Source organism: Pseudoxanthobacter soli DSM 19599, assembly GCF_900148505.1.
Lineage (GTDB): Bacteria > Pseudomonadota > Alphaproteobacteria > Rhizobiales > Segnochrobactraceae > Pseudoxanthobacter > Pseudoxanthobacter soli.
Map to the genome: position 1 here is coordinate 57672 of NZ_FRXO01000007.1, position 57671 is coordinate 115342.

Annotated in this window: 49 protein-coding genes and 1 CRISPR repeat array (2 of these 50 cut by a window edge); of the genes, 26 read left to right on the forward strand and 23 right to left on the reverse strand. The window is 68.5% G+C overall.

Annotated elements, in window-relative coordinates; translation table 11 throughout:
* A protein-coding gene (locus BUF17_RS23110; RefSeq protein ID WP_210215460.1) for an autotransporter-associated beta strand repeat-containing protein crosses the window boundary here: on the forward strand, positions 1 to 7504 show its 3' portion. It extends 5474 nt beyond the left edge of the window; 7504 of the gene's 12978 nt are visible here — the last part of the coding sequence; its start codon lies beyond the left edge, outside the window; it ends in the stop codon at positions 7502 to 7504.
* A 114-nt stretch (positions 7505 to 7618) separates the two neighbouring features.
* Entirely contained in the window at positions 7619 to 9370 is a 1752-nt protein-coding gene (locus BUF17_RS16600) for a sensor domain-containing diguanylate cyclase (protein WP_073630766.1), read from the forward strand.
* Positions 9371 to 9636: 266 nt separating this feature from the next.
* Positions 9637 to 11142: direct repeats of the CRISPR family, unit length 32 nt; unit sequence GTCGCCTCCCACGCGGAGGCGTGGATCGAAAC.
* Positions 11143 to 11246: 104 nt separating this feature from the next.
* On the opposite strand, the gene BUF17_RS16605 is transcribed toward BUF17_RS16600, so the two are convergent.
* Positions 11247 to 12455, reverse strand: coding sequence for an ROK family transcriptional regulator (locus BUF17_RS16605; RefSeq protein WP_073630768.1), 1209 nt, complete (start codon positions 12453 to 12455; stop codon positions 11247 to 11249).
* 115 nt (positions 12456 to 12570) lie between these two features.
* Here BUF17_RS16605 and BUF17_RS16610 point away from each other — a divergent pair, with 115 nt between their 5' ends.
* The 5 genes from BUF17_RS16610 to BUF17_RS16630 all read left to right on the forward strand — a co-directional run bounded on the left by BUF17_RS16610 (position 12571) and on the right by BUF17_RS16630 (position 18546).
* Complete coding sequence (locus BUF17_RS16610) at positions 12571 to 13884, forward strand: extracellular solute-binding protein (protein WP_073630770.1); 1314 nt, start codon at positions 12571 to 12573, stop codon at positions 13882 to 13884.
* Between the two features lie 179 nt (positions 13885 to 14063).
* On the forward strand, positions 14064 to 14972 hold the full coding sequence (locus tag BUF17_RS16615; protein WP_073630772.1) for a carbohydrate ABC transporter permease: 909 nt from the start codon (positions 14064 to 14066) through the stop codon (positions 14970 to 14972).
* Positions 14969 to 15817, forward strand: a complete 849-nt coding sequence (locus BUF17_RS16620) for a carbohydrate ABC transporter permease (protein ID WP_073630774.1) — start codon at positions 14969 to 14971, stop codon at positions 15815 to 15817. The genes BUF17_RS16615 and BUF17_RS16620 overlap by 4 nt, the downstream gene beginning before the upstream one ends.
* Before the next feature lie 5 nt (positions 15818 to 15822).
* Positions 15823 to 16911 (forward strand): ABC transporter ATP-binding protein, encoded by a 1089-nt coding sequence (locus BUF17_RS16625; RefSeq protein WP_244530925.1) that lies wholly within the window; start codon positions 15823 to 15825, stop codon positions 16909 to 16911.
* 255 nt (positions 16912 to 17166) lie between these two features.
* Positions 17167 to 18546: an aminotransferase gene (locus tag BUF17_RS16630; RefSeq protein ID WP_073630778.1), complete on the forward strand. Its 1380-nt coding sequence runs from the start codon at positions 17167 to 17169 to the stop codon at positions 18544 to 18546.
* 54 nt (positions 18547 to 18600) lie between these two features.
* Here the strand turns inward: BUF17_RS16630 and BUF17_RS16635 are convergent, their stop codons facing one another.
* From BUF17_RS16635 to BUF17_RS16665, 7 genes are all read right to left on the reverse strand, one after another.
* Positions 18601 to 19767, reverse strand: coding sequence for an MFS transporter (locus BUF17_RS16635; RefSeq protein ID WP_073630957.1), 1167 nt, complete (start codon positions 19765 to 19767; stop codon positions 18601 to 18603).
* Positions 19768 to 19987: 220 nt separating this feature from the next.
* Positions 19988 to 20854: an efflux RND transporter periplasmic adaptor subunit gene (locus tag BUF17_RS16640; RefSeq protein WP_073630780.1), complete on the reverse strand. Its 867-nt coding sequence runs from the start codon at positions 20852 to 20854 to the stop codon at positions 19988 to 19990.
* The gene (locus BUF17_RS16645; RefSeq protein WP_073630959.1) at positions 20851 to 21060 is read right to left on the reverse strand and encodes a DUF1656 domain-containing protein; all 210 of its coding nucleotides are present in this window, start codon (positions 21058 to 21060) and stop codon (positions 20851 to 20853) included. The genes BUF17_RS16640 and BUF17_RS16645 overlap by 4 nt, the downstream gene beginning before the upstream one ends.
* An 8-nt stretch (positions 21061 to 21068) precedes the next feature.
* Entirely contained in the window at positions 21069 to 23180 is a 2112-nt protein-coding gene (locus tag BUF17_RS16650; RefSeq protein WP_073630782.1) for an FUSC family protein, read from the reverse strand.
* Positions 23181 to 23208: 28 nt separating this feature from the next.
* Positions 23209 to 23679 carry a MarR family winged helix-turn-helix transcriptional regulator gene (locus tag BUF17_RS16655; RefSeq protein WP_073630962.1) on the reverse strand — a complete coding sequence of 157 codons (471 nt, stop codon included), beginning with the start codon at positions 23677 to 23679 and terminating at the stop codon, positions 23209 to 23211.
* 151 nt (positions 23680 to 23830) lie between these two features.
* Positions 23831 to 24775 (reverse strand): nucleoside hydrolase, encoded by a 945-nt coding sequence (locus tag BUF17_RS16660; RefSeq protein ID WP_073630784.1) that lies wholly within the window; start codon positions 24773 to 24775, stop codon positions 23831 to 23833.
* 101 nt (positions 24776 to 24876) lie between these two features.
* Positions 24877 to 25863, reverse strand: coding sequence for an isopenicillin N synthase family dioxygenase (locus BUF17_RS16665; RefSeq protein WP_073630786.1), 987 nt, complete (start codon positions 25861 to 25863; stop codon positions 24877 to 24879).
* Between the two features lie 710 nt (positions 25864 to 26573).
* On the opposite strand from BUF17_RS16665, the gene BUF17_RS16670 reads away from it, so the two are divergent.
* The 7 genes from BUF17_RS16670 to BUF17_RS16700 all read left to right on the forward strand — a co-directional run bounded on the left by BUF17_RS16670 (position 26574) and on the right by BUF17_RS16700 (position 33729).
* On the forward strand, positions 26574 to 27305 hold the full coding sequence (locus tag BUF17_RS16670) for a GntR family transcriptional regulator (protein WP_073630788.1): 732 nt from the start codon (positions 26574 to 26576) through the stop codon (positions 27303 to 27305).
* A gap of 303 nt (positions 27306 to 27608) precedes the next feature.
* Positions 27609 to 28718 carry an ABC transporter substrate-binding protein gene (locus BUF17_RS16675; RefSeq protein WP_073630790.1) on the forward strand — a complete coding sequence of 370 codons (1110 nt, stop codon included), beginning with the start codon at positions 27609 to 27611 and terminating at the stop codon, positions 28716 to 28718.
* Positions 28719 to 28983: 265 nt separating this feature from the next.
* A complete protein-coding gene (locus BUF17_RS16680) occupies positions 28984 to 29868 on the forward strand; it encodes a branched-chain amino acid ABC transporter permease (protein ID WP_073630792.1) in 885 nt (294 codons plus the stop codon).
* Positions 29869 to 29878: 10 nt separating this feature from the next.
* Positions 29879 to 30754, forward strand: coding sequence for a branched-chain amino acid ABC transporter permease (locus BUF17_RS16685; RefSeq protein ID WP_073630794.1), 876 nt, complete (start codon positions 29879 to 29881; stop codon positions 30752 to 30754).
* Complete coding sequence (locus BUF17_RS16690; RefSeq protein ID WP_073630796.1) at positions 30738 to 31493, forward strand: ABC transporter ATP-binding protein; 756 nt, start codon at positions 30738 to 30740, stop codon at positions 31491 to 31493. Before BUF17_RS16685 ends, BUF17_RS16690 begins: the two co-directional genes overlap by 17 nt.
* Positions 31493 to 32239: an ATP-binding cassette domain-containing protein gene (locus tag BUF17_RS16695; RefSeq protein ID WP_073630798.1), complete on the forward strand. Its 747-nt coding sequence runs from the start codon at positions 31493 to 31495 to the stop codon at positions 32237 to 32239. The genes BUF17_RS16690 and BUF17_RS16695 overlap by 1 nt, the downstream gene beginning before the upstream one ends.
* 113 nt (positions 32240 to 32352) lie before the next feature.
* Complete coding sequence (locus tag BUF17_RS16700) at positions 32353 to 33729, forward strand: amidohydrolase family protein (protein ID WP_073630800.1); 1377 nt, start codon at positions 32353 to 32355, stop codon at positions 33727 to 33729.
* A gap of 82 nt (positions 33730 to 33811) precedes the next feature.
* Here the strand turns inward: BUF17_RS16700 and BUF17_RS16705 are convergent, their stop codons facing one another.
* Together BUF17_RS16705 and BUF17_RS22655 are read right to left on the reverse strand one after the other, a co-directional pair.
* Positions 33812 to 34939 (reverse strand): PQQ-dependent sugar dehydrogenase, encoded by a 1128-nt coding sequence (locus BUF17_RS16705; RefSeq protein WP_073630964.1) that lies wholly within the window; start codon positions 34937 to 34939, stop codon positions 33812 to 33814.
* 115 nt (positions 34940 to 35054) lie between these two features.
* Complete coding sequence (locus BUF17_RS22655; protein WP_139282567.1) at positions 35055 to 35315, reverse strand: hypothetical protein; 261 nt, start codon at positions 35313 to 35315, stop codon at positions 35055 to 35057.
* A 28-nt stretch (positions 35316 to 35343) separates the two neighbouring features.
* Here BUF17_RS22655 and BUF17_RS16710 point away from each other — a divergent pair, with 28 nt between their 5' ends.
* Entirely contained in the window at positions 35344 to 35616 is a 273-nt protein-coding gene (locus tag BUF17_RS16710) for a hypothetical protein (RefSeq protein ID WP_073630802.1), read from the forward strand.
* A gap of 653 nt (positions 35617 to 36269) precedes the next feature.
* The gene (locus tag BUF17_RS16715; protein ID WP_073630804.1) at positions 36270 to 36836 is read left to right on the forward strand and encodes an NADPH-dependent FMN reductase; all 567 of its coding nucleotides are present in this window, start codon (positions 36270 to 36272) and stop codon (positions 36834 to 36836) included.
* A gap of 12 nt (positions 36837 to 36848) precedes the next feature.
* Here the strand turns inward: BUF17_RS16715 and BUF17_RS16720 are convergent, their stop codons facing one another.
* Positions 36849 to 37757 carry a LysR family transcriptional regulator gene (locus BUF17_RS16720; RefSeq protein ID WP_073630806.1) on the reverse strand — a complete coding sequence of 303 codons (909 nt, stop codon included), beginning with the start codon at positions 37755 to 37757 and terminating at the stop codon, positions 36849 to 36851.
* A gap of 141 nt (positions 37758 to 37898) precedes the next feature.
* Between BUF17_RS16720 and BUF17_RS16725 the strand changes: the two genes are divergently transcribed.
* Positions 37899 to 38348, forward strand: a complete 450-nt coding sequence (locus BUF17_RS16725) for a CidA/LrgA family protein (protein ID WP_073630808.1) — start codon at positions 37899 to 37901, stop codon at positions 38346 to 38348.
* Entirely contained in the window at positions 38323 to 39045 is a 723-nt protein-coding gene (locus BUF17_RS16730; RefSeq protein WP_244530926.1) for an LrgB family protein, read from the forward strand. Before BUF17_RS16725 ends, BUF17_RS16730 begins: the two co-directional genes overlap by 26 nt.
* A 31-nt stretch (positions 39046 to 39076) precedes the next feature.
* On the opposite strand, the gene vapC is transcribed toward BUF17_RS16730, so the two are convergent.
* The 10 genes from vapC to BUF17_RS16780 form a co-directional block, all read right to left on the reverse strand.
* Positions 39077 to 39475 (reverse strand): type II toxin-antitoxin system tRNA(fMet)-specific endonuclease VapC, encoded by a 399-nt coding sequence (gene vapC / locus BUF17_RS16735; RefSeq protein WP_073630810.1) that lies wholly within the window; start codon positions 39473 to 39475, stop codon positions 39077 to 39079.
* Entirely contained in the window at positions 39475 to 39708 is a 234-nt protein-coding gene (gene vapB, locus BUF17_RS16740; protein ID WP_073630812.1) for a type II toxin-antitoxin system VapB family antitoxin, read from the reverse strand. Before vapB ends, vapC begins: the two co-directional genes overlap by 1 nt.
* Before the next feature lie 75 nt (positions 39709 to 39783).
* Positions 39784 to 40704 (reverse strand): SRPBCC family protein, encoded by a 921-nt coding sequence (locus BUF17_RS16745; protein WP_073630814.1) that lies wholly within the window; start codon positions 40702 to 40704, stop codon positions 39784 to 39786.
* A gap of 31 nt (positions 40705 to 40735) precedes the next feature.
* Positions 40736 to 41566 (reverse strand): phosphoenolpyruvate hydrolase family protein, encoded by an 831-nt coding sequence (locus tag BUF17_RS16750; protein ID WP_073630816.1) that lies wholly within the window; start codon positions 41564 to 41566, stop codon positions 40736 to 40738.
* A gap of 15 nt (positions 41567 to 41581) precedes the next feature.
* Positions 41582 to 42781, reverse strand: coding sequence for a Tm-1-like ATP-binding domain-containing protein (locus BUF17_RS16755; RefSeq protein WP_073630818.1), 1200 nt, complete (start codon positions 42779 to 42781; stop codon positions 41582 to 41584).
* Positions 42782 to 42815: 34 nt separating this feature from the next.
* Complete coding sequence (locus BUF17_RS16760; protein ID WP_073630820.1) at positions 42816 to 43550, reverse strand: ABC transporter ATP-binding protein; 735 nt, start codon at positions 43548 to 43550, stop codon at positions 42816 to 42818.
* Positions 43540 to 44316: an ABC transporter ATP-binding protein gene (locus BUF17_RS16765; protein ID WP_073630822.1), complete on the reverse strand. Its 777-nt coding sequence runs from the start codon at positions 44314 to 44316 to the stop codon at positions 43540 to 43542. Before BUF17_RS16765 ends, BUF17_RS16760 begins: the two co-directional genes overlap by 11 nt.
* Positions 44317 to 44321: 5 nt before the next feature.
* The gene (locus BUF17_RS16770; protein ID WP_073630824.1) at positions 44322 to 45590 is read right to left on the reverse strand and encodes an ABC transporter substrate-binding protein; all 1269 of its coding nucleotides are present in this window, start codon (positions 45588 to 45590) and stop codon (positions 44322 to 44324) included.
* A 14-nt stretch (positions 45591 to 45604) separates the two neighbouring features.
* Complete coding sequence (locus BUF17_RS16775; RefSeq protein ID WP_073630826.1) at positions 45605 to 46627, reverse strand: branched-chain amino acid ABC transporter permease; 1023 nt, start codon at positions 46625 to 46627, stop codon at positions 45605 to 45607.
* Positions 46624 to 47511 carry a branched-chain amino acid ABC transporter permease gene (locus tag BUF17_RS16780; RefSeq protein ID WP_073630828.1) on the reverse strand — a complete coding sequence of 296 codons (888 nt, stop codon included), beginning with the start codon at positions 47509 to 47511 and terminating at the stop codon, positions 46624 to 46626. The genes BUF17_RS16775 and BUF17_RS16780 overlap by 4 nt, the downstream gene beginning before the upstream one ends.
* 253 nt (positions 47512 to 47764) lie before the next feature.
* Here BUF17_RS16780 and BUF17_RS16785 point away from each other — a divergent pair, with 253 nt between their 5' ends.
* Positions 47765 to 48469: a phosphoenolpyruvate hydrolase family protein gene (locus BUF17_RS16785; RefSeq protein WP_073630830.1), complete on the forward strand. Its 705-nt coding sequence runs from the start codon at positions 47765 to 47767 to the stop codon at positions 48467 to 48469.
* Here BUF17_RS16785 and BUF17_RS16790 read toward each other — a convergent pair.
* Both BUF17_RS16790 and BUF17_RS16795 read right to left on the reverse strand, forming a co-directional pair.
* A complete protein-coding gene (locus BUF17_RS16790; RefSeq protein ID WP_084564813.1) occupies positions 48452 to 50308 on the reverse strand; it encodes a phosphoenolpyruvate hydrolase family protein in 1857 nt (618 codons plus the stop codon). The two genes, BUF17_RS16785 and BUF17_RS16790, sit on opposite strands and share 18 nt — an antisense overlap.
* A gap of 123 nt (positions 50309 to 50431) precedes the next feature.
* Positions 50432 to 51097, reverse strand: coding sequence for a GntR family transcriptional regulator (locus BUF17_RS16795; RefSeq protein ID WP_073630832.1), 666 nt, complete (start codon positions 51095 to 51097; stop codon positions 50432 to 50434).
* Positions 51098 to 51281: 184 nt separating this feature from the next.
* Here BUF17_RS16795 and BUF17_RS16800 point away from each other — a divergent pair, with 184 nt between their 5' ends.
* The 7 genes from BUF17_RS16800 to fhmpcd1 all read left to right on the forward strand — a co-directional run.
* Positions 51282 to 52112 carry an alpha/beta fold hydrolase gene (locus BUF17_RS16800; RefSeq protein ID WP_073630834.1) on the forward strand — a complete coding sequence of 277 codons (831 nt, stop codon included), beginning with the start codon at positions 51282 to 51284 and terminating at the stop codon, positions 52110 to 52112.
* 174 nt (positions 52113 to 52286) lie between these two features.
* A complete protein-coding gene (locus tag BUF17_RS16805) occupies positions 52287 to 53429 on the forward strand; it encodes an FAD-dependent oxidoreductase (protein WP_073630836.1) in 1143 nt (380 codons plus the stop codon).
* A 311-nt stretch (positions 53430 to 53740) separates the two neighbouring features.
* Complete coding sequence (locus tag BUF17_RS16810) at positions 53741 to 54331, forward strand: amino acid synthesis family protein (protein ID WP_073630838.1); 591 nt, start codon at positions 53741 to 53743, stop codon at positions 54329 to 54331.
* A gap of 68 nt (positions 54332 to 54399) precedes the next feature.
* The gene (locus tag BUF17_RS16815; protein ID WP_073630840.1) at positions 54400 to 54858 is read left to right on the forward strand and encodes a YbhB/YbcL family Raf kinase inhibitor-like protein; all 459 of its coding nucleotides are present in this window, start codon (positions 54400 to 54402) and stop codon (positions 54856 to 54858) included.
* A gap of 61 nt (positions 54859 to 54919) precedes the next feature.
* Positions 54920 to 55642 (forward strand): class II aldolase/adducin family protein, encoded by a 723-nt coding sequence (locus tag BUF17_RS16820; protein WP_073630842.1) that lies wholly within the window; start codon positions 54920 to 54922, stop codon positions 55640 to 55642.
* A gap of 219 nt (positions 55643 to 55861) precedes the next feature.
* Positions 55862 to 57490, forward strand: coding sequence for a GMC family oxidoreductase (locus BUF17_RS16825; protein WP_073630844.1), 1629 nt, complete (start codon positions 55862 to 55864; stop codon positions 57488 to 57490).
* A protein-coding gene (gene fhmpcd1, locus BUF17_RS16830) for a 5-formyl-3-hydroxy-2-methylpyridine 4-carboxylate 5-dehydrogenase (protein ID WP_073630846.1) crosses the window boundary here: on the forward strand, positions 57487 to 57671 show its start. 745 nt of this gene lie beyond the right edge of the window; only the first 185 of its 930 coding nucleotides appear in the window; its start codon is at positions 57487 to 57489; its stop codon lies beyond the right edge, outside the window. The genes BUF17_RS16825 and fhmpcd1 overlap by 4 nt, the downstream gene beginning before the upstream one ends.

The window sequence follows — 57671 nt, forward strand, 5'->3', positions numbered from 1 at the left end:
CTATGCCGGCGACATGAGCGGCAGCGGCACGCTGACGGTTTCCGGGACCGGCACGGTGGTGCTGACCGGCACCAACACCTACACCGGCGGTACCACCATCTCTACCGGCGCCGGGCTTCGCGTCGGCGATGGCGGCGCGAGCGGCAGCCTCACCGGCGCCATCGCCAATGCCGGCACGCTCACCTTCGACAGCACCGCGACTCTGACGGTTTCCGGCGTGATTTCCGGCGCCGGCACCCTCACCCAGGCCGGCACCGGCACCACCGTTCTGTCCGGCGCCAACACCTATAGCGGTGCCACGTCGATCGTCGCGGGTACGCTCGAGGCCGCGGCCGCCAACGTCCTGTCGGCATCGAGCGCCGTCGATGTCGGCGCCGCCGGCACGCTGAACATCAGCGGCGGAAACCAGACCATCGCCGGGCTGACCGGCGCGGGCGCCGTGGCCACCGGCGTGAGGACGCTGACGGTCGGCGGCGGTAATACCGACGACGTGTTCTCCGGCACCTTCCGCGGCAATGGCGGACTGGTGAAGACAGGAACCGGCAGCCTGACGCTGATCGATGCTTCCGGCAACTCCGTGGTGGACACCGTCCAGCTCTCCTCCGGATCGCTGTTCGTGAACGGCTGGCTGAGCGTGTCGACGGCTACCGTGACCGGCGGCACGCTCGGCGGGTCCGGCACGCTCGACGGCGGCGTGAGTCTCGGCAGCGGCGGGACCCTCGCTCCCGGTGCGAACGGTGCCGCGGGCACGCTGACCATCGGCGGCGGCCTCACCGTCGCCGCCGGTTCGAACCTCCTGTTCGATCTCGGCCAGCCGAATGTCGTGGGCGGGTCGCAGAACGATCGCATCGTCGTGGGCAGCGGTCTGACCCTCGATGGCGGCATCGTCACCATCAACGCGGGCAGCGATTTTCTGCCGGGCAGCTACCAGCTCATCAGCTATGACGGTCCTCTCAGCGGCGCCGACCTGACGCTGGCAAACGTGCCCGCGAACCTGTCTTCGAGCGTGATCCAGACGGCGGTGACGGGGCAGGTGAACCTGATCGCCATCGAGGATGGCCTGTCGATGCAGTGGTGGAACGGTGCCGGCGCGGCGGGCAGCGGCACCATCACCGGCGGCGACGGGACGTGGAGCACCAGCGCGAACTGGTCAAACGTCGACGGCACGATCGGCCAGAGCTGGATCGACGGCGGCATGGCCGTGTTCACCGGCACCGCCGGGACGGTCGATCTGCCGGATCCCGTCAACGCCTCCGGCCTCCAGTTCGCCGTGGACGGCTACCAGCTGACCGGCGGCGGCACGCTGATCCTGGTTGCTGCGGCTGACAGCACCGCGCCGTTCATCAGGGTCGACGAGGACGCGACCGCGACCATCGCGGTCCAGATCGACGGCGGCGCGGGCCTCACAAAGACCGGCGTCGGCACGCTGATCCTGACCGGCGCCAACACCTATACCGGCGGCACGACGATTTCCGCCGGCACGCTGCAGGTTAGCGCGGCCTCGCTGCCGGGCGACGTGGTCGACAATGCCAGCCTCGTGTTCGACCAGACGATCGACGCGACCTTCGCCGGTGCCATCTCCGGCACGGGTGCCGTGACGAAGACGGGGGCGGGCACGCTGACGCTGACGGGGGCGAACAGCTATGCCGGCGGCACGACAATCTCGGCCGGCGTGCTGCAGGTGACGCCTGCGAGCCTGCCCGGCAACGCGACGGTTTCGGCCGGCGCGACGCTCGCCTTCGAGATCGCCACGGACGCCACCTATGGCGGCGCGGTGAGCGGCGCCGGTGTGCTGCAGAAGGATGGAACGGGCACCCTGACGCTGACGGGCGCGAACAGCCAGACCGGCGGCACTACCGTCGATGGCGGCACCCTCCAGATCGGCAACGGCGGCACCAGCGGCAGCCTCGCCGGCCCCGTCACGCTCGCGAGCGGCACGGCGCTGGTGTTCGACCGGTCGGATACGGTGGCCTTCGCCGGCTCGATTTCCGGCGCGGGTGCGTTGGAACAGGCCGGCGGCGGCACGCTGACGCTGACGGGGACGAACAGCTATACCGGCGGCACCACGGTTTCGGCCGGCGTGCTGAGCGGCACGACGGCGAGCCTCCAGGGCGATATCCTCAACAACGCGACCGTGACCTTCGTGCAATCGACGGGCGGCACCTATGCCGGTGCGATGAGCGGCACGGGCTCGCTGACGGTCTCCGGCACCGGAACGGTCGTGCTGACCGGCGCCAACACCTACACCGGCGGCACGACGATTTCCGCCGGCACGCTGCAGGCGAGCGCGGCCTCGCTGCCGGGCGACGTGGTCGACAATGCCAGCCTCGTGTTCGACCAGACGATCGACGCGACCTTCGCCGGTGCCATCTCCGGCACGGGTGCCGTGACGAAGACCGGGACCGGCACGCTGACGCTGACGGGGACGAACAGCTATACCGGCGGCACCACGGTTTCGGCCGGCGTGCTGGAGGTGACGCCTGCCAGCCTGCCCGGCGATGCCGCCGTCGCAAGCGGCGCGACGCTCGCCTTCGGCATGACCTCGTCCGCCACCTTCAGCGGTGCGATCAGCGGCGCCGGCGCCTTGCAGAAGAGCGGTGTGAGCACCCTGACGCTGACGGGGGCGAACAGCCAGACCGGCGGCACGACGGTCAATGGCGGCACTCTCCAGATCGGCGACGGCGGCACCAGCGGCAGCCTCGCCGGCCCGGTCACGCTCGCGAGCGGCACGACGCTGGTGTTCGACCGGTCGGACGCGGTGAGCTTCGCCGGCGCGATTTCCGGCGCAGGCGTGCTTGAGCAGGCCGGCAGCGGCACGCTGACGCTGACGGGGACGAACAGCTACAGCGGCGGCACCACGGTTTCGGCCGGCGTGCTGAGCGGCACGACGGCGAGCCTTCAGGGCGATATCGTCAACAACGCCAACGTGACCTTTGCGCAATCGACGGGCGGCACCTATGCCGGGACGATGACCGGCACGGGCTCGCTGACGATCTCCGGCAGCGGGGTTATCACCCTCTCCGGCGCCGCCGCCCAGACCGGCGGCACGACGATTGCCGCCGGCGCCGTCCTTCAGGTCGGCGACGGCGCGACCGACGGCAGTCTGTCGGGCGATGTCTCGACGTCCGGCACGCTCTCGTTCGCCCGCTCCGACGCGGTGGCCTTCGCCGGCGCGATCAGCGGCACCGGCAGCGTCACTCAGGCCGGAACAGGAACGACCACGCTCTCCGGCGCGAACAGCTACAGCGGCATGACTTCGATCCTCGCCGGCACGCTCGCCGGTGGAGCGGCCGGCGCGCTTTCGGCCTCGAGCAGCGTCTATATCGGCCCGGGAGGGACGCTCGCTCTCGGCGACTTCGACCAGACCGTCGCCGGTCTCATGGGGGCGGGCGCGGCGTCGCTCGGCGCGAACACCCTCACGCTCGACAGCAACGCCACCAACATGTTCTCCGGCACCTTCAGCGGCTCCGGCGGCGGCTTCGTCAAGACCGGCACCGGCAGCCTGACGCTGACGGATGCGTCCGGCACGTCCGCGGTCACGACGGCGACGGTCACCTCCGGTTCGCTGTTCGTCGACGGTGCGCTTGAGGCGACGACGGTCGCGGTGAACGGCGGCACCCTCGGCGGGTCCGGAACGCTCGGCGGTGCGGTGACGCTGGCCAACGGCGCGACGCTGGCGCCCGGCGCGAGCGGTGCCGCGGGCACGCTCTCGATCGCCGGCTCGCTGATTGTCGGGACCGGCGCGAACCTCGCGTTCGACCTCGCCCAGCCGAATGTGGAAGGCGGGAGCGAGAACGATCTCGTCAACGTCACCGGCGACCTCGCGCTCAACGGCGGCACGCTCACCGTCAACGACGGCGGGGGCTTCCTGCCGGGCAGCTACCGCCTGATCAACTACGGCGGCACGCTGACGAACGCCGGCGGCCTGACCCTGTCCGACGTTCCGCCCGACCTGTCGTCGAGCGTGATCCAGACCGCGGTGACCGGCCAGGTGAACCTCGTCGTGGTGGCAAGCGGCGCCTCGACCCAATGGTGGAACGGCGCCGGCACACCGGGCAGCGGTGTCATCACCGGCGGCAGCGGCACCTGGGGTTCCTCCGCCAACTGGACCAACGTGGACGGCACCGTCGCCCAGAGCTGGATCGGCGGCGGCACCGCGATCTTCACCGGCACGGCCGGCACCGTCGACCTGCCCGGTGCCGAAAGCGCCTCTGGGCTGCAGTTCTCCACCGACGGCTATCGCATCACCGGGGCCGGGACGCTGACGCTGGTGACGCAGTCGGATGGTGACGCGCCGTTCGTGCGGGTCGACCAGGGCGTGACGGCGACGATTGCCACGACCATCGCCGGCGCCGCGGGCCTGACCAAGACGGATGCCGGCACGCTGGTGCTTGCCGGCACCAACACCTATGCCGGCGGAACCACCATCGCCGGCGGCACGCTGCAGGTCGGCGCGGACGCCAATCTCGGTGCCGCCGCGGGCGGGCTCGTGCTCGATGGCGGCACGCTCGCGACCACCGCCTCGTTCACCACCGCGCGGACGGTGTCGCTCGCGGGTGCGGGCACCTTCACGCCGGCCGCCGGCACCGCGCTGACGGTGGCGGGCGCAATCTCCGGCGCCGGCACGCTGAATGCGGCCGGGCCGGGCACGCTGATCCTGACCGGAACGAACACTTTCACCGGCGGCACGACGATTGCCGCCGGCGCGACCCTGCAGGTCGGCAACGGCGGCACGGCGGGCACGCTTTCGGGCACGGTGGCCAACAGCGGCGCGCTCGTGTTCGACCGTGCCGACACCATCAGCTTCGCCGGGGCCATCACCGGCAGCGGCAGCCTGACCCAGGCCGGTACCGGCACGCTGGTGCTGACCGGCACGAACAGCTTCACCGGCGGCACCACCATCGCCGCCGGCACGCTGCAGCTCGGCGACGGCAATACCGCCGGCACGCTTGCCGGTGCCATCGCCAACAACGGCGCGCTGGTGTTCGGCGCGGCGTCCGGCACGACGACGCTCGCCGGCGCGATCTCGGGTACGGGTGCCGTGACCCAGGCCGGGGCCGGCACCACCGTGCTCGGCGGCGCGAACAGCTATACCGGCGGCACCTTCCTCAATGGGGGTACGCTTTCGGTGGCGACCGACGCCAATCTCGGCGCCGCGAGTGGAGCGCTCGCTTTCAACGGCGGCACGCTTTCGACCACGGCGAGCTTCGCGACCGGCCGGACGGTGTCGCTCGGCACCGGCGGCGGCACGTTCGCGCCCGCCTCCGGCACCACGCTGACGCTCGGCGCGCCGGTGACCGGGGCCGGCGGCCTCGTGCAGGCCGGGCCGGGCACGCTGGTGCTGACGGCCGAGAACACCTATTCCGGCGGCACGACCATCTCCGGCGGGACGCTGCAGATCGGCGCCGGCGGCACGACGGGCAGCATCACCGGCAACGTCGTCGACAACGGCACCCTCGCCTTCAACCGTTCCGACGAGGTGGTGTTTACCGGCGACATCAGCGGCACCGGCGGCGTGGTGCAGGCCGGCACCGGCACGCTGCAACTCGCCGGCAACAACAGCTATACCGGCGCCACCACGGTGTTGAGCGGCACGCTGAGGCTGACCGGAACGCTCGATCCCACCACGGGCCTTGCCGCCGATGGCGGCGTGATCGACCTTGGCGATTCCAACCAGACGGTCGCCTACCTCTCCGGCAGCGGCGGGACCATTCGCCTCGGCGCCGGCACGCTGACTGTCAACCAGAGCACGGACACCACCTTCGGCGGCGTGCTGGAGGGAAGCTCCGGCTTCATCAAGACCGGCGGCGGCGTGCTCGACATCACCGGCGACAGCCCCGGCTTCACCGGCCCGACCACCGTGACCGGTGGCACGCTCAAGGTGAACGGCTCGCTGGCGAACTCCATCGTGACGGTCGGGACCGCGCCCGACGGGACGCCGGCGATCATCGGCGGCAACGGCACCATCGGCGGGCTCGTGCTCGCCGGAGGCATCGTCTCGCCCGGCAACTCGCCCGGCACGCTCACGGTCAACGGCAATGCCGCGTTCGGCGCCGGCTCGGTCTACCGCGTCGAGGTGATGGCGGACGGCACCGGCGATCTCATCGCCGCGGGCGGCACGGTGACGATCGCCAACGGCGCGGCGGTTCAGGTGGTGGCGCTCGACAGCGGTTCCGCCTACGGGCGTCGGACGACCTACACCATCATCACGGCCGACGGCGGGGTGAGCGGCCGGTTCTCCGACGTCACCAGCAACTACGCGTTCCTGACCCCGGAACTCATCTACGAGCCGACGAGCGTGCTGCTCTCGCTCTCGCGCAACACGGTGCCGTTCGCCGCCTATGCCCGCACGAACAACCAGGCGAGCGTCGCCAACGCCATTGCGACCCTCGGCACCGGCAATGCGGTGTTCGATGCGGTGGAACAGCTGACCGCCGCCAACGTGCCGCTGGCGCTCAACTCGCTCTCCGGCGAGACCTATGCCAGCCTGCAATCGGTGATGGTGGAGGATTCCCGCTTCGTGCGCGACGCGGTGATCGGCCATGTCCGTGCCACCCTTTCCGCCGGCGCCCCCGCGGCCGGGCAGACGGGCGCGGCGCAGGCGGCGGCCGACCCTGCTGGTGCGGCTTCGGCGAGCGCGGTTCCCTCCGCTGCGAGCCTTGCCGCGCCGAACGGCCTGTGGGCGGAAGCCTACGGCTCGTGGGGCCGGTTCAGCGGCGACGAGGCCGCTTCGGTGCAGCGCTCCACCGGCGGGTTCGTGACCGGCTACGATCGCATGATCGGCAGCGACAGCCTGCTCGGCGCGGCGTTCGGCTACGGCTACACCTCGTTCAGCGCCAACGGCGCCGTCACCTCCGGCTCGATCGACAGCTACAGCCTGTCGCTCTATGGCGGCACGACCTTCCGCAAGCTCGGACCCGGCGATCTCGGCCTGCGGTTCGGCGCCTCCTACGCATGGCAGTCGGTCGACAGCAACCGCTACGTCGAGCTGCCGGGCCTCATCGGGGCGGCGGACGGCAGCTACGACGCCCGCACCGCACAGGTGTTCGGCGAGGCCGGCTACAAGCTCGGGTTCGGCAAGGTCGCGGTCGAGCCGTTCGCCGGGCTCGCCTATGTCAACCTGCAGACGGATTCCTTCACGGAAACCGGGACGCTGGCGGCGTTGTCTGCGGACAGCGAAAGCATGAACACCACCTTCACCACCCTCGGCATCCGGCTCTCGACCGACTTCCGCATGTTCGACATGCCGGCGGCGGTGCGCGGCTCGGTGGCGTGGCAGCATGCCTTCGGCGATGTCGACCCGGCCACGACGCTCGCCTTCGCCGGCTCGGGCGTGCCGTTCGCGGTGAACGGGGTCCCGGTGTCGCGCGATACGCTGCAGATCGGCGCCGGGCTCGACGTCGCGGTCGCCCGCAACGCCACCCTCGGCATCAGCTACAACGGGGCGTTTTCTTCCAACCTGCAGGACAACAGCGTGCGCGGCGTGTTCACACTGCGGTTCTGAAGGCTGGCTCGCCTCCGGGTCGCGTCCTTCCGCAGGTTACAGGCATGGGTTGCTTCCGCTGCCGGCCGGCCGCGATACGATGCGGCGGCGTATGGGTGATCCGGAGGCGGCGGCGTGGGCCTGAATCGATTGAGGAACCTGCGGGACCGGGCCTCGATCCGTTCTCAGCTGACCATCCTCGCCGGGCTTTTGTGCATCGTCACCGTGGCCGCGGTGGCGACGACGGCGGCCGAGCTGGCGAAGCGCCAGGTGGTGCGGGAGACCGAGGACTCCCTCGTCTCCGTCGCGCGCGCCATGGCCTACCGCCTCGACCAGCACATGTTCGAGCGCTTCCGTGAGATCGGGAACATCGCCAGCCTGGAGCCGCTGCGTCCGATCTGGAGGGGCGATGTCGGCAACATCCGCAGCGTGCTCAGGCAGTTGCAGAAAACGCTGCCGATCTACACCTGGATCGGATTTGCCATGCCCGACGGAATCGTCAAGGCGTCGACCGGCGGGCTTCTCGAAGGCGTGTCGGTTTCGCAGCGGCCCTGGTTCCAGCATGGCCTGAAGGGCGCCACCGTCGAGGACGTGCACGATGCGAAGCTGCTCGACAAGTTCCTGCGGACGTCTGCCGATCAGGCGCCTTTCCGCTTCGTGGACGTGGCCGTGCCGGTCTACGGGCCGGACAACGTGCTGGAGGGCGTGCTCGGCGCGCACCTGAGCTGGCGGTGGGCCGACGAGGTGCGCCGCAGCCTTCTTCTCGAACAGCGCGGCTCTCCGGATCTCGAACTTCTCGTGTTCGGACGTGACGGCAAGGTGCTGATCGGACCGGAGACCGCGTCCTTGAGCCCGGCGCTGGTTTCGAAGGTCCAGGGCAGCGGCGGTCTTCCGGTGTTCGACGGCACCGGCTATGTCAGCGGCCTCGTCAGCACGACCGGTCTCGGTCCCTATCCCGGGCTCGGGTGGATCGTCATGGCGCGCCGCCCGGTGAGTTCCGCCCTGGCGCCGGCCGATATCCTGTTCTTCACCATTCTGGCGGTCGGGCTCGCGGCCGCCGTCGCCGGGGTGGTGCTCGCCTGGCGGCTGTGCGACGGCGCGCTGCGGCCGATGAAGGCGCTGAGCGACGATATCGACCTCATCGGCCAGAACCCCGACGTGACCACGGTGCGCCGCCACGGCGGCTCGCGCGACGTGCTGAAGCTGTCGGACGCGGTCCGCTCCCTGCTGTGGCGCCTCGGCGTCGCGCGGGAGGCGGAACACCAGGCGCTGGAAGAAGTCGTGCGCCTGGAGACCGAGGTGACCCAGCAGGCGCGGCAGAACGAGGACTATCGCCGCGACGTCGACGAGAATCTCGGCCGCCTGAAGCGCCTCGCGGACACCGACGCGCTGACCGGGCTGCTGAACCGCCGGGCGCTGATGCCGCTCGGCGAGGCGGCGATGGCCGCCGCAAGCCCGGAGCACCCGCCGGCGGTGCTGATGGTCGACGTGGATTTCTTCAAGCGCATCAACGACACCTGCGGCCATGCCAGCGGCGACCGCGTCATCCAGTTCGTCGGGCAGACGATCCGGGCGGGCCTGCGCGACCGCGACCATGTCGCCCGCTTCGGCGGCGAGGAATTCGTGGCCCTGCTCGACGGCGTGCTGCCGTCCGAGGCGCGGGCGCTTGCGGAACGGCTGCGCGCCGACATCGCCCGGACGCCCGTGACGACGGACGGCGGAACGATCCCCGTGACGGTGAGCATCGGCGTCGCCTTCGCGCGCAGCGGCGCCGGCACTTTCGAGGCGGTGCTCAAGCGTGCGGACGACGCGCTCTACGCGGCCAAGGCGGCCGGGCGCGACCGCGTGGCGGTCGACGGCGAAGACCGGCACGCGTTCGGGGCGTGAGGCCGGCCGGTGCACGCTGCCGCGCGTGCTGCACGGTGCCGCCGGTGGGGCGCTCGGGCGGATGCGCCTGTCGGGGCGGCGTCTTCCAGCGCGAACCCCAAGCGCGCCGGATTTCCCCGGCCGGTTCGCGCACGTCTCAAGCGATTGATTTTCCAGGGTGCGAGGCCTCACGCCGCCTTCCGCCGGCCCTCGATGGCCGCTCTGCGCGCGCGGTTCGCGCCGAGAGGCGAATTTCTCCCGCCTTCCCAATCTGCTACGCTGCCGGCGTCGCCTCCCACGCGGAGGCGTGGATCGAAACTTTCCCCCAGATGATTGTGCAGCGCGGGCAGACGAGGTCGCCTCCCACGCGGAGGCGTGGATCGAAACCCGATCTATGCGCCGACGGCGGCCGAACTGGCGATCGTCGCCTCCCACGCGGAGGCGTGGATCGAAACATCAGATCAGCCCTTCGATGCTTTCGGCAATCGGCGGTCGCCTCCCACGCGGAGGCGTGGATCGAAACGCCGGCCCGGTAGTCCGTGATTGCGATCTTGGCAGGTCGTCTCCCACGCGGAGGCGTGGATCGAAACGCTCGGCAACAATGACAAGCCGAGAGAGCTGACGGGTCGCCTCCCACGCGGAGGCGTGGATCGAAACTGGCCGCACTACGAGCGCGTCACTGGCGACGTAGGTCGCCTCCCACGCGGAGGCGTGGATCGAAACCGTAGGGCAGACAAGATGGCCGGCAGGGAACGGCGTCGCCTCCCACGCGGAGGCGTGGATCGAAACCTCCCGGCGCCGCCACCTGCCCGCGCTGCGCCTTTGTCGCCTCCCACGCGGAGGCGTGGATCGAAACTTCAGGAAGAACGAATCCGCCGACATGAACACCGGAGTCGCCTCCCACGCGGAGGCGTGGATCGAAACTCGATCAGCGCCGACAGCGAATCCACGGCGGCATCGCGTCGCCTCCCACGCGGAGGCGTGGATCGAAACCGTTACACGCGCGTTCCGCCCACCGCTTGACGCTGGTCGCCTCCCACGCGGAGGCGTGGATCGAAACTGTAGCACTGCATTAACTAATGCGTACGCCAATTCGTCGCCTCCCGCGCGGAGGCGTGGATCGAAACGCGGCCGAGGCGGAAGCGGACTGGCAGGACGAAGCGGGTCGCCTCCCGCGCGGAGGCGTGGATCGAAACTCGGCGAGGGCATCGAAGGTGCGGCCGGAGCGGGTCGCCTCCCGCGCGGAGGCGTGGATCGAAACATGGATAAGCAGCGCCGCCTCGCGTTTATTGGCGGCGTCGCCTCCCGCGCGGAGGCGTGGATCGAAACGGGATCATCGCGGCACCCCATCGGTCTCGATGCCGTCGCCTCCCGCGCGGAGGCGTGGATCGAAACGACGGAGACGAGATCGTGATCCGGCTGTGGAAGGTCGCCTCCCGCGCGGAGACGTGGATTGAAACCGGCAGGCCTGTTCGATGGCGCCAATGCTGGGCCGGGTCGCCTCCCGCGCGGAGCCGTGGATTGAAACAGCTCGAACAGGATGTCAGCCTGCGACCGCTGCCGTCGCCTCCCGCGCGGAGGCGTGGATCGAAACAACTGATAGGAGAGCTGCTGCATCTGCCATCCGGTCGCCTCCCGCGTGGAGGCGTGGATCGAAACATTTGAAGCGTGCTGCGCAACCACTGGCCGCTCTGTCGCCTCCCGCGCGGAGGCGTGGATCGAAACTCTGCGCTCGCCAAGATCCAACCCGACACCGACCCTGCCGCCTCCCGCGCGGAGGCGTGGATCGAAACACGAAGGTCGCGATGACGCGCCGCATGGGCCGGAGTCGCCTCCCACGCGGAGGCGGGGGATTGAGGTGATGGCGAGGCCGGGGGAGCGGCGTTGTCGTGCTGGCTCACCCGGCCTCGCGGGCGGCGAAGGCGTTGAGCTGACCGTATTGGGGGTTGAGCATGGCGAGGAGCGGCAGGATGGCGGCGCCGCGGGCGACGGCATCGGCGCCGAGATCGGCCTTCATCAGGCGCGGCACCTCGCGTTCGGTGCGGGCGATCGAGGGATAGAGCGGCGGCACCCGCTCGATCAGTGCCTCGATCAGCCATGACGGCGCATCGCCGCCGAACATCACGGTTTCCGGATCGAACAGGTTTTCCAGCGTGTTGAGCCCGATGCGCAGAGGCTCCACCGCCTCCTCGATCCAGGCGGCGACGGCGGGGTGTTCGGGCGAGAAGCGGCTTTCGAACGCGAGCGCATCGCCCGGCGCGATGCCGCGGGCGGCCAGAAAGCGGCTCAGCGAATCCATCGAGACGTAGGTTTCGAGGCAGCCGCGCTTGCCGCAGATGCAGGGCTGGCCGCCCGGCACCGAGATCATGTGGCCGAACTCGCCGGCATTGCCGTTGGCCCCGCCGAACGCCGCGCCTTCCAGCATGATGCCGGTGCCGAGGCCGTTGCCGAGATAGACATAGACGAAGTTCTTGAGCTTGCGCGCCGCCTCGCCGAAGCGCGATTCCGCCGTGACCGCGCACTGGCCGTCATTGGCGAGCGACACCGGCAGGCCGGACGAGGCGCGCAGCAGGCGGACGAGTTCCGCGCCATCCCAGCCCGGCAGGCGTGGCGGATTGATGCCCTTCACCGCGAACGGGCCGGCGGTGGCGAGACCGACGCCGAGGAAGCGCGCGGAATCGAGCCGCAGCGGCTCGCCGGCCGCCTCGCGCAGGATGCGGGCGGCGGTTTCGGTCAGGATTTCGGCGACCGCGGGCGCGCGCACTTCGCCGAGCGGTTGCGTCTGCGACAGGAGCACGTCGCCGCCGAGATTCATCACGATGGCGGTCAGGCGGCCGTAATCGACATGGAAGCCGATGGTGAACGCACCATCCGGGTTGATCGCGATCGGCTTCGGCGGCTTGCCCACCCGGCGCTCCGCGCTCTTTTCCTCGCGCACGAAGCCGAGCGTCAGCAGCTCGTCGACGAGGTCCGACGTCGCCTGCTTCGACAGGCCGGTGATCTCCGCGATGCCGGTGCGCGGCACCGGTCCGTGGATGCGAATGGCTTCGAACACCACCCAGACGTTGATGAGCTTCGCCTTGACGACATTCGTGGCTTGCAGCACCGGAAATCCCCGTGGAATTAATAAGTCAGAATGACGGATTAATTATTGACAGGGTCCGCCACCGCCGTCACTCTGCCCGAAAGGCTCTAATCAAAAAGCCAGAAGGGGTCCACCGATGTCCAACCGCTTTCCGTTCGGATTCCATCCCTCCCGCCGCGGCATGCTGAAGGGCATGGCAGGCGCGGGAGCGCTCGCGGCGCTGCCGCCGCTCACCCTCCTCGGTGGCAGCGCCGCGGCGGCCGAAGCCAGCCTCAGCGTGTTCGGCCCGCTCCCGCCCGATCCGGCCCCTCCCGGCGCCGCCAAGTTCGCCGAGGCTGCGTTCGATGGCTGGAAGAAGGCGAACGGCGCCGAGGTGACCTACGACCTTCTGGCGTGGCCGCAACTGCACGACCGCATGGCGACCGCGTTCGCCTCCGGCTCCGCGCCGTGGGACGTGATGTACATGTGCGGCTGGGTGCCGGAATTCGCCGGCTTCCTCGCGCCCTTCGCGGACGATCTGCCGAAATCGCTCGTCGACGACATGCCGCAGTCGAGCTTCGAGACGGTGACGTGGGACGGCAAGCGCTACGGCGCGGTGTTCACGCTGTCGCTGCTCACGCTGTTCTACAACAAGGACCATCTCGCCGAGATCGGCTTCAGCGAGGCGCCCAAGACCTGGGACGAGATGAAGAAGGCCACCAAGGAGCTGACGCGCGACGGCCGCTTCGGTTTCGTGGCGAACTACGGCGATCCGGCCGGCATCGGCGGCACGGCGAGCTACTGGATGGTGTTCCTGCAGCAGGCCGGCGGCAAGATGTATGGCGAGGACGGCCTGCCGGTCTTCAACGGCGACGCCGGAATCGAGGCGCTGCAGATGATGATGGACCTGATGTCGGCCGGGACGGACCCGGGTTCGATCTCCTATGTCGGCATCAACGACGCGACCAACGTGCTTCTCGCCGGGCGCGCCTCGATGATGATGAACTGGCCGTTCATGTGGAACGCGGGGCAGGATCCGAAGCAGTCGCAGGTGGTCGGCAAGCTCGCCAGCGCCATTCTGCCCGCCGGCCCGGCCGGCAGCGCCTCCATCGACGGCACCGACGCCTGGACCATCGGCAAGGACAGCAAGCACCCCGAGCTCGCCAAGAGCCTGGTCGAGTTCTATCTCGATGCCGACGTGCAGAAGCGCCAGGCGCTCGACACCGGCTGGCTGCCGATCCGCCTTTCGGTGCTGGCGGACAGGGAAGTGCAGGAGAAGCTGCCGAACGCGGCCGTCGTGCTGGAGCAGGCGAAACACCCCTACAACAGCTTCGTCACGCCGGACTTCAACCAGGTGACGCAGGCCGTCGGCACCGAGGTGCAGAAGGCGCTGCAAGGCCAGAAGACCGCCAAGCAGGCGATGGCCGACGCCTCCGACCAGGTCGCAGCCATCGTGAAGCGGCGCGGCTGAACCGGCGGCGCCGCCCTGCCCGGCTGACGGGCAAGGGCGGCGCCGCGCGGGTCTTTCGCACGGCAGTTCTTCCGCGCGCAGATCTTTCGAAGTTCGACCGGCCTTCCCGCACGGCGGCGCGCCTTCCGGCGCGGACGGCAGCGCATGCCGCGAGGCAGGCCTCTTTCAAGGCGCACCAGATGGCCGCAACAGCCACCTTCGAACAGCGCCGGCGCGTCGTCGGCCTTCTCTTCGTCGTGCCCGCGCTTGTGGTGCTGGCGGCGATCCTCGGCTATCCCATCGTGGAATCGGTGCTGCTCGCCACCCAGAAGGTGCAGCTCAGCGCCGGCCAGATCAGCCGCAGCTTCATCGGCCTCGGCAATTTCGAGCGCCTTCTCGGCGACGAGGCCTTCCGCCGCGCGGTCGCCAACACGCTCTATTTCTCGCTGGCGGAGGTGGTGCTCGTCGTCGCCATAGGCCTCGGGATCGCCGTGCTCCTCAACCATCCGCTCGGCCGGTTCGGGGCGTTCCGCATCCTGCTTGTGGTGCCGTGGGCGATCGCGCCGGTCGCGAACGCGGTGCTGTGGAAGTGGATCCTCAACGCCAATTACGGCGTGCTGAACGGGCTTCTGAAGTCGCTCGGGCTGATCAGCTACAATCAGGTCTGGCTCGGCAGCCCGGCCTCGGCGCTCAATTTCCTGCTGCTGGTGGACGTCTGGAAGTCGGTGCCGTTCGTGGCGCTGCTGATGCTCGCCGGACTTCAGCGGGTGCCGTCGATCCTCTACCGCGCCGCCTACATGGACGGGGCGAACCGCTTCCAGGGCTTCGTCCACATCACCCTGCCCTCGATCCGCAGCGCCATCGCCATCGCCGTGGTGCTCCAGACCATCTGGTCGCTCAGGGTGTTCGACATCGTGTTCGTGCTGACCCGCGGCGGGCCGGCGGATGCCACCGTGCTGATGAATTTCCTCGCCTACCGCGTGACCTTCAATTTCCTCGATATCGGCTATGGCGCGGCCATCGCCAACATCGTGTTCATCCTCACGCTGCTGCTCGCCGCGCTCTATATCCGGCTGATGCGGCCGCGCCGTCCGGGAGCCGGCCGATGAGCTACGCGCGCTATCGCCGGGGCGGCCCGGCGTTCAGTCTTGCCGTTACCGCGGGCCTCGCGCTGTTCGTGGTGTGGTCGGCCGCGCCGGTCGTGTGGCTGGTGCTGTCGAGCGTGCTCGACCAGAGCGCGCTGATCGCGCAGCCGCCCGACATCTCGCTCGAGCATTTCACGCTGTCGAACTTCGTGACCGTGTTCGGCTCCGCCGCCGCCCTCGGTCACGGCATCCTCAACTCGCTGATCGTGTCGGTGTTCTCGACCGCGGTCTCGCTGGCGCTCGGCGCGCCGGCGGCCTATGCCCTCGCCCGGCTTTCGGTGCCCAGGGCGAACGCGCTGTCGTTCCTGATCCTCGCCACGCAGATGCTGCCCGGCATCGCCATCGCCATCCCGCTGTTCCTCGTCATCAGCCGCCTCGGCCTGATCGACAACGTGCTGGCGCTCGGCACCGTCTACCTGTCGTTCAACCTGCCGATCGTGATCTGGATCCTGCGCGGCTTCTTCCTCGGCATTCCGCCCGGCATCGAGCGGGCGGCGGCCATCGACGGCGCGGGCGTGTTCGCCACCTTCTGGCATGTGGTGCTGCCGATCTCGATCCCCCCGCTCGGCGCGGCGGCGGTGTTCGCCTTCGTCGAAGCCTGGAACGAGTTCTTCTTCGCGCTGATCCTGACGCGGCAGTCGGCCCAGACCGTGCCGCTCGTGATCTCGGCCTTCGCCGGCCAGTACCAGACCGTGTTCGGCCAGATGATGGCCGCGGCCGTGATCAGCGTCGCCCCCGTGATCCTGCTCGCCATCGTGTTCCGCGACCAGATCGTGCGCGGCTTCGCAGACGGCATGATGAAAGGATGAACCGCGTGTCGCAGAGTTCCACGCCGGCAATCGAGCTTCGCCGGGTCTCCAAGTCGTTCGGCGCCGTGCAGGTCTGCCACGACATCGAGCTTGCCGTCGAACAGGGCGAGTTCGTCACGCTGCTCGGCTCGTCGGGCTGCGGCAAGACGACGACGCTCAATATGGTGGCCGGGCTGGAGGACGCCTCGTCCGGCGAGATCCTGATGCACGGGCGCCGCGTCAACGACCTGTCGCCGGTCGACCGCGATGTCGCCATGGTGTTCCAGAACTACGCGCTCTATCCGCACATGACGGTGGCCGAGAACATTGGCTTCACCCTGAAGATGCGGAAGGTGCCGCGCGACGATATCCGCCGGCGGGTCGAGGCGGTCGCCGCCGCGCTCGAACTCGGCCATGTGATGGAGCGGCTGCCGGCGCAGCTTTCCGGCGGCCAGCAGCAGCGCGTCGCCATCGGCCGCGCGCTGGTGCGCGAGCCGAAGGTTTTCCTGTTCGACGAGCCGTTCTCCAATCTCGACGCCGCGCTGCGCGTGAAGATGCGCGCGGAGGTCAAGCAGCTTCACCAGCGCCTCGGCGTCACCTCGCTGTTCGTCACCCACGACCAGGAGGAGGCGATGTCGATCTCCGACCGCATCGCGGTGATGTATCGCGGCCGGGTGGAGCAGTTCGGCACGCCGGAAGAAATCTACGCCCGCCCGGCGACGCGCTATGTCGCGACCTTCATCGGCAGCCCGCAGATGGAACTCGCCGCCGCAACCGTGGAGGCGGTCGACGGAGAGCCCGCCGTGCGGCTCGGTGCCACGACGATCCCGCTTGCCGGCCGCACCGGGCTTCGGCCGGGTCAAGCGGTGGAGGTCGGCGTGCGGCCGGAGCATATCCGCCTCGCGGCCACTGACACGGCCGGCGGCGTGCCGGCAACCGTCACGCTGGTGCAGCCGGTCGGCCCCGCGACCCACGTCACGCTTGCCTGGGACGGCGGCGGGGCCGTGGCCTCCGTGCCGGGCTTCGTGCGGCGCGAGGTCGGCAGCGCCGTGCGTGCGGTGATCGATCCCGACCGTGTCCTCGTGTTCGACGGGGAAACCGGTCGCAGCCTTTGATCATCCTCGTCAGAGGCAATCGGCCCTGACGAGGCGACGAGACGACCCGAACCGCCCGCCCGATCCGGCATGCGGCCGGCGGCGGCTAGAGCGCTTTCCGATCTGACGGAATCGTCAGATCGACAAGAATTCGCTCCAGATTCAAAGGGTTGAGCATATCCTTGTCGTTCAGATCGGTTCGATCTGAACGGGATATGCTCTAACGACTGCACAAGAACACGCGACTGCACAAGAACAAGCCGAAAGGTGAAACCGATGACCAAGCCCGTTCTGTCGAATTCGATCGCGGCCCGCGACGTCGCCTTCCACATCCATTCCCAGACCAACCCGCAGCTGATCGAGCGCGACGGCCCGCTCGTGGTGGCGCGCGGCGAAGGCGTGCGCGTGTTCGACGCCGCCGGAAAGGGCTATCTCGACGCGATGGCGGGGCTGTGGTGCGCCTCGCTCGGCTTCACCAACGACCGGCTGGCGGCGGCGGCGGCGAAGCAATATGCCGAGCTCGGCTTCTATCACACCTTCTTCCAGCGCACCCAGGAAGGGGTGGCGACACTGGCGGAGAAGCTGGTGGAACTGACCGGGATGGAGGGCGGCAAGGCCTATTTCGCCACATCCGGCTCCGAGGCGAACGAGACCATGGTCAAGCTCGCCTGGGTCTATCACACCGTGCGCGGCAAGCCGACCAAGCGCAAGGTGATCGCCCGCGAGCGGGCGTTCCACGGCTCCACCATCGCGGCGGCCTCGATGTGCGGCCTCGAATTCATGCACCGGGAATTCGGCCTGCCGCTGCCGGGCTTCCTGCACACGCTCTGCCCCTCGCCCTATCGCGGCATGCTGGAAGGCGAGGACGAGGCCGCGTTCGTGGAGCGGCTGGCGGACGAACTCGAAAAGCTGATTCTGCGCGAGGGGCCGGATTCGATCGCCGCCTTCATCGCCGAGCCGATCAATGCCGGTGGCGGCATCATCGTGCCGCCGGCCCGCTACTTCGCCCGCATCGAGGCGGTGCTGAAGAAATACGACATCCTGTTCCTCGACGACGAGATCGTCTGCGGCTTCGGCCGCACCGGCAACTGGTTCGGCAAGGAGACCGTTGGGGCGAAGCCGCAGATGATGGCGCTCGCCAAGGGGTTGTCGTCGTCCTACTTCCCGATCTCGGCCGTGGTGGTGGCGCCGGAAATCTACGAGGCGCTGAAGGAGTTCAACAAGGCCGGCGGCAATTTCGGCCACGGCTTCACCAATTCGGGCCATCCGGTCGGTGTCGCCATCGCGCTGGAGGCGATCCGCATCTACGAGGAGATGAACGTCGTCGAGCATGTCCGCAAGCTGGGCGCGCGGCTGAAGGGCCACTTCGACGCGCTTGCGGCGGCATCCCCCATCATCGGCGAAGTGCGCGGGGCGGGCCTGATGCTCGGCATCGAGATCGTGGCCGACAAGGAAACCCGTGTCCCGTTCGATCCGCACCTTCAGGCCGGTATGCAGTTCGACCGCATCGCCTACGACAACGGCCTGATCGCGCGGTGCATGGGCGACGTGCTCGGCTTCTCGCCGCCGGTGATCGTCACCGAGGACGACGTGGACGAAATCGCCGACAAGGTGGCGCGCAGCCTCAAGTCGCTCGAGGCCTATCTCGGCCGTTGACCGCCGGCCGGACGCCGCCGCGCCCGGCAGGGCCGACGGCGCCGTGCCGCCCTGCTACCGTCCGCCGACCCAGCTGCTGCTGAAGGCGACGCCGAGGAGCAGCACGGAGAGCAGCAGGAACGCGGCGGGCAGGCTCGCCGCGTGGGCGACGAAGCCGATGGCCGCGGGGCCGGCGAGGATGCCGAGATAGCCGAGCGTGGAGATCGCCGGAACGGCGATGTGCTCCGGCATGGTCTTCTGCCGCCCGACCGCCGAATAGAGCACCGGCACGATGTTCGAGCAGCCGGCGCCGACCAGCGCGAAGCCGAGGAACCCGGCCAGCGGATGGGCGATCAGCGTTGCCACCGCGAAGCCGGCCGCCGCGAGGATGCCGCCGCCGAGCATGATGACGCGAGGCCCCAGCCGGCGAACGATGCGGTCGCCCGTCAGCCGACCGATGGTCATCGTCAAGGCGAACGCACTGTAACCGAACCCGGCATGGGCCGGATCGAGCCCGCGCTCCGCGCTGAGGAAGACCGAACTCCAGTCGAGCACCGATCCTTCGGCGAGGAACAGGATGAAGCAGAGGATGCCGATGAACAGCACGATGCCGCGCGGCACCGCGAAGGCCGGGCCGTCGCCCTCCCCGCCATAGGGCAGCAGTGCCGGCCCTGCCGCCATGATCGCGAGGACGATAAGGCCGGCCACCACGAGGGCGGCGGCGAGCGGCGAGGCACCCAGCATCAGGAGCAGGCTGACGCCGCCCGCCCCAAGGATGCCGCCGACGCTGAACAGGCCGTGGAATCCCGACATCATCGTGCGGCCGCTGGCGCGCTCGACGATGACCGCCTGGATGTTCATGACGCAGTCGACCGAGCCGACGCCGGCGCCGAACACGAACAGCATCGCGGCCAAAAGCACCGGCGAGGTCAGCACCGGAAGCAGCGGCAGCGACACGCAGATCACCGCGGAAGCGACGATGAGGGCCAGTCGGCAGCCGAACCGGGCTGCGATCGCACCCGACAGCGGCATGGTCACCAGCGAACCGGCGCCGAAGCACAAAAGCAGCAGGCCGAGCGCGCCTTCGTCGAGCCCGGTGTTCGCCTTGGCGAACGGCACCAGCGGCGCCCACGCCGCCATGCCGAAGCCGGCGATGAAGAACACGATGCGCGTGGCGCGCTGCTCGGCCCGGCCCGGCAGGGGCCGGCCGGTGCGGGCGGGAGTGCTGGCGGTGGCATCCATGGGAACGGCGGTCTCGAAAAGGAGGCTGAGGGCGCGGCCGTCGGCCCGAAGCCCCGGCATGTGATCCCGTTCTATCATAACGTGGGATGAACGGAAGCATCCCGGCTGCCGGCGTCGGCAATTGTACCGGTCCGCCGGACTTTGTTCCACCCAAGCACGTTTGCGCCGGCTTGGCACATCCGCGCGGACACACCGCCGTTCCGCGGCGGATGCGCGTCCGTCAGTTCACGATGGCGACGCTCGCGGTGCGGCCGGCGACGAGGTGGACGCCTTCGGGCACCGCGTCGAGCGCGATGCGGACGGGCACGCGCTGGGCGAGGCGAACCCAGGTGAAGGTGGGGTTGACGTTGGCGAGCAGGCTTGCGGAATCGGCGCGCTCGCGGTCGTCGATCCCGCCGGCGATGCCCTCGACGCGGCCCTTCAGCCTGACGTCGCTGCCCATCAGGCGCACGACGGCCGGCTCGCCGAGACGGATGCGGTCGATCTTGTTCTCTTCGAAATAGCCGGCGACGTAGAACGAATCCTCGTCGATCAGGGCCGTGACCGCATTGCCGGCGGAGACATAGTCGCCGGGCTGGAGCGAGAAGTTGGCCATGATGCCGTTGACCGGCGCCTTGATCTCGGAGCGGTCGAGATTGAGGCGCGCCACGTCGCGCTCGACGAGGGCCTGCCGCCACGCGGCGTCGGCCTGCTGCTCGGCGGTCTCGATCTGCTCCTGCTTCTGGCGGCTGACGGTGTCTTCGCTGAGCTTGCTGTAGCGGTCGAGATCTCGCCCCGCCATGTCGAGCGCGGCCTTGGCGTTGTCGACGCGGGTTTCGGCCTGCTGGAGCGCGAGGCGGTAACGCGCGGTGTCGATGCGGAACAGCACCTCGCCCTTCCGGACGTGGTCGTTATCGCCGACGAGAACCTCGCTGACGATGCCGGAGACGTCGGGCGCGATGCGGACCACGTCGGCGCGGACCTTGCCGTCCCGGGTCCAGGGTTCGTTCATGTAGTAGTCCCACAGGTGCCAGCCGAGTGCACCGGCAAGGCAGACCATGGCGATCGTCAGCAGAAAGCGACCGCCGTGAGCGAAAAGCGGTTTCATAGCGGAATCCGGTTCAGGATGAGGGCGGCAGCGCCCAGGAGGCAGAAATAGAGCGCGGCGTCGAACAGCGGCCGATGCCACACCAGCCGGTAGAAGCCGGCCATGGCGAGCAGCCGCCGGGCCAGTGCGCTGGCGAAGAAGCAGGCGAGCGCGAGGACGCCGATGGTCGGCACATAGATGCCGTAGATATCGAGTTCTGGTGTCATGTCGGACCTCATGCCGCTTTCAGGAGCGGCACCGGCTCGGGCCCCTGAAAGGGCGGAGCCGCTGGAAACAGGGTGCAGCGGAGAGAAACAAGCGCGAGTCTGGCCCGCGCGGCGGCCGTGGAGCCGCTGGCGGCAAGCACGGCTTCGAGGGCCGCGTCCAGCGCCGTGAGCAGAAAGACGGCGTTTTCGCCGGACCCGACGCCGGCCTCTCGCCCGCCGAGTGTGCCGTAATAGGTGCCGGCAGCGGCCAGCGCCGCCTCGACGGCATCACCGGCCTCGCGGGGGAGCGCGTCGCGGTGCGCCCGCAGATCGATGATGTTGAGACCGTTGCGCAGGTCGCGCACGAGATCCGTCCCGGCGACGTCGGAACCGGCCGGGATGGCGGCAAGCCGGGGCGCCAGCAGGCCGAAGCGGTCGAGCATTCGGTAGAGCAGGGCATCGAACGCGGCGGCGCGGTTTGCGGAGCGGGCGCCCTCGGCGGCGGCGACGATGTCGGACCAGCCGGCCCGCACGAGCCGTCTCGCGCTCCATTCCGCCCCGACGGAGCGCACCAGCGAGGTGACGCAGGCGGCGGCGGCGATTCCAACCACCGTGGCGAGGTTGGAATTGAGGAACGTGCCGAGGTCGTGGGTCGCGCGCGACTGGAGCATGAGCATGTAGGGAAGATTGACGCAGAGCACCATGCCGACGAGGAAGCGAGAGGGGATCGCGAGCAGGATGCCGGCGGGCACAAGGAACAGACCGAGGATGAGGGCGAGCGGCAGGAAGCCGTCGACCAGAGGCATCACCGCAAACTCGAACACGAATGCCGCGCCGGTCACGGGCAGCAGCAGCCAGCAGAATTTTTTCATCACCGGAACGGGGTCGTCCATGGTGGCGAACAGGCAGCAGAAGATGCCGGCCATCATCACCGCGCCGCCGCCGTGCGGCCAGCCGGTGGCGATCCAGAGCGCCGTCGTCAGGCAGGTGGCGAGCACGACCGAGAACCCGGACATGAGCGCCATGCCCCAGTCGCGGTGCATCGGGCGGTTCTCGACCTTCGCATCGTAGCGCTGCCACCGCAGCTGGCGGCGGGCGCCCGAGGCGATCTCGCCGCGCAGGTCGATGCAGTCGCTCCAGACCTGGACGAGATCGCAGATGCGCGCGGCAAAGTTGAGCGCCAGCAGGCTGTCCCACTGCACCGTCTCACGCGCGCCCTCTTCCACGGCCGCAAGGCGGGCGAGCAGCACGGCGCGGCGATCCTCGGTGAGTTCGCCGCCGCTTTCGAGCCAGATGCAGGTTTCGTCGACGAGCGCCTGCACCGCGGCCGGCCAGCGACCGCGGGCCTCGCAACCGTCGTCCATCCGCGCCCTGGCGGCGATCAGATCCGTGATGCCGGAGACGACCGGGAGCAGCGCCACCATCCTGCGCTGGAGGACGCGCAGCGGCGGCACGATATCGCGCAAGGCGGACGTGTCGTAGGCGATGTGGGTGGTGAAGGCATTGAGATCGACCGCGTCGGCGGCAAGGCGACGGCGATCCGCGAGCGCGGCCGGCGTCCCTCCGTCGCCGCGCAGGCTTTCCAGGGCAAGCCGCGAACCGTCCTTCAGCCAGGCATCGATGCGCGCCGCCAGCACCGGGCCGGCGTGGCGCGGAAACACCAGCCGGCTGACGAGCGCCGCGCAGACGATGCCGATCGCGATCTCCTCCACCCGTCCGACCGCGTAGTCGAAGGCGGTCTGCGGCGCGGAGACGATCGCGAAGCTCGTCAGCGCGGCGGTATAGCCCGCCAGCATGAAGGCATAGCTGCGCGGGCTGCGGTCGAGCAGGCTGACGACGAGGCACCCGCCCATCCACAGTGCGAGGGCAAGCGTCAGAAGTTCCGGCGCATCGATCAGGTTCGGCACCATGACGACGCACGCGATGCCGCCGACAACCGTGCCGATCAGACGGTAGACCGCCTTGGAGGTGGTGGCGCCGGAGAGCGGATGGGCGACGATATAGACCGCGCCCACCGCCCAATAGGGATTGGGCAGGTCGAACGTCAGCGCGATCCACAGCGCGAGCATCGCTGCGGCGAATGTCTTCAGGGAAAAGACGACGTCCCAGAACCCGGGAGCGGCGGCGACTGTCTTGGTCATGGCTGCATGCGATCTGGCGGGACGGTCGTCAATCCCGCGGAAGTTTCTCCAGAATCCCGTCGAGCACACCGAGCGCGATGTCGACATGCTCCGGCGGCAGGTCGCCGAGGAGCCGCGCGCGCAACGCGCTCGCGGCCGTCTCTGCCTCCGCGGCGACGGCCCGGCCGGCATCCGTCAGGCGGATCAGCTTGACGCGCCTGTCAGCGGCATCCGCATCCCGCCGGATGAGGCCTTCCTGCTCCAGCCCGTCGACGACGCGCACGATGGTCGGCCCCTCGACCCCGACGAGGTCGGCGAGATCCTTCTGCGGGATGCCGTCGCCATAGCGGGCGAGCATCATCAAGGGCAGCGCGGTGGCATTGGACAGGCCATGGGCGGCCATCGCGGCGTCATAGGCCCGCCGCCAGCCGCGCGAGGCCGCGCTGAGACGGGGCGCGAAGTCCCGCCAGGACGGCTTTAGCGCCGGATGGGAGGGCGGTGGCTGGTGCGAGGAGTCCATGGCCTGCATTTCACAATTTAGATTTCATGCTATTAGATAGCATCATATCTATATGGCCGCAAGGTCGCCCGGCCGCGAGCGCGTCGCGGGCGGGTTTCTCGCCGGACGTGGCGATGGCTTCAGCGTCCCGTGGCGCGGGACGCGCCGTGATTCAGGGCAGGCGCGACAGCCGCTCCAGCATCAGGTCGTAGAAGGCCGGGTTATCGAGATCCCGCAGCACGAGGCAGTTGGCGGGCTTCTTCGTCACGCCCCACCAGTCCACCACCGTCATGCCGGTCGTCACCGGAGAGACGATCTCGATGTCGACATGGCAGTCGCGGCCTTGGAACAGATCGGGGCGGAGCAGGAAGCCCATGACGCAGGGATCGTGCAGCGGATAGCTGTCCGTGCCGAACTTCTGGTTGCCGTAGCGCTGGTAGAACTCGGCCATGCCCGCCGCCTGGACGGCCGTTTCGGTGCCGACGGCGCGAAGGCGGCGCAGCCAGTCCGGCGTCATCACCGCCTTGTAGGTGCAGTCGATCGGCACCATCGTCAGCGGCACGCCGGACGAGAACACGACGTGGGCCGCGTGGGGGTCGACGAAGATGTTGAACTCCGCCGCCGGTGTGGTGTTGCCGCCCTCGAAGAAGCCGCCGCCCATCAGCACGACCTCGCGGATGCGCGCCACGATGGCGGGCTCCTTGACGATGGCCATGGCGAGGTTCGTCATCGGCCCGAGCGTGCAGACGGTGATCGTGCCGGGATCCGCCGCCATCACGGTGTCGATGATGAAGTCCACGCCGTGCTTCGCACCGAGCGGGGCCGACGGCGGTGGCAGGTCGCAGCCGTCGAGCCCGGAATCGCCGTGGACATATTCGGCCGTGAACAGCGGGCGCACCATCGGCCGCCGGCAGCCCGGATAGACCGGAATGTCGGCCCGGCCGGCAAGCTCCAGCACCATCTGGGCGTTGAGCGTGGTGCGTTCCAGCGGCACGTTGCCGGCCACCGTGCTGACGCCGACGACCTCGAGTTCCTCAGGCGAGCCCAGCGCCAGAAGGATCGCGAAGGCATCGTCCTGCCCCGGATCGGTGTCGATGATGATCCTGCGCGGCGCCATGCCGTCTCTCCGTGTCATGCCGTTGGTCTGGCGCCCGGGCGATGCCGGGCGCGGACGTCCCGCCCGCACCAAGGCGGGCGATCAGGGTTCGGTCCCGCCGTTCAGCCGGTGGCGGCGTGGCGGTACTGGTAGTTCTTGTTGAGCCGCTCCATCACGTAGTCGCCGTAGAGCACCGGCTCGAACCGCGGGCTTTCGCCCGGCTCGATGCAGGTCGGCAGGCAAGCGATGGTGTTCGACATGGCCGGGTCGAAGAAGAACGGCACCGAATAGCGGTCGACGGACGAGACGTTCTTGACCCGGTGCGGCGTCGACTGCCAGCGCCCGTTGGTCCAGCGCGAAAGCATGTCGCCGACATTGACGACGAAGGTGCCCGGCACCGGCGTCGCCCGGAGCCAGTTGCCGTCCTTGCGCCGGACCTCCAGCCCGCCGACGCCGTCCTGCAGCAGCACGGTGATGTAGCCGTAATCGGTGTGCGGCGCGGAGCCGAACTCGTCCGGGGCGGCGTCCGGCTGGGAGGGGTAGTGCAGCATGCGCAGATAGGTGGTCGGCTTCTCGAAATAGGAATCGAGGCCGGCCGGATCGAGGCCGAGCGCGCGGGCGATGAGGTGGGTGAAGCGGCGCGACATCGTCTCCAGCGCGCCGTTATAGGCGGTCACCGCCTCGCGGAATCCCGGCAGATCCGCCGGCCACTGGTTCGGCCCCTGCAGCGGCTTGCCCCATTCCGGATCGTCCGGCGCGACCTCGTGCATCAGCATGAAGGATTCGCTGTTGTTCGGCTTCGTCACCTTCGCGACCGAGGAGGTGACGATGACCGAGGTCTTCGGCGCCATGTAGCCGCGATGGAACTCGTTGATGGCGATGGCATTCTTGGCCTCCGCCGGCATCGCGTGAAACCGCCGCGAAGCCTCGAAGATGCCGTCGACCAGTTCCGGCGCCACGCCGGTGTTGGCGATGTAGCAGAAGCCGATGGTGCGGAAGATCTCGTCGAGTTCCGCGGCGATGCGATCCGCGCCCGCCTCGTCGAACGCGAAATTCTGGAGATCGACGATCGGCAGCCGATCGGGGTTCTCTGCAGCGGCATCGTTCATGGAAGGTCGTCCTGATCTGCTGGCGAAGGGAAGCGCGGCCTCAAGGCCATGCGACGAAGAGGGGAGAGGTCGGCCGGTCTCGCTCCGCCGCCGGGAGACCCGTCGCGGCACAAGCGGGACAGACGGTTCGCGGCTGCCGGAAGCCTCCCGGCAGCCTTGCTTGAAGCGGCCATCGGCAACGGCCGCCGGACATCCTGGGCGATCGGCGTGCCGATCCGCCTTGGGAATGCGGACCGCAGCCCAGCGGACGGCATCCCCTTAGCCCCGAGGGCGGTATCCCTTGGGAAACACCGGTGAATTTGTCTGCGAGCCTCGTCGCCGGACCGGCAATGCCGGCTTGACACCGCCGCTGTTTCCGTCGACTGTATACTGAATTAAATCGACGGAATGACGATCTGTCCAGAGGCGATGCATTCTTTCCGCTCGAAATGACGGTTCGCCTCCTCCCAGGCGAGCGGTTGGTTCGGGCAGGCGCGGCGAGTGTCGGGCCGAGGCGGGAGTTCATCGGCAGGAAGGCCATGCAGGCGCCGTGATCTCGCGGCGGCGGCCTTTTTGCCCTGCCTGCGCTGCGGTGGCGCCCTTGTGTCCCCGCCGTCGCATGCGCCGGTCCCTCGCGGGCGGATTTTCGGCCCTTCGTTCCTCTCCCGGTCCGCCACGATGCGCCCCGGGGCCTCAAGACTGCCTGTTCCGCCATCCAGCCCGGAGGTCCGATGGAACTCGATGCCCCGACCGTGATCCGGATGCCGGACATCCTCGGACGCGAGCTCGTGCATCCGCTGGAGCGCGAGATTATCCGGATGCGCTTTCCGCCCGGCATGCGGCTGGTCGAGGAGGAGATTTGCCGCCGGTTCGGCGTCAGCCGCTCGCCGGTGCGCGAGGCGCTGCAGGTGCTCGCCTCCCGCGGTCTCGTCGAGCGGCGGCCGCGGCGCGGCATGTTCGTGATGGAAATGACCGTCGAGCGCCTCGACGAGATCTACGCCTGCCGGGGACCGCTCGAGGGGCTGGCCTCGGAAGGCGTGGCGCGGAGGGCGACGCCCGAGCTTGCGGCTTCCCTGCAGGGGCTGGTGGACGAGATGGCCGGCGCCGGGCGCGACGGCCGCAAGGAAGCGGCCTTCGACGCCAACGTGGCGCTGACGGACCTGCTGCACGCCCACTGCGGAAACGCGACCCTGCAGACGATCCTCAAGGACCTCGACACCCAGGCATTGCGCTACCGGTATTATTGCTACCGAGAGAACGACGACATCATCGACATCGGCATCGAGGCGAACCGCCGGCTGGTCGCCGCCATCGCGGCGGGCGACGGCGCGCGCGCGCGGACCGTCACCGAGGGACTGATCGCACGGAGCTGGGCGCTGATCCGCGACGTGCTGGTCGCTCGCACCGCGGCGGATGCGACGGGCGCAACGGGGAGCGGTGCGGCGGGAGGCGGTGCGGCCTGACAAGGAAGGCGCGGGGCGCGCCGGGGTGGCGCCTTGCGGATATCGCCGGCAGGCGCGCGGCAGTCCGCTTCGGCGGGCTTCGTGCGTCCGGATCGGTTTCGAGAACGATTTCAATTCCAAGGAACGCTTCCGGCTTCGGCCGCAAGCCTCTGCGGCATCCGTTTCGGTTCCTCCGGCATCAGGCGGGGCGGCTCGGCCCCGCGCCGGTTCCGCAGCGGGTGCGGCAGCACGTCGAAGACGAGAAAGCCGGACACAGATCCGGCTCCGAAGACCTTTCAGAGATCGGGACAGGAGAAGACCAGCATGAAGACGATGATCCGTGCGCTCTGCCTCGGCAGCGCACTGTTGGCGGCGGCACTGCCGTTTGGCGGCGCGTTCGCAGCGGGCGACCCCATCCCCGTGGGCGTGATCGCCAACCTCACCGGCAACGACGTCAAGACCAGCGAGCAGATGGTGCGCGGCGTCGAACTCGCCGCCGACGCCATCAACGCGGCCGGCGGCATCGGCGGCCGGCCGGTGAAGCTGATCGTCGAAGACGCGGAATACAAGACCCAGGAAGCCCTGAACGCGGCGACCAAGCTCTACGACATCGACAAGGTCGATGCCGCGATCATGTTCGGCGGGTCGAGCCTGATGCTCGCCGTCGCCCCGATCGCCAAGGACAAGGGCAAGGTGATCATCAACACCTCGTCGAGCTCGCCGCAGCTCGGCAACTTCCCGGGCACGATCTTCTCGATCCTGCCGCTCGACGACATCGTCGGCAAGGAACTCGGCAGCTGGGTCGCCTCCAAGGGCGTCAAGACCGTCGCGTTCGTCGTGCCGAACAACACCTTCGGCACCGGTCTGATGGACGCCTCCGCCAAGGCGTTCGAGGCGGCCGGCGGCAAGGTGGTGGCAAAGGTCACCTACACCGAGGGCCAGCCGGACTATCGCGCCGACCTCCAGCAGCTCGTCGCGCTGAAGCCGGACGCGATCATCACCGCCGGCTACGGCGACGATTCCCGCACCGTGTTCAAGAACGCCCGCCTGCTCGGCCTCAACATGCCGTGGTACGCCGCCTATCCCTCGATCCTCACCGTTGAGGATCCGAAGTGGATGGACGGTCGCCTCGCCGGCGTCGACAATGGCGGCCTGTCCGGCGCCAAGGCCAAGGAAGTGGAAGCCGCCTACGCCAAGAAGTACGGCGACGGCGAGATGATGGCCCACGTCTATTACGGCTATGACGCCATGACCGTGCTCGCCAAGGCGCTGGCCGATGGCGGCAACCTCGCCGCGGCGCTGCCGAAGGCGATCTCCGGCTATGACGGCGCCACCGGCAAGATCGTGTGGGACGACCGCGGCCAGCGCATCGACCCGCCGATCGACATCATCGTCTATGAGGGCGGCAAGTTCGTCACCAAGGGATCGAAGTAACCGATCCTCTGCCTTGGAGGCCCGGCGCCGGCGCGCCGCGCCTCCTGCCGACCCCGGAACTCCGCGCCACCGCCGACAGCGGCTCATTCTTCGCCACACCCCGACTTCGGGCGAAGGAAGCCGCCGCTGTCCCGGCGGCGCGGAACCCGGCTTCCGGCAGGGTCTTCCGACGCCGCGGCGCCTGCCCACCGCCCCTGCCCCGCTGCGCCCGGGCCGCTGCCGTCTCCCTGCGCCCGCTTTGCGCGCGTCCGAACGTCGAGGTTTCGTGCTTCAGGTTCTCGCCAACTCCGTGATCTATGCGAGCGAGATCGCGATCATCGCGGTCGGCGTCGCGCTGGCCTATTCGATCCTGCGGTTCGCCAATTTCGCCCACATCCAGTATGCGGTCGCCGGCGGTTACATCTCCTATGCGCTGACCCAGGCCGGCCTTTCGATCGTTCCGGCCATCGCGATCAGCGCCGCCGCGACGGGGCTCGGCGCCATCCTGATCGACCGGCTGGTGTTCAGCCGGCTGCGGTCGACCTCGCCGGAAGGCAAGATGATCGTGTCGTGGGGCGTCGCCCTGCTGCTGCGCTCGCTCATCGCGGCGGTGTTCGGCGGCGGCGCGCGCGTGTTCGATGTCGAGATCGAGCCCGTCCAGATCGGCGACGTCATCGTCACCACCCTCGATATCGCCGTGGTGGCGACCACGGTCGTGGCGATGGCGGTGCTGCATCTCCTGCTTCAGCGCACCCGGCTCGGCACTGCGCTGCGGGCGCTCGCCTCCAACCGCGACCTCGCCGTCACCCGCGGCATCCCGGCGGAGCGCATGACGGCGCTGATGTGGTTCCTCTCCGGCGCGTTTGCCGCCATCGGCGGCACGCTGTTCGCGATGGAAACCCGGTTGCAGCCGTCCATGGATCTCGTGATCCTGCTGCCGGTGTTCGCCGCCGTCACCATCGGGGGCCTGACGAGCGCGCGGGGCGCTGTGATCGGCGCGCTGGTGCTGTCGCTCGCCCAGAACTTCGCCATCGCCATCGATTTCGGCTCCTGGCTGACCGGCACGCCCTGGTATCTGCCGACACAGTTCCGCGATGCCATTGCCGTCGGGGCGCTGGTGCTGGTGCTCATCCTCAGGCCGCGCGACCGCGTGGTCGGCGGCGCGCGATAGGGAGGCGGAGATGCTCGATTTCCTGGTCTTTGCCGTCACCACCGTCGCGATCTGGTCGGTGCTGGGCCTCAGCCTCAATCTCCAGTTCGGGCTGACCGGGCTCGTCAATTTCGGACAGGTGCTGCCGTTCGCGCTCGGCGCCTTCGCGGTCGCCTTCGCGGCAAGCCATGGCTTTCCGGTCTGGGCGGGCCTGATCGCCGGGGCTCTCGCGGCGATCGCGGCCGGGCTTCTGGTGCTGCTCCCCGTCGGCCGCCTCGCACAGGATTACTGGGCGCTCGTCACCCTCGGGGCGGGCGAACTGGTGCGGCTCACCTTCGTCAACGTTCCCGGGCTTGCCGGCGGCGTCGACGGCGCGTCGGTGCCGCGCATCGCCGATCCGAAGCTCGCGATGGCACTGGCGCTGGCGCTGTTCGCCGTGGCGCTCGCGCTCACCCTTCTCGTCGACCGCTCCCCGCTCGGCCGGATGCTGCGCGTGCTCAGGGAGGATCCGGTGCTGGCCGCCACTCTCGGCCGCCGCCCGCCGCGGCTCCGGGCCGTCGTCATCGTGGTGTCCTGGCTCCTCGCCGGGTTGACCGGCGTGCTCTACGCCCATGTTATCGGCTATGTCGCGCCGCCCTCGTTCACGGTCGCGGAGACCTTCATCGTGTGGACGGCGGTGGTGCTCGGCGGGCCGGGCTCCGTGCTCGGCGTCGTCGTCGGCACGGCGGTGGTGCAGCTTCTCAGCATCTCCACGCGCTTCTTCGCCCAGTGGAGCGGACTGCCGTTCGATCTGGTGGCGAACCTGCGTCTCGCCCTGTTCGGCCTCGTGCTGATCCTGATGTTCCTGTTCCGCCCGGAAGGGCTGATCCCCGAGCGCAAGGTGAAGACCAATGCTGTCGATCCGTGACGTCGCGGTTTCCTTCGGCGGTGTCGCGGCGCTCGGCGGCGTCGACCTCGACGTCGAGACGGGCCGCGTGGTCGGCCTCGTCGGTCCGAATGGCTCCGGCAAGTCCACCCTGCTCAATGTCATCGCCGGCGTCATTGTGCCGGATCGCGGCACGGCGGTGCTCGACGGCCATCCCTTGCCGTTCGGGCGGCCCGAAGGGGTGGCGGCACGCGGCATCGCCCGCACCTTCCAGATACCCCGCCTCGCCCGGCGGCTGACGGTCGCGCAGAACGTGATCGCAGGCGGCCGCGACCAGCCGGGCGAGAGCCTGGCTGCGCTGCTGTTCCGACCGGGAGCCGTGCGGGCCGCCGAGCGGCAGGTCACCGCGCGGGCGTTCGAGGTGATGCGGCGTCTCGGGCTCGACCACCTTGCCGACCATCCCGCCGGCGGGCTTTCCGGCGGCCAGCAGAAGCTGCTCTCCATGGGCATGGCGCTGATGGCCGACCCGGTGCTGATGCTGCTCGACGAGCCGGCGGCGGGCGTCAATCCGGTCCTGATCGAGCAGCAGGTGCGGTTCATTCGCGCGCTCGCCTCCGAGGGACGCGGCGTCCTCATCATCGAGCACAACATGGAAATGGTGTCGAACATCTGCGACCACGTCGTCGTGCTCGACGGCGGCAAGGTGATCGCCCGCGGCACGCCCGACGAGATCCGCCGCGACCGCGCGGTGATGCGCTCCTATCTCGGCGAGGTGGCGTGATGGCCGGAGCCTCCTCTGCGCCCGGGTCGGTGCTGTCGCTCGATGGCGTCGATGCCGGCTATGGTCCGCTCGTCGTGCTCGACGGCGCGACGGTGTCGCTGCACCCCGGAGAAGTCGCGCTGGTGCTCGGCGCCAACGGCTCGGGAAAATCGACGCTTCTGAAGACCATCATGGGCCTCACCCGTGTCTCGGGCGGCCGGATCGGGTTCGCCGGGACCGACATCACCGCCGCGCCGCCTCATCGCCGCGCCGCGCTCGGGCTCGGCTACGTGCCGCAGACCGGCAACGTGTTCTCCGATCTCAGCGTCATTGACAATCTTCGGATGGGCGCCTTCCTGCGCAAGGACGGCATCGAGCCCGCCCTGCCCGGCCTTGTCGACATGTTTCCGCGGCTCGGCGAGCGGCTTTCCGCCCGCGCGGGCGCGCTCAGCGGCGGCGAGCGGCGGATGCTGTCGATCGCGCTCACCCTGCTGCTCGATCCGCGCGTGCTGCTGCTCGACGAACCGTCGAGCGATCTCGCCCCGGCGACCGTCGATCTCGTCTATGAGGCGATCGCACGCATCCATCGCGAGCGCGGCATTCCGGTGCTGCTGGTGGAACAGAACATCGCCAAGGGCCTGTCGATCTCGGACCGGGTCGTCGTCATGGTGCGCGGCCGGGTCGCGGCCGAGATGGCGGCGGCCGACGTCGAGCCCGCCCGGCTGCACGATCTCTTCATGGACGGCGGCGTGCGCGTCGCCGGCTAGATCCTAGCCTTGCCGTCCGGATCCGACCGATCCGGACGGCGAGGCCCGATTTCGCGTGTTTGGCTTCCCGCCGCCGGCATGTCCGGCCGGAAGCGCTCCGAAGGAGACCTGTGATGCGGACCTTGATACACGGCGGCTATCTGATCACGATGAAGGACGGCAAGGCCGATGTCGTCACCGACGGTGCCATCGTCATCGAGGGCGACCGGATCGCGGCGGTCGGTGGCGACATCGACATCGCCGTCGAGAAGACGCTCGCCGACGAGGTGATCGACGCCCGTGGCCGCGCGATCCTGCCGGGCTTCGTCAACACCCACACCCACGTCGCCGGCGCGCTTTCGAAGGCGCTGACCGAGGACGTGCCAACCTTCGGCGGACCGTTCCGCATCGCGCTCGGCATGCACGAGAACGTCATCACCCCGGAAGACATGCTGCTGCCGGGTATGGTGCATGCCATCGAGATGCTGAAGACCGGCACCACCACCATCAACGAATGCTGGTGGAACCAGCCGCAATCGGCCCGCATCGTCGAGGCGACCGGCCTGCGCGGCATCGTCGCCTCGGAAATCCGCGAGGTGGATTCCTCCCGCATCGGCTTCGGCCGCTATGAGCGGGAGTGGGACCAGAGCCTGGTCGAGAAGGGCGTGGACGAGGCCATCGACCTTCTGGAGAACTGGCACGGCAAGGCCAACGGCCGCATCACCTGCCGCGTCGCGCCGGACGGGCCCGACCGGCTGCGGCCGGAGACGATGGGCCGGCTCGGCGAACTCGCCCGCAAGTATGGCGTCGGCCTCCACACCCACCTCTGCGCCGTGCCCGGCGAGAACGAGTTCATGCTGAAGCTGTGGGGCAAGAAGTCGATTCCGCTGCTGCGCGATCTCGGCATGCTCGGCCCGGATTTCATCGGCGCCCACTGCGTCTACATGGACGACGAGGACATCGAGATCATGGTGGAGACCGGCGCGTGCATGTCGCACACCGCCTATCTCTGCGGCAAGCGCGGCTATTATCCGCCGATCAAGAAGATCTACGATGCCGGCATGAACGTCGCGCTCGGCTCCGACTGGCTGTCGAACGACATGTTCAACGTGATGCGCGCCGGCATCCTGATCGCGCGCGTGCTGACCGGCGGCGTGGCGATCCGCGATGCCGAGGACGTGCTGCGCATGTCGACCTATGACGCCGCGAAATGCCTCGGACTGCTCGACGAGGTCGGTTCGCTGGAGACCGGCAAGAAGGCCGACGTCATCCTGGTGGACATGACGACGTCTTGGGTCAATCCGCTGCGCGTGCAGAACATCGTGACGAACCTCGTCTACAACGCCAACGGCGGCGATGTGACCCATGTGTTCGTCGACGGTGAATGTCTCGTCGCCGACAAGCAGTTGAAGAAGCTCGACGAGCGCGAGCTGATCGCCGAGGCGCAGAAGGTGGCCGAGGACGTGTGGCGGCGTTCCGAATATCTGTTCGCCGCCGAGGGCAGGCCGTAATCGCTCGGCTGACGTGCGTTTCGACCGGGTTGGCACATCCGGTCGAAGCGCCCGGACCGTCGAATGCCGGGCTGCGGCGGCGTCAGCTCTTCCCGGGTGTCAGCCGCAGCAGCCGGCCGTCCTCGGAATCCTCGATCAGCCAGACCGCGCCGTCCGGCGTGACGGCGACGTCGCGGATTCGGTTGCCGAGATCCCAGCGGTTGACCTCGCGGCCGGAACCGTCCGCGTCGACCGTGACGCGGACGAGGGCGGTGGCGGCGAGGCCGCCGATCAGCGCAGACCCGCGCCACTCGGGAAACATCCGGCCCTCGTAGAACACCAGCCCGGCGGGCGCGATCACCGGCGTCCAGTAGACGGCGGGGGCGGCGAACTCCGGGCGGGTGTCGTGGTCCGGGATCGGCGTGCCGTCGTAATTGTCGCCGTTCGAGACGATCGGCCAGCCATAATTGCGCCCGGGCAGGATGAGGTTCAGTTCGTCGCCGCCGCGCGGGCCCATCTCGTGCAGCCAGAGCCTGCCGTCGGGCGCGAAGGCGAGGCCGTAGGGATTGCGGTGTCCTTCGCTCCACGTCTCGGCACGCACGCCGCCGGCCGAGGCGTTGGGGTTGTCGGCCGGGGTGGAGCCGTCGAGGTTGAGCCGCAGCACCTTTCCGAGCGGCAGGTCGGGGTTCTGGGCGGTCTCCGGCCTCATGCGGTCGCCGACCGTCAGAAACAGGTGCTGCCCGTCCGGCGAGAACGCGATGATGCCGCCGGGCTGGCCGCCGCTGCCGGCCGGTCCCTGCCGCCACAGCGTCGTGAGGTCGGCGAGGCGCAGGCTGGTCTCGCTGCCGGCGAGCCGGGCGCGGGCGAGCACCAGCCCGCCGCCGCCGGATGTCGGCTCCACATAGGTGAAATAGACCGTTCGGTCCGTTGCGAAGCGCGGCGAGATCGCCATGTCGAGCAGGCCGTTCTGGCCGCCATAAAGCACCTTCGGCACGCCGCGGACCTCATGCCGCGTGCCCTGCTGGGTCACGAGATAGAGGCGGCCCGGCTTCTCGGTGATGAGAAGGCGGCCATCCGGCAGAACGGCGATCGCCCAAGGCGACGAGAAGGTCGCCACCGGCGTCACCTTGAACGGGCGCTCGGCATCCGGCTTGTTGGTGCCCGCGTTGACCGAGCGGACCGGGGTCTGCGCCGAGGCGGACCCGGCGGCCACGAGGGAAGGCACGGCGATGCCGAGGGCTACGGCGAGCTTGATCGCGAGAGCGGTGCGACACTTGAGAGCGGTGCGAGACTTGGCGGACAACAGGCGTGCTCCCTCTATGGCCCTGATGCGGCGGGCGACGCGACTATCGGCGACATGGGGGGCAACGCAAAGCCCCGATCCGGCGATCCATCACCGTTGTGTCCGCGCTGCCGGCGGCCGGCGCATTTCCTGGGATTGTTAAGAAAAAAGAAACCAAGCGTTTGAATCCAGTGCAAATTCTGGCTTGATGAAGCAAATTCTTCGCATCGATATAGGCCGAAATAACGGTCTCTTTGCGCCATTTCAGACCAAGCGAATGCGTCTCCTTGATTGCGACATAAATCCGGTGCAGATTTTCCGCCATCGCCGCTCCGAACTGTAGGAGACGGATTATGTCGAAACCTAATCGCGCGACCCTGATCATCGGCCATGACGCCGCTATTCCGGTCGAATACGACATCGAATTCAAGTTTTCGGATCAAGATGACAGCCTGAGCCGTGGCACCGTGTTTGGCGACTTTGAAGCGCTCTACAATGCCGTCGGCCGGAAGGATGTATTCCTCGACATGGACAATGTCCGCATGAGGATCGTCGTCCACTCCCCACCCGATGGTCACGGTGCACCGTTCACCAACCATGGTGTTGTCGGCCCCACGGAAGGTTAGCCATCGGCCGGATCAGCATATCCGGCCTCTTTCCGCGCCCTGAAGCTTCGCTTCAGGCGCCTTGTCCGCTTTTCTCTCATTCTGGAAACGCGGCGTGCCGGCAACGACCGGCGCGATCGGATATGGCTTGGGCGGTCGCCCGTATTCGTGCGGCGCCGCCACGGCTGCATGATGACGGAGCCGCTCGTGCGCGCCCCGTCATGCGCCTGACGGAGACGCCTCCCCTGAAATGCCCCGCGGCGATCGTCACATTTCAGCCGGAGCGTCGTTCCGACAACATCCCCCACGACCTACACTTTCGAGCACCCGCACGGTCCAGCCGGCTGTCAGTCCGCTTGCGGCCGGATGCCGTCTGTGCCGGGGCGATTTCACGTTGCGAGTTTCCACCCACCGCGCGAGCGCCGTGACGCGCGCCCTCCGGCATCGGGACGTTCCCTGTCCCGGCTCGGCGGCCTTTTGTCGGCGCTGCGCCCGTTCTCCGGCCGGTGGCCTTCGAAACCGGGCGGGCGGGTGTGGTGTTGTGGTATCACAACGGTGCCGTTCAGCGCGTGCAGGGTTGCGGCCCTGTTCCATGTTCCGAACGGCCACCGTTTTCGGTGCGCCGGGGCGACCCGGCGTGCCGATGCCCCGAGACCTCTGGCAGGGAATGCAGGATGAACAAGCTCAAGGTCGCCGTGATCGTCGGAAGCAACCGGCGGGACTCCATCAACCGCAAGCTCGCGGGAGCGCTGGTTCCTCTCCTCGGCGAGCGGGCCGACGCCGGGTTCGTGCAGATCGACGACCTGCCGATGTACAACGCCGATCTCGAGGGCAGCCGTCCGGAGACCGTGAACCGCTTCACGTCCGAAGTTGCGGCGGCGGATGCGATCCTCGTCGTCACGCCGGAACACAACCGGTCGCTGCCGGCGGTCTTGAAGAATGCCATCGACTGGGGCTCCAAGCCGTCCGACCACAATGTGTGGAAGGGTAAGGTCGTCGTCATCACCGGCACCTCCCCGGGTGCCATCGGCACCGCCGTCGGCCAGCAGCACCTGCGCCAGATCCTCGGCGACCTCGGCAGCCTCATCGTCGGCGGCGAGGCCTATATCGCTTTCAAGCCGGACCTGATCGGCGCGGACGGCCGGATCGCCATCGAGGGCACGCGCGCGTTCCTGCAGGCCTATCTCGACAATTTCCTGTCGATCGCCGGCAAGATCGCCGCTCCGGCCTCCGTCGCCTGACGGGGGCCGGCCTCACTCCTCACCCTCTCCGCCCATGGCCGCCTGCGTCCGGCTTTCGCGGGCGACGGCGAGCCAGGCGCGGGCGGCATCGGAGAGATAGCCGCCCCGTCGCCAGATCATTGCCATGGTCCAGTCCGTGCCGGGTTCGTCCAGCGGAACGGCGCGGACGGCCGGATGCGCGCGCTGCGCCGCGATCAGCCGCGGCAGGAACGCAACGCCGACGCCGGCGCCGGCCAGCGCCACCAGGAAGTCGATCTGGCTGCTGCGGGCCGCGATTTCCGGTTCGAATCCGTGCCGGCGACAGGCCTGGAACAGGATGCGGTTCAGGGCGAAACCCTGTTCGAACAGCAGGAACGGCAGGCCTCGCAGCCCGTCGAGACCGATCTCGTCGGCGTCTGCCAGCGGATGGCTGCGCTCGACGAGAGCGACCAGCGGCTCGCTGCGCATCTCCAGCCACTCGAACTCGTCGGCCACCGGCAGCAGCGAGGCCGCGAGGTCGACCTCGCCGGCGCGCAGGATTTCTTCGAGCCGGTCGCTGCCGTGCTCCACAAGCCGGATGTCGATGCCGGGATAAAGCTGGCGGTAGATCGCGAACAGCGGCGCGAACAGGGTGCTGGAGCCGATCGGCGGAAGGCCCAGCCGCAGCGTCCCGCGCTTGAGGCCACGGATTTCGGCGAGCTCGGCCATCAGGTCGTCGCGGTCGGCGAGCAGCCGCAGGCCCCGGCGGTAGACCGCCTCGCCGGCCGCGGTCGGCGTGCTGCGGTGGCCGATGCGGTCGAGAAGCGGCATCCCGACCTCTTCCTCGAGCTGTTTCACCGCCTTGCTGACCGCCGACTGCGTGGCGAACACGGTGCGAGCCGCCTGGGAGAAGCCCCCCTGGCGGACCACCTCGACGAAGGCTCGGAGGGTCCTGAATTCCATTCCTATTCCATACAGGAATGAAATGTAGTCGAACAAGTCGTTATAAGAATGGCCTGTCCGCGCCTATATTGGCGGCGGAGAAAAGCCATGTCCCGTCGTCCTGCCCTTTCCGGTGCTCTGTCCCCTGTCCGTCGCGGTCTCATGCCGCGCCGCGCATCTCCCGTGCGCGTCGTCGGCGTTCGGCTGCGCCGTGCGATCCATCGCAGCCGCCTCGCGCAGATCGGCCTCCTGGTGATGTTCTGGCTCGCCGGGGATCTCGTCGTCGCGCTGACGGGGCTTCCGCTGCCGGGCAGCATCGTCGGGCTGGCGCTCGCCTTCGCCCTTCTCGCGAGCGGACGGCTCAGCCTGTTCAGCGTGCGGCGCGGCGCGGACTGGTTCCTGGCGCGGATGCTGCTGTTCTTCGTCCCGGCCGTTCTCGCCGTGATCGACCATCACGAGCTGTTCGGCCTCGTCGGGCTCAAGATCGTCGCCGTCATCGCCATCGGCACCGCAGCCGTCATGGCCACGACCGCGCTGACCGTCGACCTCTGCTGCCGCGGCGTTGTCCGCAAGGAGGAGACCGGCCATGATGCCGTCGTTTCCGGGCATTGAGTTTCCCGTCGCCGCTGTCGGGCACGCGTTGTTCTGGTCGGCGGCGACCATCGGGCTCTATCTCGCCGCGAGCCGCCTGCACAGCCGCTGGCCGCGCTGGTGGCTGATGCCGCTTGCGCTCGCGCCGGCCCTCCTTATCGCGCTGGTAACGGCGCTGCATGTGCGCTACCGCGACTATATCCAGGGCACAGGGTGGCTGGTGATGCTGCTCGGACCGGCGACGGTCGCCTTCGCGGTCCCGATCTACGAGCAGCGCGCGCTGATCCGCCGCCACTGGCCGGTGCTGCTGGCGGGGATGGTGGCGGGAAGCGCCACGGCGATGCTGTCGAGCTGGGCGCTCGCCACCCTCGTCGGGCTGGACGGAGCGCTGCGCCTGAGCCTGCTGCCGCGCTCGATCTCGACGCCGTTCGCGATGACGGTCTCGGGCGATATCGGCGGTATCCCCGATCTCACCGCGGTGTTCGTCGTGGCGACGGGCATCGCCGGCGCGGTGATGGGCGAGACGATGCTGGCGCGCCTTCACCTGCGCTCGTCGCTGGCGCGGGGCGCGTTGTTCGGTGTCGCCGCTCACGCGGCCGGAACGGCCAAGGCCCACGAGATCGGCCCGACGGAGGGCGCCGTCGCCGGCCTCGTCATGGTGCTGGTCGGGCTGATGAACGTGCTCGCCGCCCCCGTGCTGGCGGGGCTGCTGCGCTGAAGCGACGCTGCCCGAAGGCGCGGAATCGCCTTCAAAGCCAGTTCTCGGCCCTCACGCCCGGCATCCGCGCGAATTCCCGCATGTTGTTGGTGACGACGATCAGTCCTTCACTGCGGGCATGGCCGCCGATCTGCATGTCGTGGGGGCCGCAGGGCGTTCCGGCCCGCTCCAGTTCCGCGCGCACCTGCCCGTAATGCGCGGCCGCCTTGCCGGCGAACGGAAGCACCTCCAGCCGCGCCACGAAATGCGCGATCGCGTTCAGGTTCTCCACCCGCCGCGCCGATTTCTCTGCGCCATAGTGGAGTTCGCCCAGCGTGATGCTGGAGATGCAGAGCTGTTCCGCCAGCGCGTTGAACTTCTCGCGCACGGCCGGCGGATAGGTCTTCATCACGTAGATGCAGATGTTGGTGTCGAGCATGTAGGTCAGCATCAGAACGACTCGCGGTCCTCCGCCGCGGGCTGCTCGCGCTCGGCCATGAAATCGTCGCTGACGCGCGGCCCGTTGAGGAAGAGATCGTCCCACCGCCTGCCCTGGGGCACGATTACCCGGCTGCGGCCGATCTTGAGGATATCGACCTGATGCACGTCCTCAGGGAAGGCCACGGCCTTCGGCAGGCGGACCGCTTGACTGCGGTTGCTGGTGAACACGGTCGAACTGGTCATCGTCCCTGCTCCGCGACTGTGATATTCAACTGGGATATACGTACTCCCGGAGCCGGGAAGATGCAAGGATGCCGGCTACGCCATACCCGCGAACCGGGCGTTCAGCGTGTCGAAGGCCTTCTGGAACACGTCGTGATGCACGGTCGGGATCAGCGTCACGTCGTCCTCGGGCGAGGCGACCCAGTCCGCCGTCCACACCGCGAACGTGGTGCCGTCCGCCGTGACGGGATAGAGCCGCAGCCCGGCGTGATAGTTCAGCCACGGCATCGGGCTCATGTTGATCTTGTAGCGGAACGCGGTGTCGCGATCCGAGAGCCAGGTGAGCTGCTCGTGCAGCCGCCCCTCCCCGAACAGGAAGTCGCGAACCCCGCCCACCTTGTCACAGCGCGCCCCGTCCAGCATGGTCATCGCGCGGATATCGGGATGCCACTCGGCCATGCCGGCGAAGTCGCGGACGGCCGCCCATGCCACGTCGAGCGGCGCGTTCAGCCGGGAAGCGCAATAGACCTTGGCCGGCCGCAGCCCCTGCCAGCGCGGTCCGGCCGGAGCCGACGGCGCCCTCTCTCCCAGTTTCGCCGCGATCGCGGCGAGGCCGCCCGCGAACACGGCGTTGGTGACGATATCGGCATATTTGCCGGCATCCTCCGGCGCTTCGTCGAAGGTCGCCTCCCAGATCGCCAGCGTTTCATCGCCTGTCGTCAGCGGCAGCAGTGTGAACCGCGCCTCGTAATTCGCCACCGGGAAGGCGGGCGTCTCGAAATTGTAGGCGAAGCGGTAGCGGCTGTCGTCGAGTTCGAGCAGCCGCTCCCGCACCAGCGTGCCGTCGCCGAGGTGGAACGAGCGCACGCAGCCGACCACGTCGGCATCGAGCCCGTCCTCGATCACGCTGTCGACGATCCCGGGATTCCATCCGGGCATGCCGTCGAAATCGCGCACGAGCGCCCAGACCGTTTCGACCGGCGCGGCGATGATGCGGCTCGCAAAGGCTTTGGCCATTGTGTTTTCCTCCCTGGTCGGCCGCCCGCGCTCAGCGCGAGATGGCCTTGAAGCGGCGGGTCTGCTCGGTCATCGCCTGTTCGGTCGGCAGGCGCTCCATGCTGCTGGCGCCGTAGAAGCCGTGAATCCCCTCGCAGCGGGCGAGGATGTAGGCGGCATCGTCCGGCTCCGCGATCGGCCCGCCGTGGCAGAGCACGATGACATCCTTGCGCACCGACCGCGCCGCGGTCGCGATGGAATCGATCCGCGTGACGCAGTCGTCGAGCGTCAAGGCGGTCTCGGCGCCGATGGCCCCGCCGGTGGTGAGGCCCATGTGCGCGACGATGATATCGGCACCGGCCCCGGTCATCGCCCGCGCCTCGTCGTCGTTGAAGACATAGGGCGTGGTGAGCATGTCCTTTGCGTTGGCGAGGCGAACGAGATCGACCTCGAGCCCGTAGCTCATGCCGGTCTCCTCGAGGTTTGCGCGGAACATGCCGTCGATCAGCCCGACGGTCGGGAAGTTCTGGATGCCGGAAAAGCCGATCGCCTTGATCTGGTCGAGGAAATAGTCGAACGGGCAGAACGGGTCGGTGCCATTGACGCCGGCGATCACCGGGGTGTGCTTCACGACCGGCAGCACCTCCTTCGCCATGTCGAGCACGATGTCGTTGGCATTGCCGTAGGCCAGCACGCCGGCGAGCGAGCCGCGCCCGGCCATGCGGTAGCGGCCGGAATTGTAGATCACGATCAGGTCGATGCCGCCGGCTTCCTCGCATTTGGCCGAAAGGCCGGTGCCGGCGCCGCCGCCGATGATCGGCTGGCCCCGCTGCATCATGTCCCGGAACTTGGCGAGGAGGGTCGAGCGTTCGATGCGTGCCATGTCAGACTCCAGGGCTCAGAGGCCGGGTGCGACGTCGCGGAAATGGGCGACGAGCGCGTCGGCGAATTCCGGGTCGTTGATGTGGTGGGGAAGGCGGATCAGGCGGCGCTGCGCCGTCGGCCGGACGGTTTCCTCCAGCGCCGCGAACAGGGCGGCGTCGGCCTCGGGGTCGTGGAACGGTGCGCCGGGTGCATCAATGGCGGAAACGCCGCCTTCGGGGATGAGGAAGCGCACTTCGCCCTCGCAGGCGTTCAGCCGCTCGCCGATCCAGCGGCCCATGGCGGCGTTCTCCGCCGGCGTGGTGCGCATCAGCGTCACCTGCGGGTTGTGGATGTAGAACAGCCGGTCGGCATAGGCGGCGGGCACGGTATCGCGCGCGCCGAAATTCACCATGTCGAGCGCGCCGCAGGAGCCGACATAGGGCAGCCGGGTCCGCGCCACCGCGCCGAACCGGTCGGGCGTGCAGGGGAACACGCCGCCCATCAGGAAATCGCACACCTCCGTCGTGGTCACGTCGATCAGGCCTGCAAGCAGGCCGGAATCGGCGAGCTTCTCCATCGACTGGCCGCCGGTGCCGGTGGCGTGGAACACGAGGGCATCGATCTTTTCCCCGAGCCGCGCTGACACCTGGTTCACGCACGCCGTGGTGACGCCGAACATCGAAAGCCCGACCGCCGGCCGGCTGTCGGTGGCCCGCGGCGGTTCGGTGCGCGCCATCCCGGCGACGGCATGGGCAGCATTGGCGAGGATGGTGCGCGAGATGCGGTTGAGCCCGGCAAGATCCGTCACCGAATAAACCATGGCGATATCGCTCGGCCCGACATAGGGCGCGACGTTGCCGGAGGCGACGGTGGAGACGATGAGCTTCGGCAGGCCGATGGGCAGTGCGCGCATGGCGGGGGCGACCAGCGCGGTGCCGCCCGACCCCCCGAGCCCGATGACGCCGGCAATATCGTCCTTAGCGGTCAGGAACCGCTCGAACGCCAGCGCCATCGCGCTCACCGACCGGCCGCGATCGCCGGTGAAGACCGCGCCCGGCCCTTCCGGATGCCAGCTCGCCACTTCGGACGCCGGAATGTCGACGCCTTCGGCGGCATCATGTGTCGAAAGGTCGACCAGCACGGCCGGGATGCCCTCGGCCACGATCATCGCCTTCACATAGGCGAGTTCCTCGCCCTTCGTGTCGCATGTTCCCGCGACATAGACCCGTTTCATGGCGTTCTCCCGACTGTGTTTCTTATGTCGGCCATCAGTGAGCGCTCACGCCGAGATAGCGGCGCTGCATGTCTTCGTTGCGGGCGATCTCATCGGCGCCGGTTTCGAGCGCGATGCGGCCGTTGACCATCACCAGCACCCGTTCCGCAACGCTGACGGCGACCGAGAAGTTCTGTTCGACGAGGAGCAGGCCGACGCCCTCGCGGTTGATCGTGTGCAGCAGCTCGACGACGTGGTCGACGATGACCGGCGCAAGGCCCTCGGTCGGCTCGTCCATCACCAGAAGCACGGGGTTCAGCAGCAGGGCACGGGCGATCGCCAGCATCTGCTGCTCGCCGCCCGAAAGCTGGGCGCCGCCGTTGCCGCGCCGCTCGGCGAGGCGCGGGAAGGTGTCGTAGACCCGCTCGATGGTCCACCGCGCGCCCGCCGCCGCGTGGCCGCGCGGTGCGGTCAGCACGAGATGTTCGTGCACCGACAGCGACGGGAACACGCGGCGTCCCTGCGGCACATAGCCGATGCCGGCGCGTGCGATCCGGACCGGTCGCTGGCCGGCGAGGTCGCGCCCCGAGAGCGCGATGCGCCCGGCGCGCGCCGGCGTGAGCCCCATGATCGCCTGGCACAGCGTGGTCTTGCCCATGCCGTTGCGCCCGATGATGGAAAGCGGCCCGCTCGGCAGGCGCAGCGATACGCCCTGCAGCACATGGCTGGCGCCGAGATAGACGTCGAGACCGGCGACGTCGAGAAGGGGAACGGCGGGATCAGGAGACATGTTTGCCCATGTAGATGTCGTGCACGGTCTGATCGGCCTCGATCTCCCGCGGCGTGCCCCCGGCGACCAGCCGCCCGTTGTGCATCACGCTGACCTGGTCGACAGCCCGCAGCGCGATGTCCATGTCGTGCTCGATCATCACCAGCGTGATGGAGCGCGGCAGTTCGAGGAGCAGCTTCAGCAGCATCTCCCGCTCGCGCGGCGAAAGGCCGGCCGCCGGCTCGTCGAGCAGCAGAAGCCTCGGCTCGCCTGCGAGCGCCATGGCGAGTTCAAGCTGCCGGCGCTCGCCGTGGGACAGCGTCGCGCAGAGTGCGCCGAGCACCGGCGTGAGGCCGAGACGCGCGGCGAGCGCTTCGGCCTCGTCCATATGGGCACTACGGCTTGCCGGGCGTGCCACCGACATCCGTCCGCCCGCGACCCCGCGCACCGCGAGGAACAGGCTCTGGCGCACGGTGAGGCCGACGAACATCAGCGAGGTCTGATAGGTGCGGCGCAGACCCGCCCGCACCCGCCGTTCCACCGAGAGGCCGGTGACGTCGCGGCCGAACATCACGATCCGGCCCTCGGAGGGCGGGAGGTCGCCGATCACGAGGTTGAACAGCGTGGTCTTGCCCGCGCCGTTCGCCCCGAGGATCGCCCGCCGCTCGCCCGCCGCGACGGTGATGGTGACGTCGCGCACGGCCTGCAGTGCGCCGAAGCGGCGTCCCACGCCCTCGATGGAGAGGGCGTGGGGGGTGGCCGTAGCCGTGTGAGGAACTGCGTTCATCGGGCTCACGGGCAGGAGGGATTGTCGCGCGAGGGGCTGCCGAGCTTGGCGTAGGCCGCCTCCGACAGACCGAGATATTGGTTCACGTCCGGCACGCTCTTGACCGGGCTCGTGGTCAGCACGCCGTCCTTCTCGACGATCTCGTTGATGAAGATCGTCGCGCTCGCCTGACGGTTCTTGTTGATCGAGACCGGGCCGGTGGGCGTCTCGAAACTCAGCGTGTCCAGCGCCTTGCGGTAGGCGGCCGCGCCGTCGGACAGATCGCCGTTGACCTTCTCAAGGCCGAGCAGCGCCGCCTTGGTGCTGACATAGTAGTTGAACGCGAACAGCGAAGGCGACGGCAGCCCGTCCGGGAACTTCTTGCGGTAGGCGGCGACGAAGTCCTTCCAGGCCGGGCTCGGATCGTTGTCGGAGATCGGGCCGGAGGAAAGCACGCCCGGCAGCATGGCGCGGGCCGGACCCTTGGCGGCGAGTACGGTCTGGTCGACGGTAATGGAGCCGCCGATCATCGGCAGTTCGCCGCCGGACTGCGCGTACTGGGTGAGGAAGTTCACGGCGTCGGCACCGCCGAGCACCACGAACATGCCGTCGACTTCGCCCTTGGCAGGAAGCTGGGCGATCACCGAGGAGAAATCCTTGGTGCCGAGCGGCACGAAGTACTTGTTCGGCACCTTTCCACCGGCGCTGCAATAGGTGCCCATGAAGCCGAAGATCTGGGCATAGGGGAAGGAGTAGTCCTCGGAGACGACGACGACGTTGTTCCAGCCCTTCTCCTTCTTCATGTAGGTGCCGAGCGCGGCGGTCCACTGAGCGCCCTCGGTGTTGAAGCGGTAGAAGTTCGGCGCCGGATCGACCAGTGTGGTCTCGATCGCGGCCGACGAACCGTTGAAGAAGGTGATGTTCGGCACGGTCTTGGCGTAGTCGCGCAGGCGAATGCCCTCGCTGCCCGACAGCGGGCCGACCACGATCTCGACCTTGTCCTGCTCGACGAGGCGGCGCACCGACTGCAGCGCGACGTCCGGATTACCGTCGGAGGAGGCCTTGATGAACTCGATCTTCTTGCCGGCCACCTTGTAGCCGACCTCGGAAAGGGCGAGTTCCATGCCGCGGAAGGAGTCCTTGCCCGGCTCGGCGAACGGGCCTTCCAGCGTCGTCAGGCCGCCGATGCGGATGGTGTCTTCGGCGAGCGCCGGGACCGACGTGAGCGCGGTGGCGGCGAGCGCGCCGGCGAGGCCGCCCACGAGGGCGAGGCGGCGGGTGATCTGGATGGGCATCGTGTTCCTCCGTTTCAGGTTTTATCGTTGGCGGCATCAGGCCCGGCGACGGCGTCGGCCGCCGGGCCGGTCTTTCGGGATATCGGCGCGGCCAGCGCGCGCACGCGGCGGACAAGACCGGTCACGCCGTCGGGCGAAAACAGCACGACGCCGAGAAAGATCAGTCCGATCAGGGTGTTGAAGCGCTCGCGGTCGATGAAATCGATCGCGAAGTTCTCCACGACGACGAAGAGCAGCGCGCCGACATAGGCACCGATGGGGTGGCCGAGCCCGCCGAGGACCGCCGCCATCAGGACGTCGATCGTTGGCACCAGCGCGATGGAGCCGGGCGAGATCGAGCCGTTCAGCCACAGGCCGAGTAGCCCGCCGATGCCCGCGATCAGCCCGGACACCCCGAACGCCGCGACGCGAAGGCTGGCGACGTGATAGCCGAGCGCGGACAGGCGGCGGGGATTGTCGCGGGCCGCCTGCATGGCGAGGCCGAACGGCGTGGTGGCGAGATAGGTGACGAGCGCGTAGCAGGCGGCGGCACCGCCGAGGCAGAGCCAGTAGAAGGCGCGCGGCGCCGCGAAGGACTCGCCACCGACGACGGGGGCCGCGACCTGGGTGAAGCCGGTGAAGCCGTTGAACAGCGCGTAGTTCTGCAGGGTGAGGTAGTAGAAGCCCATCGCGATCGCGAGCGTCAGCATCAGCGTGTAGATGCCGCTGGTGCGTACCGCGATGAGCCCCACGAGGAGACCGGCGCAGGTCGCGAGGACGAGTGCGATGACGACGGCGGCCGGCATGGGCAGGAGCAGGCCGACGCCCGCCACCGGCGCCGTGAAATAGGCGACGGCGTAGCCGGCGACGCCGGCCAGCGCCATCTGGCCGAGCGAGAGCATGCCGCCATAGGCCGCGAGGAAGACGAGGCTGAGCGCGACGGTGCCGAGCCCGAGCGTGCGGCCGCCGATCTGCTGCACCCAGAAATCGTTGGCGACGAACGGGACGGCGACGAGCGCCAGCAGCACGAGGGCACGGAGTGCGGAGCGGGCCGTCATGTGGGCCTCCCCATCAGGCCCTGCGGCCGCACGGCGAGCACCGCGACCATGATGACGAAAGTGTAGACCACGCCGTAGGTGGGCGTGTAGGCGAGGCCGTAGGTTTCGGCGAGCGCCACCAGCAGCGCGCCGATGGCGGCGCCCGACAGCGAGCCCATGCCGCCGACGATGACGACGATCAGCGACGACAGCAGATAGCGCGCATCCTCGCCCGGCGAGATCGACAGCACCGAGCCACCGATGACGCCGGCGAGACCGGCAAGCCCGGCGCCGATGGCGAACACGCCGAGAAAGACGCGGGGCACGTCGACGCCGAGGGCATCCAGCATGCGCCGGTCGTCGACGCCAGCGCGGATCAGCAGGCCGAGCCGCGTGCGGGTGAGCATCGCCCACAGGCCGATGCCGATCACCACCGCGAGGCCGATCAGCATCAGGCGCGGCATCGGATAACGGTTCACCACCGGCAGCGGCACGAAGCTGCGGAAGATCGCCGGCAGGTCGAGCTGGTAGGCGGTGCCGCCCCAATGCGCCAGCATCAGGTCGGCAAGCACGATCGAGACGCCGATCGCCGCCAGCGTCTGGCGCAGGTCCTGGCCCTGCATCCAGCCGAAGATGCCCTTCTGAAGCAGAGCGCCGGTCAGCGCCGCGACGCCCGCCCCGGCGATAAGCGCCAGAACCCATGAGCCGGACGCGACCGAGACCTCGTAGCCGACATAGCCGCCGAGCAGGTAGAGCGAGCCGTGCGCCATGTTCACGACGCGCATCAGGCCGAAGATCAGGCTGAAGCCGCTGGCGACGATGAAATAGAGCGCCGCGAGCGTAAGCCCGTTGAGGGTCACGGTGAGGAAAAGGCGCCAGTTGATGCTGGCTGCAAGCTCGATCATCGGCGCCTCCGGCCGGGCGCGGAGGCTCGTCCGGGCGCTTCGCGCGTCCCGCGATTCATGGGCTTTCTCCCTGATGTGCCGCGTCCCTTCAGTCGGGCGCTCGCTTTGCATCAGGGATCGCAAGAGCCGTGCCAGCTCAGGAGACAGGCAATTGCTGCCGATTCAGGCGAAATCCGGCGTGCGGAGCGGGTAAAAACGGGTATTATAGGCGTGAAGACCCCGATTTTACCCAATCTGACACGGATGCCGGATCATGCAGGGAGCGATCGTCGCCGAGCCGGCATCTTCGGCCGCCAGAGCCGCCGATTTCGCGGTGCTCGCGCCCTATCTCTCAGGCCTCTCGCCGGAACAGGCGGATATCGTCGGCCTGATGCCGATCGGGTCCGTGAACGAGAGGCTGCTCGCCGCGCTGCCGCCACAGGGCGACGCGAGCGCGGGCAAGCTCATCGCCGGGCTGTTCCTGTGCGATCCGTTTCTGGGCGGGCGCCGGCTGTTCGCCCGTCTGGCCGCCGCCGGCGTGCGCGGGATCGTCAACCTGCCGACCACCAATCTCATTCCGCCCGGTCCTTACCGTCAGGTTCTCAACGCCGCCGGCATCGACCCCGGTGCCGAACTCGCCGCGCTGCGCGAGGCGAGGGAAGCGGGGCTTCAGGTGATGGCGACGGTCGCCTCCTTCGACCAGGCGGCGCGGGCGGCCGAGGCGGGGATCCGGTCGCTGCTGTTCCATCCCGGCTCACCAACCGGCGAAGCCGCGCTCGATCTCAGGCTGGTGGAGGGCGTGCTCGCCTCGGTCGGCCGCATCAGGGCCATGCCCGGCGCGCCCCGGATCGCGCTCTATCGTCACCCCGGCTTCGGCGAGCGGATCGCGCCGGCCTGTGCTCTGGTCGACGACGTCGTCGACTGGGCGCTGCCGCCGCCCCGCGCCGGCGCCCGGCCGCTGTCAGCCGAGGCCGTATAGCCGCATCTTGTTGTAGAGGGTCTTGCGGGAGAGGCCGAGTTCCTGCGCCGCCGCCCCTCGCCGGAAGCGGTTGCGCCGCAGCGCCTCCAGAATCCATTCGCGCTCGCTCTGGGCGCCCGTCGCGGGCTGCGTGGCCGGGTGCACGGCGGCCTCCGATTCCTTCGCCTCAGCGGGGCGCAGCGCTTCTGCGAAGCGCGGGAGCTGGGCGAGCCCGATTCGGTTGCCGTCGCACAGGATCGCCGCGCGTTCGAGCACGTTCTTCAGTTCGCGAATGTTGCCCGGCCAGGAATGCGCCATCAACGCCCGCAGCGCGGGGCCGTCCACCGAATCGACGCTCTCGTTCACCGCCGGGACCGCCGATTGGAGGAAGTGCTCGACGAGCAGGGGAATGTCCTCGATGCGCTCGGCGAGCGAGGGCACGCGGATCTCCATCTTGTTGAGCCGGTAATAGAGGTCCTCGCGGAAGGTGCCCCGCGCCACCATCTGCGTCAGGTCGCGATTGGTGGCGCAGATGATGCGGACATTGATGCGCCGCGACTGGTTGGAACCCAGCCGATCCACCATGCCGGCTTCAAGCACGCGCAGCAGCTTGGCCTGCAACTGCGGTTCGAGATCGCCGATCTCGTCCAGGAACAGCGTGCCGCCGTCGGCCTCCTCGAACCGGCCGATCCGGGTTTTCGTCGCGCCGGTGAACGCGCCCTTCTCGTAGCCGAACAGCTCGCTCTCGAGGAGGTCGCGCGGCAGGGCGGCGCAGTTGACCGCGACCATCGCCCTTGCCGCCCGCCGGCTGCCCGCGTGAAGCGCCTGCGCCACCAGTTCCTTGCCGACACCGTTCGGCCCCTGAACGAGGACGGTCATGTCCGTTGCCGCCACCCGGTCGATCAGTTGCACCACCTCGCGCAGCGGCGGCGAGCGCCCGATCAGTCCGTATCGCCGCCCCTGACCGAGCACCGCATCCTGGATCGCCTCCAGCCGCCGGCTCAGCACATTGACGGATTTGTATTCGGAGGTGGCGCCGGAGACGGCAGCCTCCAGCGGCAGGCGGTCGATGGTCGACCCGCCGATATAGCCGTCCGCCTGCCCGGCCTGGCACACCGTCGCGGCGTTTTCCGGCGTGTCGATCGGCCCGCCTTCGACGACGCAGAGCACATCGGGCCGCCGCCGCCGCACGCGCTGGAAGATCTCGGAGGCGTCGGCCGCGGCCTCGTCGAGGCTGACCATGCTCGGCAGGCTGTCGCGGCCGCCGATGTTCCAGCCGAAATTGAGGCAGACGATATCGACGCCGGCATTGGCCATCAGTTCGGCCTGTTCGGCGGTGCGGGCGTAGCCGATGGCGATCAGCCCGGCCCGCTTCGCGAGCCGCAGCATCTCCACCTCGCGCTCGAAGCCGAGGCCGAGGCGGGCGAGCCCGGCCTGCAGCAGCGGATCGAGATGGATGGCGGTCGGGAAATTCGCCATGCCGGCGAAGCCCTCGCGCTTCACCTGCCCCACGAGGTCGGCGAGATCGGTGCGCGGATCGAACGCGGAGGCGCCGAACACGACGGGGACGGAGACCTTGCCGAGGATCTCGGCGCAGGCGAAGGCCGTCACCACCTCGTTGGCGTCATGGATCGGCAGCATGCAGGCGATCGAAGGCGCGCCCATCACGCGCACCCGCCCGGCATTCAGCGCCAGCAGGAAGTCGGCGCCGCCGCGCTCTGCCGCCTTGGCGATCATGCCCGTGCCGATCGCCGCGCCGATGAGAAAGGGTCTGCCGCCGGATTTTCCGTCGCCCGCCTTCGGCCAACCGGCGGCGCCGCGGGCGGCGACCTGAAGGGGACCGGATGAGAGCGTTGGCACGATGGCAACCCGTTCGCGAGAGGCGGATCGCCGGGAGGATACGCATTCGACGGAGATCGCGCCAGCGGGCGCCGGGCCGGAAGCCCGGTGCGCGCTTTCCGCGCCTCCTGTTCGCCGCGCCGTCTAGAGATCCATCGACTTGCGGGCGGCGGCCTTCGCTCTGGTCAGATGTTGCCGCGCCGCCTTGCGCGCGGCTTTCGCATCGCCGTTGGCGATGGCCTTGTAGAGTTCCGTCATCTCGGCGAGGCTGCCTTCCGCCCTGCCTTCGAGCGACATGGAGCGCCCACGGAAGAAGCTGATGCGCGCCAGCAGGCCCCGGTGAAGCTCTTCGAGAACGGGATTGCCGCAGTTCGCCAGGATGATGCTGTAGAATTCTGCGGCCGTGGTGACCCGCGCCATGCTGTCGTTGCTCGACGCTGCCTGCGCGAACGCGGCGAGAGAGCGTTCGAGCGCCTGCAGCTGCTCGGGCGGAATCCGGGCCGCGCAGCGTCCGGCCGCCTCCACCTCCAGCAGTTCCCGCACCTCGTAGATCGCGACCGCTTCATCCCATGAAAGTGAGGGAATCGACGGCCCGCGATTGGGGATTATCTCGATCAGGCGTTCGGCCTCCAGGCTGCGCAGCGCCTCCCGCAGCGAGGGCCGGCTGATGCCGAGCTGCGCGCACAACTGGCTTTCGACAAGCCGCGTGCCCGGTTGGAACAGCCCGGAAAAGATCGCGAGCCGAAGCTTGCCCACGGCCTCTTGCTGGACCGTTCGCGGCGAAATCTGCAGGTTCAACTCGGGTGGCATCGATCCCAGCTCTCAAACAGGAGGCGCACTCGACCACAGCCTATGCGAGCCGGCCGCGTTTGGATAGATGGCATCGCCATCTTCGTCTGACTTAAAGATTGCAAGACTGTCAGACAATCCGGTTGACGGTCGCTGGCAGGTGTGGTGATCTGAAGCCAGACAAACGGCGGCCAGGATAACGGATGTGGTAACAGCAGCGTCCCTCGATGTGCCCGTTTCGCGGCGCATCGACATCGGCGGCATCACCCTGAATGTCAGGGAAGCCGGCGATGGTCCTCTGATGGTGTTCCTTCATGGGATTACATCGAATTCGGCGGTGTTCGCGCCGCTGACTTCGGTGCTCTCCCGGCGGTTCAGAACGGTCTCCGTCGACCAGAGGGGCCATGGTCTCAGCGACAAGCCGGCGACCGGTTACCGCGCCCGGGATTTCGCGGCCGACATCGCCGGCCTGATCGAGGCGCTCGATCGGGGGCCGGCAATCCTGATCGGGCATTCGCTCGGCTCCCGCAATTCCGTGACGGCGGCGGCGGCCTATCCGCACCTCGTCCGCTCCGTCGTGGCGATCGACTTCACCCCCTATATCGAGACAGAGGTGTTCGACGCCCTGGAGCAGCGGGTCAACGGGGGCGATCAGCTGTTCGCCGACCGTGCCGCCGTCGAGACCTATCTCGCCCGCCGCTATCCGAACCTGCCCGCGGCCGCCATCAGGATCAGGGCCGAAAGCGGCTATCGGGCCGTGGACGGCGGGCTTCGCCCCCTCGCGGCGCCCGCTGCCATGGCCGAGACCGCGTCCGGACTGCGGGAAGAACTGGAGTCCGTCTATCGCGCCGTCGAGAGGCCCGTGCTGATCGTCCGGGGCGAGGTGAGCACGCTGGTGTCGGCTGCGGCTCTCGCCAAGACCGCCCGCCTTCGGCCCGACCTTCCGATCGTCGTCGTGCCGGGTGCCGACCACTACGTGAACGAGGTCGCGCCGGACATCACGCTGAAGGCGATCGCCAATTTCGTCGACGCCTGAGCGGCCGGCATTTGTGACCTCCGTGCGCCTGAGGCGGCGTACGGGAGGCAGCCGACTTGGCAGCCTGACCCTTCAAGACGTCCGGCGTCGCCGGGCGCCGTCGAACTTCGGCGTCCGCCGCTGGCGACGTTCGTAATTGATCCCATGACACGATAGACAGCAGGATCTCGAAAGATGGCCAACCCGAGCGCAGCATCGCACAGGACCCGTCGGGCCGAAATCGCAGGTGGAGGCTTCGCCGGTCTGACGGCCGCGATCGCTCTCAGGCAGAACGGCTGGGATGTCCGGCTTCACGAGAAGAGCCCCGAACTCAGGGCGTTCGGCGCCGGCATCTATCTCTGGCACAACGGCCTTCGCGTGCTCGAAGGGGTCGGCGCTCTGGAAGACGTGCTGAAGGGTTCGCACACGCCGCCGACCTACGAGACCTGGATGCACAACAAGTCGGTCTCGCGGGAAACCTTCAACGGCCTGCCCTGGCGCGTCATGACGCGCCAGCATCTTCACAACGCGCTGGTCAACCGCGCGCGTGCCGTCGGGGTGGAGCTTCGTGTCGATTCCGAGGCGGTTGCCGCCGATCCGGCAGGCCGGCTGACGCTCCACACCGGTGAGGTGCTCGAGGCGGACCTCATCGTCGGCGCGGACGGCGTCGGCTCCAAGGTCCGGGACTCGATCGGCTTCCAGCAGGACAGATGGATCTCCACCGATGGCATCATCCGGCTCATCGTTCCGCGGATGAAGCAGCAGCTCGGCGATGGCGAGTGGGACAACACCATCGACATGTGGAATTTCAGCCCCCGCGTGCAGCGCATTCTTTATTCGCCGTGCAACGCGAACGAGCTGTATCTCGGCCTGATGGCGCCGGCCGCCGATCCGCGGGGCTCGCGCGTGCCGCTCGACCTCGAAGTCTGGGTCGAGATGTTCCCCTTTCTCGAGCCCTGCCTCGTCGAAGCGGCCAAGCTTCAGACGGCGCGGTACGACAAGTACGAGACCACCAAGCTCGACAGCTGGACGCGGGGCAAGGTGGCGTTGCTGGGCGACGCCGCTCACGCCATGTGCCCGGCCCTCGGTCAGGGCGCGGGGTGCGCGATGGTGAACGCCCTGAGCCTCGCACAGGATGTCGAGGCGACCTCCTCAGTCGAGGATGCTCTCGATGCCTGGGAGAAGCGTATTCGCCCGATCACCGATCGCTGCCAGGCGATCTCCGGCCAGTACGCCGCCAATCGCTCCCTGTCGAAGGGCAACATGTTCACGCCGGAGGCGCTTGAAGCCGCCTGCTACGACCCGCTGCGCCGCATACCTTCATGGCCGCAGAACTGAGAGCCCGTCCGCTTGAGCCTGTCCCCTCCGGACCGAACCGGTCTGAACGGCAAGAATAGGCTCAAGCTTTTGAATCTGGAGCGATGTCTTGTCGATCTGTCGATCCCGTCAGATCGGAAGGCGCTCTGGAGCCTATCCCGTTCAGACCGAACCGGTCTGAACGACAAGGATAGGCTCAAGCTTTTGAATCTGGAGCGATTTCTTGTCGATCTGATGTTGCCATCAGATCGGAAAGCGCTCCAAGGCCCCACGCAACGCAACCATCAACATGCCCGGCCGCGCCCAGTCGGCGCACGCCTTGGGAGAGAAGAATGGACTATACGTCTGAAGTTGAGAGACATTACGACGTCAGGGGCTGGTATGCCACCGTGCAGGAAATCCGGCACGACGGCGGACAGCCGGGCGCGCCTCTCATCAAGGCCGCCGTCGGCTTGATCATCCGCAATCCCTACGCCGGCAAGTTCGTCGACAGGCTCGCCGAACTGACCGATCCGAGCCCGCTGATCGGCCACGCCCTGGGTGCCCGGGCGACCGCGCTGCTGGGTGGCAGGCCGGTCGAAAGCTACGGCAAGGGCGGTATCGCCGGCACGGACGGCGAGCAGGAGCACGTCGTGGCGTGCATCACCACCGTCTTCGGCAATCCGCTTCGCGAGGAAGTCGGCGGCGGACAGGCCTGGATCTCCTCCGTCAGCAAGGTGGCGGTCGCCGGAACCCCGATCGACATTCCGCTCGCCCACAAGGATGAACTCTACATCCGCTCGCACTACGACGCCGTCACGTTCCACGTGCCGGACGGCCCGCGCCCGGACGAGTTGCTGATCTGCGTCGCCGTCGCCTCGGGCGGCCGCGTGCATCAGCGCGTCGGCGGCAAGACCGTCGCCGACCTCAAGGCCGCCGTCTGACGCAGCGACGATCAAGGTCGGCAACACGTCAGCAACTCCAGAACGCGTGCCACCGGAAAGACTTCCTCATGCCTTTGAACATCAAAGACCTCAAGATTTCGTCCGCCGATTTCGAGCCCCTCGGCAGGCTGCGCGACGAACATGCCGGTGACAAGGGCAACGTGCTGCCCCGTCTTGCCATCTCCGGCGTTCCGGCGAGTACCCGCGAGCTCGCCGTCATCTGCCACGACCCCGATGCCCCGCTGCCGAACGGCTTTACCCACTGGACCGTCTACGGCATCGATCCGGCGACCACTGACCTCTCGCAGGCGCAGGAAAAATTCCGCGTCGGCCCCAATGGCGTCGGTGCGATGCACTATTACGGTCCCCAGCCGCCGGCCGGTCACGGCATCCACCACTACTATTTCTGGGTCTATGCCCTGGACACAGCGGTGGAAGGGACGCCGACCCGAGAGGAGTTTCTGGCGAAATATGCCGGAAACATCATCGAGCAAAACCGGATCGTCGGCCTCTACGAGAACGTCTGAGCTGCCACGCCCGCAGCCGCGGGCGCGATGTCGACGGATTTTTTGACAGGAGATCACCAGGATGGACGCGATGAGCCCTGCGCGCCAGACGGCATTCAAAGAGCTGGTCATCGGCACGAAGATTCTTCTGAACGAAGGAATATTGGACACGTTCGGGCACATCAGCGTGCGTGATCCCGAGGATCCGAACTATTTCTTCCTGCCGCAGAAAATCGCCCCGAGCCTGGTGACCGAGAACGATATCCAGCGCATCGACCTCGATGGCGAGACGGACGACAATCGGCCCTCCTATCTCGAGCGGTTCATTCACAGCGAGATCTACAAGGCGCGGCCGGACGTCCACAGCGTGCTTCACAGCCACTCGCCGGCCGTGATCCCGTACTGCTTCGTGGACCAGCCGCTCCGGCCGGTGTCGCACATGGGCGCCTTTCTCGGCGATGCGGTGCCTGTCTACGAGATCCGCGAGACGCGCGGCGACGCGACCGATCTTTTCGGCAACAGCCCGGATGTGTGCCGCGAGATCGCCGAGGCGCTCGGCCAGTATCCCGTCGTGCTGATGGCCCGTCACGGCGTCGTCAATGTCGGCAGCTCGATCCGGCAGGTGGTGTTCCGCGCCTTCTATCTCGAACAGAACGCGGCGGCCCAGACCGAGGGGCTCAAGATCGGCACGATCAAATATCTCTCCCCGGGCGAGATCGAGACGGCCGGCAAGCTCGTCGGGGCCCAGATCGACCGCGGCTGGGATCACTGGTCGCAGCGTCTTCGTCAGGCCGGCCTGCTCTAGAACTCGTCCGATCGGACGGTCTGTCTGATCGGAAGAAATCGCTGCCGATTCAATAAGTCGCGCATATCCCACGCGTTCAGGTCTCGCGCCGATCTGAACGGGCTCCGGCACGACCGCCGGCCGCAGCCGACGGCGGCTGCCGGCGGTGCTTCATCCGCAAGTGGATGCCGATCGGCTCTGAAACTGAAGAGCGCCACGCAGAGGACAGCGAAACGCACCATGCCGCACCGGGAAAGCTACGATTACATCATTGTAGGCGCTGGGTCGGCCGGCTGCGTTCTCGCGAACCGGTTGAGCGCGGATCCGAAATGCTCCGTGCTGCTGCTGGAGGCTGGCGGCTGGGATCGTGATCCGATGATCCACATCCCCCTCGGCTGGGGCAAGATCCTGACCGAGCGCCGCCACGACTGGATGTATTTCTGCGAGCCGGAGGACAATGTCGGCGGCCGCAAGGTCGAGTGCGCGCGCGGCAAGGTCGTCGGCGGCTCGTCCTCGACCAACGCGATGGCTTATGTCCGCGGCAATCGCGGCGACTACGATCGCTGGGCGGCGGCGGGTCTCGACGACTGGTCCTACGACAAGGTCCTCCCCTATTTCCGCAAGACCGAGACCTGGGAGGGCGGCGCCGACGCCTATCGCGGGGGTTCGGGACCGCTGCGGACGCAGTTCTGCCGCTACAAGGATCCCCTGATCGAGGCCTTCGCCGAGGCCAGCGTGCAGTCGGGATATCCCCAGACCCGCGACTATAACGGCGCGGAGCAGGAAGGCTTCGGCCGCCTGCAGATGACGATCTCGAACGGCCGGCGCTGCTCAACCGCGTCCGCCTACCTGCGCCCGGCCATGAAGCGCCCGAACCTGACGGTGCTGACGGACGCCATGGCCACCCGCGTCCTGATCGAAGGCACGCGCGCGACGGGCATCGCGCTCCGCCATCGCGGCAGCGACCGCAAGGTGCTGGCGCGGCGCGAGGTGCTGCTGTCGGGTGGCGTCATTAACACGCCGCAGCTTCTGATGCTGTCGGGGATCGGGGCGCACGAGGAGCTCGCCGCCCACGGCATCGGCACCACGCTGAACCTGCCGGCCGTCGGCAAGAACCTGCAGGACCACGTCTCTGTCATCCTGATGTACCGGCGCAAGGAGCCGGGACCGTTCCACCGCATGATGCGCGCCGACCGGATCGGGCTCGACTTCGCCCGGACCTACCTGTCGGGCAAGGGCTTTTCGGCGGACGTTCCGGGCGGCGTCGTCGCCTTTCTCAAAAGCGGGCCCGAGAGGCCGCTGCCGGACGTGCAGCTTCTGTTCACCGCAGCCCCCCTTGCGGCGTGGCCCTACATGCCGCCGATCAAGCAGCCCTTCCAGGACGGCTTTGCGACGCGTGTGGTGGCCACGCAGCCGGAAAGCCGCGGCTCGGTGAAGCTGGCCTCGGCCGATCCGCAGGCCGCACCCCTGATCCACCAGAACTTTCTCGCCTCGCCGAAGGACTGGCAGTCGCTGCGGGCCGGCTTTCGGGTGGCCCGGCAGCTGGCGATGCAGCCGGCGATGCAGCCGTTCATCAAGGCCGAGTTCTTCCCCGGCCCGACATGCCAGAGCGACGACGAGATCGACGAACATATCCGCCGCACCTCCATCACCGTTCACCACCCGGCCGGCACCTGCCGGATGGGGGCGGACGAGGCTTCGGTGGTCGATCCCGAGCTTCGCGTGCGCGGCCTTGCCGGCCTGAGGGTCGTCGACGCCTCGGTCATGCCCGACCTCGTCTGCGGCAACATCAACGCAGCGGTGATCATGATCGCCGAGAAGGCCGCGGATCTCATCGCAACATCAAACGCATACGGGACAGCGTCATGATCAGACGGATCGCCATCATCGGACTAGGCACGATGGGCCCCGGCATGGCCGCGAGGCTCGCGAGGGGTGGTATCGACGTCGTGGCCTATGACGTCGCCGCCGAGGCGATCGCGCGGGCTCCGGCGATGCTGGCCGCCGCCGATTCGGTGCTCGACGCTCTCGCGATCGGGGGGCCCGCCGC

Coding starts and splice junctions, on each gene's coding strand:
- vapC (WP_073630810.1), bottom strand. CDS start 39,475: ATGCTGACCTACATGCTCGACACCAACATCTGCATCTACGTGATGAAG.
- BUF17_RS16685 (WP_073630794.1), top strand. CDS start 29,879: ATGCTCGATTTCCTGGTCTTTGCCGTCACCACCGTCGCGATCTGGTCG.
- vapB (WP_073630812.1), bottom strand. CDS start 39,708: ATGACCAGTTCGACCGTGTTCACCAGCAACCGCAGTCAAGCGGTCCGC.
- BUF17_RS16695 (WP_073630798.1), top strand. CDS start 31,493: ATGGCCGGAGCCTCCTCTGCGCCCGGGTCGGTGCTGTCGCTCGATGGC.
- BUF17_RS16760 (WP_073630820.1), bottom strand. CDS start 43,550: ATGTCTCCTGATCCCGCCGTTCCCCTTCTCGACGTCGCCGGTCTCGAC.
- BUF17_RS16755 (WP_073630818.1), bottom strand. CDS start 42,781: ATGAAACGGGTCTATGTCGCGGGAACATGCGACACGAAGGGCGAGGAA.
- BUF17_RS16715 (WP_073630804.1), top strand. CDS start 36,270: ATGAACAAGCTCAAGGTCGCCGTGATCGTCGGAAGCAACCGGCGGGAC.
- BUF17_RS16700 (WP_073630800.1), top strand. CDS start 32,353: ATGCGGACCTTGATACACGGCGGCTATCTGATCACGATGAAGGACGGC.
- BUF17_RS16795 (WP_073630832.1), bottom strand. CDS start 51,097: ATGCCACCCGAGTTGAACCTGCAGATTTCGCCGCGAACGGTCCAGCAA.
- BUF17_RS16810 (WP_073630838.1), top strand. CDS start 53,741: ATGGACTATACGTCTGAAGTTGAGAGACATTACGACGTCAGGGGCTGG.
- BUF17_RS16660 (WP_073630784.1), bottom strand. CDS start 24,775: ATGGCGCCGCGCAGGATCATCATCGACACCGATCCGGGGCAGGACGAT.
- BUF17_RS16815 (WP_073630840.1), top strand. CDS start 54,400: ATGCCTTTGAACATCAAAGACCTCAAGATTTCGTCCGCCGATTTCGAG.
- BUF17_RS16750 (WP_073630816.1), bottom strand. CDS start 41,566: ATGGCACGCATCGAACGCTCGACCCTCCTCGCCAAGTTCCGGGACATG.
- BUF17_RS16770 (WP_073630824.1), bottom strand. CDS start 45,590: ATGCCCATCCAGATCACCCGCCGCCTCGCCCTCGTGGGCGGCCTCGCC.
- BUF17_RS16690 (WP_073630796.1), top strand. CDS start 30,738: ATGCTGTCGATCCGTGACGTCGCGGTTTCCTTCGGCGGTGTCGCGGCG.
- BUF17_RS16670 (WP_073630788.1), top strand. CDS start 26,574: ATGGAACTCGATGCCCCGACCGTGATCCGGATGCCGGACATCCTCGGA.
- BUF17_RS16640 (WP_073630780.1), bottom strand. CDS start 20,854: ATGAAACCGCTTTTCGCTCACGGCGGTCGCTTTCTGCTGACGATCGCC.
- BUF17_RS16645 (WP_073630959.1), bottom strand. CDS start 21,060: ATGACACCAGAACTCGATATCTACGGCATCTATGTGCCGACCATCGGC.
- BUF17_RS16765 (WP_073630822.1), bottom strand. CDS start 44,316: ATGAACGCAGTTCCTCACACGGCTACGGCCACCCCCCACGCCCTCTCC.
- BUF17_RS16710 (WP_073630802.1), top strand. CDS start 35,344: ATGTCGAAACCTAATCGCGCGACCCTGATCATCGGCCATGACGCCGCT.
- BUF17_RS16615 (WP_073630772.1), top strand. CDS start 14,064: ATGGCCGCAACAGCCACCTTCGAACAGCGCCGGCGCGTCGTCGGCCTT.
- BUF17_RS16725 (WP_073630808.1), top strand. CDS start 37,899: ATGCCGCGCCGCGCATCTCCCGTGCGCGTCGTCGGCGTTCGGCTGCGC.
- BUF17_RS16675 (WP_073630790.1), top strand. CDS start 27,609: ATGAAGACGATGATCCGTGCGCTCTGCCTCGGCAGCGCACTGTTGGCG.
- BUF17_RS16630 (WP_073630778.1), top strand. CDS start 17,167: ATGACCAAGCCCGTTCTGTCGAATTCGATCGCGGCCCGCGACGTCGCC.
- BUF17_RS16820 (WP_073630842.1), top strand. CDS start 54,920: ATGGACGCGATGAGCCCTGCGCGCCAGACGGCATTCAAAGAGCTGGTC.
- BUF17_RS16825 (WP_073630844.1), top strand. CDS start 55,862: ATGCCGCACCGGGAAAGCTACGATTACATCATTGTAGGCGCTGGGTCG.
- BUF17_RS16650 (WP_073630782.1), bottom strand. CDS start 23,180: ATGACCAAGACAGTCGCCGCCGCTCCCGGGTTCTGGGACGTCGTCTTT.
- BUF17_RS16620 (WP_073630774.1), top strand. CDS start 14,969: ATGAGCTACGCGCGCTATCGCCGGGGCGGCCCGGCGTTCAGTCTTGCC.
- BUF17_RS16785 (WP_073630830.1), top strand. CDS start 47,765: ATGCAGGGAGCGATCGTCGCCGAGCCGGCATCTTCGGCCGCCAGAGCC.
- BUF17_RS16775 (WP_073630826.1), bottom strand. CDS start 46,627: ATGACGGCCCGCTCCGCACTCCGTGCCCTCGTGCTGCTGGCGCTCGTC.
- BUF17_RS16635 (WP_073630957.1), bottom strand. CDS start 19,767: ATGGATGCCACCGCCAGCACTCCCGCCCGCACCGGCCGGCCCCTGCCG.
- BUF17_RS16610 (WP_073630770.1), top strand. CDS start 12,571: ATGTCCAACCGCTTTCCGTTCGGATTCCATCCCTCCCGCCGCGGCATG.
- BUF17_RS16665 (WP_073630786.1), bottom strand. CDS start 25,863: ATGAACGATGCCGCTGCAGAGAACCCCGATCGGCTGCCGATCGTCGAT.
- BUF17_RS16720 (WP_073630806.1), bottom strand. CDS start 37,757: ATGGAATTCAGGACCCTCCGAGCCTTCGTCGAGGTGGTCCGCCAGGGG.
- BUF17_RS16730 (WP_244530926.1), top strand. CDS start 38,323: ATGATGCCGTCGTTTCCGGGCATTGAGTTTCCCGTCGCCGCTGTCGGG.
- BUF17_RS16805 (WP_073630836.1), top strand. CDS start 52,287: ATGGCCAACCCGAGCGCAGCATCGCACAGGACCCGTCGGGCCGAAATC.
- BUF17_RS22655 (WP_139282567.1), bottom strand. CDS start 35,315: ATGGCGGAAAATCTGCACCGGATTTATGTCGCAATCAAGGAGACGCAT.
- BUF17_RS16780 (WP_073630828.1), bottom strand. CDS start 47,511: ATGATCGAGCTTGCAGCCAGCATCAACTGGCGCCTTTTCCTCACCGTG.
- BUF17_RS16655 (WP_073630962.1), bottom strand. CDS start 23,679: ATGGACTCCTCGCACCAGCCACCGCCCTCCCATCCGGCGCTAAAGCCG.
- BUF17_RS16745 (WP_073630814.1), bottom strand. CDS start 40,704: ATGGCCAAAGCCTTTGCGAGCCGCATCATCGCCGCGCCGGTCGAAACG.